Source organism: Streptomyces sp. NPDC048361 (assembly GCF_040651795.1).
Lineage (GTDB): Bacteria > Actinomycetota > Actinomycetes > Streptomycetales > Streptomycetaceae > Streptomyces.
Genome location: NZ_JBEZKW010000020.1, coordinates 1 through 57,671, shown reverse-complemented (window position 1 = coordinate 57,671; position 57,671 = coordinate 1). Strand labels below are relative to the sequence as shown.

General features: G+C 70.3%; 43 protein-coding genes and 4 pseudogenes (1 of these 47 running past the window's edge). 29 read left to right on the top strand and 18 right to left on the bottom strand.

Annotated features, from left to right (window positions below):
• A protein-coding gene (locus AB0D31_RS14380; protein ID WP_362721791.1) for a VOC family protein crosses the window boundary here: on the bottom strand, positions 1-73 show its beginning. The gene continues 368 nt to the left of window position 1, outside the view; 73 of the gene's 441 nt are visible here — the first part of the coding sequence; its start codon is at positions 71-73; its stop codon lies off the left edge, out of view.
• Positions 74-120: 47 nt separating this feature from the next.
• Positions 121-732, bottom strand: a complete 612-nt coding sequence (locus AB0D31_RS14375) for a helix-turn-helix domain-containing protein (protein ID WP_362721788.1) — start codon at positions 730-732, stop codon at positions 121-123.
• 70 nt (positions 733-802) lie between these two features.
• Here AB0D31_RS14375 and AB0D31_RS14370 point away from each other — a divergent pair, with 70 nt between their 5' ends.
• On the top strand, positions 803-1,696 hold the full coding sequence (locus AB0D31_RS14370; RefSeq protein WP_362721785.1) for an NADP-dependent oxidoreductase: 894 nt from the start codon (positions 803-805) through the stop codon (positions 1,694-1,696).
• Between the two features lie 159 nt (positions 1,697-1,855).
• Here AB0D31_RS14370 and AB0D31_RS14365 read toward each other — a convergent pair whose 3' ends face one another.
• Positions 1,856-2,143 carry a hypothetical protein gene (locus AB0D31_RS14365; protein WP_362721782.1) on the bottom strand — a complete coding sequence of 96 codons (288 nt, stop codon included), beginning with the start codon at positions 2,141-2,143 and terminating at the stop codon, positions 1,856-1,858.
• A gap of 350 nt (positions 2,144-2,493) precedes the next feature.
• On the opposite strand from AB0D31_RS14365, the gene AB0D31_RS14360 reads away from it, so the two are divergent.
• Complete coding sequence (locus AB0D31_RS14360) at positions 2,494-3,309, top strand: MerR family transcriptional regulator (RefSeq protein ID WP_362721779.1); 816 nt, start codon at positions 2,494-2,496, stop codon at positions 3,307-3,309.
• A gap of 496 nt (positions 3,310-3,805) precedes the next feature.
• Here the strand turns inward: AB0D31_RS14360 and AB0D31_RS14355 are convergent, their stop codons facing one another.
• The 4 genes from AB0D31_RS14355 to AB0D31_RS14340 are packed head-to-tail and all read right to left on the bottom strand — an operon-like array spanning position 3,806 to position 10,075.
• Entirely contained in the window at positions 3,806-5,671 is a 1,866-nt protein-coding gene (locus AB0D31_RS14355; protein WP_362721776.1) for a TniQ family protein, read from the bottom strand.
• A gap of 14 nt (positions 5,672-5,685) precedes the next feature.
• Entirely contained in the window at positions 5,686-6,969 is a 1,284-nt protein-coding gene (locus AB0D31_RS14350) for a TniB family NTP-binding protein (RefSeq protein WP_362721773.1), read from the bottom strand.
• Complete coding sequence (locus AB0D31_RS14345; protein WP_362721770.1) at positions 6,966-9,236, bottom strand: transposase; 2,271 nt, start codon at positions 9,234-9,236, stop codon at positions 6,966-6,968. The genes AB0D31_RS14350 and AB0D31_RS14345 overlap by 4 nt, the downstream gene beginning before the upstream one ends.
• A gap of 17 nt (positions 9,237-9,253) precedes the next feature.
• Complete coding sequence (locus AB0D31_RS14340; RefSeq protein WP_362721767.1) at positions 9,254-10,075, bottom strand: TnsA-like heteromeric transposase endonuclease subunit; 822 nt, start codon at positions 10,073-10,075, stop codon at positions 9,254-9,256.
• A 610-nt stretch (positions 10,076-10,685) separates the two neighbouring features.
• On the opposite strand from AB0D31_RS14340, the gene AB0D31_RS14335 reads away from it, so the two are divergent.
• The 8 genes and pseudogenes from AB0D31_RS14335 to AB0D31_RS14300 all read left to right on the top strand — a co-directional run.
• Complete coding sequence (locus AB0D31_RS14335) at positions 10,686-13,733, top strand: DEAD/DEAH box helicase family protein (RefSeq protein WP_362721764.1); 3,048 nt, start codon at positions 10,686-10,688, stop codon at positions 13,731-13,733.
• On the top strand, positions 13,733-15,079 hold the full coding sequence (locus AB0D31_RS14330; RefSeq protein WP_362721761.1) for a hypothetical protein: 1,347 nt from the start codon (positions 13,733-13,735) through the stop codon (positions 15,077-15,079). The genes AB0D31_RS14335 and AB0D31_RS14330 overlap by 1 nt, the downstream gene beginning before the upstream one ends.
• Positions 15,076-16,569 carry a class I SAM-dependent DNA methyltransferase gene (locus AB0D31_RS14325; RefSeq protein WP_362721758.1) on the top strand — a complete coding sequence of 498 codons (1,494 nt, stop codon included), beginning with the start codon at positions 15,076-15,078 and terminating at the stop codon, positions 16,567-16,569. The genes AB0D31_RS14330 and AB0D31_RS14325 overlap by 4 nt, the downstream gene beginning before the upstream one ends.
• A gap of 34 nt (positions 16,570-16,603) precedes the next feature.
• Positions 16,604-18,244: an AAA family ATPase gene (locus tag AB0D31_RS14320; RefSeq protein WP_362721756.1), complete on the top strand. Its 1,641-nt coding sequence runs from the start codon at positions 16,604-16,606 to the stop codon at positions 18,242-18,244.
• 20 nt (positions 18,245-18,264) lie between these two features.
• Entirely contained in the window at positions 18,265-19,374 is a 1,110-nt protein-coding gene (locus AB0D31_RS14315; protein ID WP_362721753.1) for an HNH endonuclease, read from the top strand.
• Positions 19,375-19,591: 217 nt separating this feature from the next.
• Complete coding sequence (locus AB0D31_RS14310) at positions 19,592-20,002, top strand: hypothetical protein (RefSeq protein ID WP_362721750.1); 411 nt, start codon at positions 19,592-19,594, stop codon at positions 20,000-20,002.
• Positions 19,999-20,562 carry a hypothetical protein gene (locus AB0D31_RS14305; protein WP_362721748.1) on the top strand — a complete coding sequence of 188 codons (564 nt, stop codon included), beginning with the start codon at positions 19,999-20,001 and terminating at the stop codon, positions 20,560-20,562. Before AB0D31_RS14310 ends, AB0D31_RS14305 begins: the two co-directional genes overlap by 4 nt.
• A 381-nt stretch (positions 20,563-20,943) precedes the next feature.
• Positions 20,944-21,407 (top strand): annotated as a pseudogene (locus AB0D31_RS14300) (NAD(P)H-dependent oxidoreductase); the annotation flags it as partial.
• A 75-nt stretch (positions 21,408-21,482) separates the two neighbouring features.
• On the opposite strand, the gene AB0D31_RS14295 reads toward AB0D31_RS14300, so the two are convergent.
• Together AB0D31_RS14295 and AB0D31_RS14290 are read right to left on the bottom strand one after the other, a co-directional pair.
• Entirely contained in the window at positions 21,483-25,073 is a 3,591-nt protein-coding gene (locus tag AB0D31_RS14295) for a hypothetical protein (protein WP_362721745.1), read from the bottom strand.
• A 321-nt stretch (positions 25,074-25,394) separates the two neighbouring features.
• Positions 25,395-25,841 carry a hypothetical protein gene (locus tag AB0D31_RS14290; RefSeq protein ID WP_362721743.1) on the bottom strand — a complete coding sequence of 149 codons (447 nt, stop codon included), beginning with the start codon at positions 25,839-25,841 and terminating at the stop codon, positions 25,395-25,397.
• A 163-nt stretch (positions 25,842-26,004) separates the two neighbouring features.
• On the opposite strand from AB0D31_RS14290, the gene AB0D31_RS14285 reads away from it, so the two are divergent.
• Positions 26,005-26,268, top strand: coding sequence for a helix-turn-helix transcriptional regulator (locus tag AB0D31_RS14285; protein WP_362721741.1), 264 nt, complete (start codon positions 26,005-26,007; stop codon positions 26,266-26,268).
• 242 nt (positions 26,269-26,510) lie between these two features.
• Here AB0D31_RS14285 and AB0D31_RS14280 read toward each other — a convergent pair whose 3' ends face one another.
• From AB0D31_RS14280 to AB0D31_RS14260, 5 genes and pseudogenes are all read right to left on the bottom strand, one after another.
• Positions 26,511-29,180, bottom strand: a complete 2,670-nt coding sequence (locus AB0D31_RS14280) for a hypothetical protein (protein ID WP_362721738.1) — start codon at positions 29,178-29,180, stop codon at positions 26,511-26,513.
• Between the two features lie 5 nt (positions 29,181-29,185).
• Complete coding sequence (locus AB0D31_RS14275; RefSeq protein WP_362721735.1) at positions 29,186-29,521, bottom strand: trypco2 family protein; 336 nt, start codon at positions 29,519-29,521, stop codon at positions 29,186-29,188.
• 199 nt (positions 29,522-29,720) lie between these two features.
• Positions 29,721-31,151, bottom strand: coding sequence for a hypothetical protein (locus tag AB0D31_RS14270; protein ID WP_362721733.1), 1,431 nt, complete (start codon positions 31,149-31,151; stop codon positions 29,721-29,723).
• Between the two features lie 399 nt (positions 31,152-31,550).
• The gene (locus tag AB0D31_RS14265) at positions 31,551-32,543 is read right to left on the bottom strand and encodes a hypothetical protein (protein WP_362721928.1); all 993 of its coding nucleotides are present in this window, start codon (positions 32,541-32,543) and stop codon (positions 31,551-31,553) included.
• Between the two features lie 363 nt (positions 32,544-32,906).
• A pseudogene (locus tag AB0D31_RS14260) lies at positions 32,907-33,356 on the bottom strand (TniQ family protein); the annotation flags it as partial.
• Between the two features lie 556 nt (positions 33,357-33,912).
• Here AB0D31_RS14260 and argC point away from each other — a divergent pair.
• The 5 genes from argC (at position 33,913) to AB0D31_RS14235 (ending at position 38,913) form a co-directional block, all read left to right on the top strand.
• Complete coding sequence (gene argC / locus AB0D31_RS14255; protein WP_362721730.1) at positions 33,913-34,944, top strand: N-acetyl-gamma-glutamyl-phosphate reductase; 1,032 nt, start codon at positions 33,913-33,915, stop codon at positions 34,942-34,944.
• Positions 34,945-35,080: 136 nt separating this feature from the next.
• Complete coding sequence (argJ, locus tag AB0D31_RS14250; protein WP_362721728.1) at positions 35,081-36,262, top strand: bifunctional glutamate N-acetyltransferase/amino-acid acetyltransferase ArgJ; 1,182 nt, start codon at positions 35,081-35,083, stop codon at positions 36,260-36,262.
• On the top strand, positions 36,259-37,170 hold the full coding sequence (gene argB / locus AB0D31_RS14245; RefSeq protein WP_362721725.1) for an acetylglutamate kinase: 912 nt from the start codon (positions 36,259-36,261) through the stop codon (positions 37,168-37,170). Before argJ ends, argB begins: the two co-directional genes overlap by 4 nt.
• Positions 37,167-38,363 (top strand): acetylornithine transaminase, encoded by a 1,197-nt coding sequence (locus AB0D31_RS14240; protein WP_362721723.1) that lies wholly within the window; start codon positions 37,167-37,169, stop codon positions 38,361-38,363. The genes argB and AB0D31_RS14240 overlap by 4 nt, the downstream gene beginning before the upstream one ends.
• A 7-nt stretch (positions 38,364-38,370) precedes the next feature.
• On the top strand, positions 38,371-38,913 hold the full coding sequence (locus tag AB0D31_RS14235; RefSeq protein WP_328313889.1) for an arginine repressor: 543 nt from the start codon (positions 38,371-38,373) through the stop codon (positions 38,911-38,913).
• 47 nt (positions 38,914-38,960) lie between these two features.
• Here the strand turns inward: AB0D31_RS14235 and AB0D31_RS14230 are convergent, their stop codons facing one another.
• Complete coding sequence (locus AB0D31_RS14230; protein ID WP_362721720.1) at positions 38,961-39,695, bottom strand: L,D-transpeptidase family protein; 735 nt, start codon at positions 39,693-39,695, stop codon at positions 38,961-38,963.
• Positions 39,696-40,062: 367 nt separating this feature from the next.
• Between AB0D31_RS14230 and argH the strand changes: the two genes are divergently transcribed.
• The 3 genes from argH to AB0D31_RS14215 all read left to right on the top strand — a co-directional run bounded on the left by argH (position 40,063) and on the right by AB0D31_RS14215 (position 43,642).
• Positions 40,063-41,490, top strand: a complete 1,428-nt coding sequence (gene argH / locus AB0D31_RS14225) for an argininosuccinate lyase (RefSeq protein WP_362721717.1) — start codon at positions 40,063-40,065, stop codon at positions 41,488-41,490.
• Between the two features lie 68 nt (positions 41,491-41,558).
• Positions 41,559-42,110 carry a helix-turn-helix domain-containing protein gene (locus AB0D31_RS14220; protein ID WP_362721714.1) on the top strand — a complete coding sequence of 184 codons (552 nt, stop codon included), beginning with the start codon at positions 41,559-41,561 and terminating at the stop codon, positions 42,108-42,110.
• Positions 42,111-42,148: 38 nt separating this feature from the next.
• Complete coding sequence (locus AB0D31_RS14215) at positions 42,149-43,642, top strand: MFS transporter (RefSeq protein WP_362721914.1); 1,494 nt, start codon at positions 42,149-42,151, stop codon at positions 43,640-43,642.
• 449 nt (positions 43,643-44,091) lie between these two features.
• On the opposite strand, the pseudogene AB0D31_RS14210 reads toward AB0D31_RS14215, so the two are convergent.
• A pseudogene (locus tag AB0D31_RS14210) lies at positions 44,092-44,846 on the bottom strand (lysophospholipid acyltransferase family protein).
• Positions 44,847-45,051: 205 nt separating this feature from the next.
• Between AB0D31_RS14210 and AB0D31_RS14205 the strand changes: the two are divergent.
• The 3 genes from AB0D31_RS14205 to AB0D31_RS14195 all read left to right on the top strand — a co-directional run bounded on the left by AB0D31_RS14205 (position 45,052) and on the right by AB0D31_RS14195 (position 47,397).
• Positions 45,052-46,212, top strand: coding sequence for a glycerophosphodiester phosphodiesterase (locus AB0D31_RS14205; protein WP_362721712.1), 1,161 nt, complete (start codon positions 45,052-45,054; stop codon positions 46,210-46,212).
• 141 nt (positions 46,213-46,353) lie between these two features.
• Positions 46,354-46,857 carry a sigma-70 family RNA polymerase sigma factor gene (locus AB0D31_RS14200; protein WP_362721709.1) on the top strand — a complete coding sequence of 168 codons (504 nt, stop codon included), beginning with the start codon at positions 46,354-46,356 and terminating at the stop codon, positions 46,855-46,857.
• A gap of 36 nt (positions 46,858-46,893) precedes the next feature.
• Complete coding sequence (locus tag AB0D31_RS14195; RefSeq protein ID WP_362721707.1) at positions 46,894-47,397, top strand: GNAT family N-acetyltransferase; 504 nt, start codon at positions 46,894-46,896, stop codon at positions 47,395-47,397.
• A gap of 7 nt (positions 47,398-47,404) precedes the next feature.
• Here the strand turns inward: AB0D31_RS14195 and AB0D31_RS14190 are convergent, their stop codons facing one another.
• Together AB0D31_RS14190 and AB0D31_RS14185 are read right to left on the bottom strand one after the other, a co-directional pair.
• On the bottom strand, positions 47,405-47,830 hold the full coding sequence (locus AB0D31_RS14190; protein ID WP_362721704.1) for a hypothetical protein: 426 nt from the start codon (positions 47,828-47,830) through the stop codon (positions 47,405-47,407).
• A gap of 2 nt (positions 47,831-47,832) precedes the next feature.
• Positions 47,833-48,192, bottom strand: a complete 360-nt coding sequence (locus tag AB0D31_RS14185) for a hypothetical protein (RefSeq protein ID WP_362721702.1) — start codon at positions 48,190-48,192, stop codon at positions 47,833-47,835.
• Between the two features lie 115 nt (positions 48,193-48,307).
• Here AB0D31_RS14185 and AB0D31_RS14180 point away from each other — a divergent pair.
• The 7 genes and pseudogenes from AB0D31_RS14180 to cobT all read left to right on the top strand — a co-directional run.
• A pseudogene (locus AB0D31_RS14180) lies at positions 48,308-48,418 on the top strand (HAD family hydrolase); the annotation flags it as partial.
• Between the two features lie 378 nt (positions 48,419-48,796).
• The gene (locus AB0D31_RS14175) at positions 48,797-49,867 is read left to right on the top strand and encodes an ATP-binding cassette domain-containing protein (RefSeq protein ID WP_362721699.1); all 1,071 of its coding nucleotides are present in this window, start codon (positions 48,797-48,799) and stop codon (positions 49,865-49,867) included.
• Positions 49,864-50,532 carry a methionine ABC transporter permease gene (locus AB0D31_RS14170; RefSeq protein WP_362721696.1) on the top strand — a complete coding sequence of 223 codons (669 nt, stop codon included), beginning with the start codon at positions 49,864-49,866 and terminating at the stop codon, positions 50,530-50,532. Before AB0D31_RS14175 ends, AB0D31_RS14170 begins: the two co-directional genes overlap by 4 nt.
• 70 nt (positions 50,533-50,602) lie before the next feature.
• Positions 50,603-51,454 (top strand): MetQ/NlpA family ABC transporter substrate-binding protein, encoded by an 852-nt coding sequence (locus tag AB0D31_RS14165; protein ID WP_362721693.1) that lies wholly within the window; start codon positions 50,603-50,605, stop codon positions 51,452-51,454.
• Between the two features lie 183 nt (positions 51,455-51,637).
• A complete protein-coding gene (locus tag AB0D31_RS14160) occupies positions 51,638-52,294 on the top strand; it encodes a GNAT family N-acetyltransferase (RefSeq protein ID WP_362721690.1) in 657 nt (218 codons plus the stop codon).
• A 111-nt stretch (positions 52,295-52,405) separates the two neighbouring features.
• On the top strand, positions 52,406-53,620 hold the full coding sequence (gene cbiE / locus AB0D31_RS14155) for a precorrin-6y C5,15-methyltransferase (decarboxylating) subunit CbiE (protein ID WP_362721687.1): 1,215 nt from the start codon (positions 52,406-52,408) through the stop codon (positions 53,618-53,620).
• A 342-nt stretch (positions 53,621-53,962) separates the two neighbouring features.
• Positions 53,963-57,619: a nicotinate-nucleotide--dimethylbenzimidazole phosphoribosyltransferase gene (gene cobT, locus AB0D31_RS14150; RefSeq protein WP_362721684.1), complete on the top strand. Its 3,657-nt coding sequence runs from the start codon at positions 53,963-53,965 to the stop codon at positions 57,617-57,619.
• Positions 57,620-57,671: the final 52 nt, after the last annotated feature.

Below are 57,671 nucleotides of genomic sequence, written 5' to 3'. Positions count from 1 at the left end.
CGTCGTACTTCGCGGTCGGCCGGGCGAACCGGACCGCTCCCGCGTCGAGATGGCTGGGCCAGGAGTGAGGCATGCGGCCATGCTGTCAGGCGCGTCCCCGGGCCGAATCGGGCTTTGTGCCTACGACTTGGGGCGGGCCGGCGCACGCGCCGAAGGGTGGGCGACGGCCCAGGCCGCCTCGATCATCGCGAAGATCTCGTCGAGGGCCGCCTCCGGATCGGCCGCCTCCCGCGCCACCGCATAGGAGTCGATCACGAACCGCGCGACCGTGCGGGCCGCCGTCGGGGTCACCGTGAGGCCGGGATCGGCGCCGACGGCCGCCGCCAGCGACTCCGCGTGGCGCAGTCTCATCGACTCCTCGTACTCCCGCAGAGCGGGCGACGTCTCGATCATGTGCCAGATCGGGGCGGCGCCGTCCGCCGTGCAATGGCGTACCAATGCCTCGACCTCGCGGCGCAGCGCGGGGATGAGCGGCTCGTCCGGCGCGCGGTCCGCGACCGCCCGCGTGAGGCGCTCCTCGAAGTCGTCGTCCCGCTCGAAGATCAGGGCCTCCTTCGAGGCGAAGTGCGAGAAGAGCGTGGTGACGGCGACGTCGGCCTCCGCGGCCACGTCACGGATGCCCACCGCGTCGTACCCGCGCTCCAGGAAGAGCCGGAGCGCGGTGTCGGCGATCTTCTGGCGCGTGGCGGCCTTCTTGCGCTCGCGGCGGCCGGGGGCGGTCGGAACGGTCATGACTGAACGCTATCAAAGCCAAAAAAGCAACTGTTGCTAAACGCTAACCGTTAGCGTTACGGTCGGCGGCATGAAGAAAGTGAGCTTCGCCGAGTTCGGCGGTCCCGACGTCCTGCGCCTCATCGATGCCGAGGAGCCCCATGCGGGTCCCGGCCGGATACGGATCGCCGTGCGGGCGGCGGGTGTGAACCCGGTCGACTGGAGGATTCGCGAGGGCCAGGTCCTCTCGGCCCATCCGCTGGCCCTGCCGTCGGGCGTCGGGCTCGACGCGTCAGGGGTGGTGGACGAGGTCGGTGCGGGCGTCGAGGGGGTCGAGGTCGGCGACCGGGTGTTCGGGGAGGGGTCGAGCACGTACGCCGAGTTCGCCGTACTGGCCGCCTGGGCCCGGATGCCGCGGGGCCTGACGTTCGAGGAGGCGGCCGGATACCCGTCGGTGGTCGAGACCGCGTTGCGCGTCATCCGCGAAGTCGGGGTGCGCGGGGGAGAGACGCTGCTCGTCAGCGGGGCGTCCGGGGGAGTGGGCTCGGCGGTGCTCCAGATCGCCCGCGAGCGCGGTATCACCGTCATCGGTACGGCCGGGGCGGCCAACCAGGACTACCTGCGCGGCCTGGGCGCGCTCGCCACGACGTACGGCGAGGGGTGGGCCGAGCGGGTGCGGTCCATCGGCCGCGTCGACGCGGCGCTCGACCTGGCCGGCTCGGGCGTGATCCGCGAACTCGTCCAACTCGCCGGGAATCCGGGCAGGGTCGTCTCGATCGCCGATCTCGATGCGCCGAAGCTCGGCGTGCGGTTCTCCGGCACGGCCGGAAGCGTTCCGGACGCGCTGGCCGAGGCGGCGAGCCTCATCTCGCGGGGGAAGCTTCACATTCCCGTCGAGAAGGCGTACCCCCTCGCCGATGCCGCGTCGGCACACATCGACAGCCAGGCGGGCCATACGCGTGGACGCCGGGTCCTGGTGGTCTGAGCCCGGCCGGGGTCGGTACCGGCTCGGCTGTTGCGGCGGGATCGGCCGGTTGCCGGCCGCAGGGCTCAGTGCTCAGGGATAAGCCTCCGAGGCGGTGACACCGGCCCTGTGCCCCAGGGGCTCTGCCCGGCTCAGCCGAGTCGGGGGAACTTGCCTGGCTCAGCCGAGTCCGCGATGGCCGGCCCACAGTGTCCCGGCCCGGCCGGCCGCGTCGGCGACCAGCGTCGCGAGCTCGGGGCGGTCGGGGACCGGGAACGACACGTAGGCGCCCCGGCCGCCGGCGACCGGGCGGCCGTACGCCTTGACGGCGAGATGGCCGTCCGGAAGAAGCCTGACGTTGAGCGTGGTCAGCCGGAACACCTCGCCGCGGCGTGTGTCCGTCCATTGGAGTTCCTGCGGAATGGTGACGTTGATCGCCAGGGCGCTCACTTCGAGATCACTTCCCATGAACGGGATGCTCCCACGCGCGTCACGACCGCGAAGGTTCGTCGGCCAATAGGCCACCGGGCGGGGTGGAGGCGCATCGCATCGGCACGGCGCCGGCCCGGGCACACCGCTCGGCCCCGTGCCCGCGCCCCGACGATGTGAGGGAGCCAGCCACCATGCTCACCACGGTTTCCGGCCGGAACGAGAGCCAGAACGAGGAGCAGCAGGGTCGATACGGCCGTACAGCCGCGGCTATTACCGGTATGAGGACGCCCGACCTGGGTGGACGGCGCAGGCCTCGCGATAGCGCCGGCGTTCCTGGCCGCCCAACAGCGTTTCGTCGCCGAGGTGTTCTCGGGCAGGCTGAGCGGATGAGCAACGGGGTCACGATCGGGCAGGCGGCGTCGTCCGTCGGCGTCACGGTCAGGATGGTGCGGCATTACCACAAGCTCGGCCTGGTCGCGGAGCCCGAGCGCGACAGCTCCGGCTACCGGCGGTACGGATCGGCGGAGTTGCTGCAGCTGGTGCAGGTCAGGACGCCGGCAGCGGCGGGGGTGCCGCCGGCCGGGATCGGGCCGCTGCTCGACGCCGACGCCCCGCGGTTCGCCACCGCCGATATCGAGGGCCAACTCGTCGTACATATAGCGGAGTTGACCGCCCGCCGCGACATGCTGCACCGGTTGGCTCACGGCGACCGAGCCCTGCTGCCCGACCGCGCCTGCACGGTCCTGGAGCGGATGCGGGGTCTCGGCTTCGTCCCCTCGTACGTGGCCGCACAACGCGAAGCTCTCGTGTGGACCCGGGCGCTCGTGCCGGAGGGGTTCGCCGGCCTCCTGGCACAGCTGGAGCACGGCCTGGACGATCCGGAATACGTCGAGCTGACCAAGCGGGGCCGTGAGGCGGAGGCCTGGGAGCCCGAAGACCCGCGGATCGAGGAACTCGCCGCCGCCATGGCCGAGCGCCTCCTCGCCAACCCCGCGTTGCGCGGGGGACCCGGCGGCCCTGCGGGCGTGGGCCAAGGCTTCGGCCGAGTACCGGCTGATCAACAACCACCGCGAGGACCGGGCTCCCGTAGTGGCCCGCCTGACCGCCCTCACCGAAGCCAAGCTCCGTGCGTCGGGCGTACCCACGTCCCAACGGTGACCCGCCCCGCTCCCCTGCCCTGGCCGAGGGCGGGATGCGCGTGACCTGCGAGGGGGCGGCGGTGAGGTACTGACCGCGGGCTGTCGGCGACTCGGGGCATAATCCGGCTGTGAACCTGAGACCGCCGTTGTTGCCCCCAACCGTGAGCGGCCGGCGGCTGGCGGACGCGTCCGCGGAGCAGATCGTCGACGCGGCACTGACGTACCGGCCGATCGCGCTGTGAGCGGCGTTTCGGGAGTGGCTCCTCACCCGACGACGCCCACGGACGCCCGGCGGCGGCTCAGGAATCATCCGTTGAGGCTGACGCCGCGGTCAGGAAGGACGGTCAAGATCCGGGTCAGTGTGGACCGCGCAGGGTAGGTAGGCCCGGCCCGGCTGCAACGCCCAGAGGCCAAACTATGACGCTCAGGGCCAGGTAGAGCGCCAAGTCGCAGCCTCTGTGACCGAGGAAGCTAGTTGGCGGATCATGGTCCGCGCCGTGCAGGTCAGAAGAGCTTGGAGAATCCTTGTTGGCGGATCTTGAGAGGCGCAGTTGGCGGATCATGAGCCCGGATGCTCACTGTGCGTGAGTGTCGGAGTGTTGATGTTGATGCCCCGCTCCGCACCTGAATCGATGTCCCAGGCGAGTCGCTGCGCGTATTTGGTGAGAACGCGGCGCAGATCCGCATAGTGAGGCAGCGGATCGGGGCGGGAGAACTGGAACCACGTGGTGTTTCGCCGCCCGGCCCATCGTCGCTGGATTTCGGTGGGTTGCGCGGCTTCGAGCGGGCGCGGAGCGAAGAGATGCTCGCCTCGCGTGACTAACGTCCAGATGAACGCGGAGGCGTCCTGGCGCTTGCGGTCATCGGTCAGGGTCGGGAATCGGTAGAGGGTGGGCAGGAGTTCACTGCCCAGCGCATTCCAGACATCAATGCTCAGTGCCCACTCGTGAAGTGCTTGTCGCCTGCGCCAGTAGTCAACGGGTGGCTGACGTGGTGACTGCAGTTCCGAGGCGAGAGCGCGGAGAGCTCTGTCGAGCTCAAGTGGGTTGCAGCTCGTCCGTGTCGAGCGCCTGGTCTCGCGTCCGGTGAGTAGGCGTGTCTGGACTGGGGCGATCCCGAGGAACTTCGCGGCGTCGTCGTAGGCTCCGCCCATGGCCCACTGGACGAGTCGGACCGCGGCGGCCCTCCGCACGGTCTTGGATTCCGAGCCCGCGCAGCTGGCCAGATAGCGCTGGTACCAGTCCGGCTCCAGGAATGCTGGGATGTGCTCGGCCTGGTAGCCGCTGAGGAGTGGTGCTCGTGTGCCCCCGCGGCCGTCGATTCGAGGAAACGCCCGGGTCGCGGGTTCAGCGACCCGGCGGAGCCGCTCTGAACAATCGTTCTTGTGCTTGTCATAGAGGACAGCCCACGGTGTTCGGCTTGAAGGGTTACCGAAGGTGGCGCGCGTAAATTCTGACAGGAGATCAGCCAGGTCGTCTCGCCCAAGCAGGTGATCTGCGGCCATCAGCAGAGCTCCGCAGGCAACGGGGTCACGCGGTGGCGCGTCTCGGGCTTGCGGGTTGCTTCTCCCGCCCGGATCGCCGTGCAGTTCCTGTAAGTAGGGGTCGATTCGCTCAGCTGCGTCGGCGTCAAGGAGGTGCCGGGCATGTGGCCATGTCGTGCTGATCAGCGCGGTGGTCAACCGGAGATCCGAGAAGTACTCGGACGCGTCCGTGATCCGCGTGGGTGACTGCAGGTGGCCACGGAGGGACAGCTGGAAGCGGAGGATGTCCGGAGTGGGTTGTGGCCGGTCATCACGCGAAGGGGCGATGTGGTGATCGAGTCTGCCGCCGCAGGCACGGGACTTCCGTTTCTGCATCTGAGCGTCGACCGTCCACCGGCATTGCGCTGGATGCAGCGTATGGTCGTTTGCCCGCTGAATCAGAGGCCCTTGTGCGTCGTGCGGCTGACCGCAGTGCGGGCAGTTGGCTTCCAGATAGATCCGATGCTTGGTGCAGGCGAAGACGATCGGCAGGTGCCAGAGTTTGAGCCATGGCCCGCTGTGCAGTTGCTGGGCCGGAGTGCCGTCGCCCGCCAGGCAGGAGGGGCAGAAGCGCGGCCAGCCGGTGTAGAGCCATGCGTCGGGCCTCATCCGTCCCGGGCCGGGCAAGGACCGGGCGATCGGCGGATATCGGTCCCGCCACTGCATCAACGTCAGTGCCGAGACATCCCTGGCCGTCTGTCCCGTGAGCCGGGCGAACCCTTCGGCCTGAGACTTGGGGAGATGCAGCAGCAAACTGCCTGGGACGTGATGAGCGTGCTCGGTCCAGCCTGCCGTACGGATCAGGTGCAGAGGCGAAAGGCCGAGACGGTGCCCAAGCCGAAGCAGGTAGCTGACCAGGGATTCTCCCTCCAGGGGCTCAAGACTCCGGGGCAGCGGATGCATCACTGCTCCGTCCCTCAGGTGCCCGCGCGCTCAGCCGGGCCATGGTCATCGAAAACGGTGTTCCGTGGTCGTTTCGCCCGTGTGGTCTTCTTGCCGGCGGTCGGTGCGTCGGCCGGGATCACAGGCTCATCTGGCGCCTGCTCGGGCCCGTCCCGCCGGAGCACGATCTCGTCCAGCAAGCTCTGGTCGATCAGTTCTTTCCCAGACTCCATGGCCTCCTGTGCACCATCCTCGAGCAGGCGCCCCAAAAGGCCGACAACGCCGCCGGTACGACGCATCAAGTATTCCGGCATAGTGCCGCCGGTGAGCATGCCCTCCTGCGCGTTCAGCAGCCGCAGGTGCTGCTCGATCCCCTCCAAGTGGTTGACGAAGGCCTGGATTTGCTTCGGGGTGATGTAGCGGAAGCGGTCGAGTTCGATGAGCTCGAAGCGGTGCTCTGTCTGGGTGATCTCCAGGCCGTGGATGCGGGTCGACTCCAGTGGTGGCATCTCCCACTGCTGGGTCTCCTTGTTCCACTTGGCCTCGCGCAGCAGTCCGATGCCGGGGATGTTCACGCCGGTCAGGATCAGGGTGACGTCCAGGCTCATGAAGGCCCGCATCAGGTCGAGGACGTCTTGGTCGTCGGCCCGGTGCATCCGTAGTCTGCTGATGTCGTCCAGGATCAGCGCTTTGACGCCGTGGTCGTGGAGTGAGTCGGCGACCTGCCGTACCAGTTCCGGCAGTGTGGCCGACCTGCGGGTCGGGGCTCGGAAGAACCCCAGGATCGACGCGCACAGGCTCTTGGGAGTCGCTGTCACCGGGGTCGAGACATAGACGACCGGCGCGTGGAGGTCACGTGTACCCGGCAGCGCCCCGGGGTTGAGGCAGTTGTGCAGGCGCAGCCACTGGTCTTCGAAGACAACCCCGGCTGAGCGGACGGAGGCGGTTTTGCCGTAGTTGCCCCAGCCGCTGATCATGACGCCGGCGCGTGTCGGGTCGTCCTTCTTCCTCGTGTTGCCGCTCAACCGGCGCCGGATCAGCTTGCCGACCTTGTCGTGCATCGGGGTGTCCTGCAGCGGGAGGTTCGCGTTCGTCAGCTCTCGGTAGAGGTCATAGTCGTACTGGCGACTCTCGGGGAGCATCGACCACTGTTGCGGCGAGATCGTTGCAGCGGGGACAAGCAGACTGCAGTGGGTGCGGTAGTGCTGCCAGCCGACGTAGGTGTCGAGGGGCGGGCGGCTGCCCAGGATCAACTCGGCGATCCTGGCCCGTGCAGGCAGGCCCTTCGGCGGATCATCGTGAGAGAGAGCTCGGGTCACGTGGCGTCCTCCCGGACAGTCGTATCGGCTTCCGAGCTTTCGGGGGGCGGAAGCCGGAACATGGGGCGCCGGTTCAGAGCCTCGTGCAGCGTTGCCGGGGCAACGGGCCGGGTGCCCGCGAGGGCTTCTTCACGACGCCGGCGGCGGTCGGCGTCGACCGCACGGTCGATTGTTCGGGCGTGTTCGGCCCAGACCGCGGGCATCTCAGCTGGAGCTGGCTCGTCCGCAGGGCGCGGTGTGGTGGGGCGGTCGGCTGCCGCAGCCTGTGCGCGGGCGATCTCGCGGGCGTGGGCGATGCGCTGCTTCTTCCCGGCCTTCTTCTTGGCCTGGCTGGGCCATTGGTCGACGGGGGTGACCGAGCCGAGGATCTCCAGCAGATGTTCCAGGAGCTCGCTCTCGGAGTGGATTTTGATGTTGTTCGCCTTCACGTGTGTCAGGAGAGCGTCGGCGGTCTTGTCTGAGAAGGCGGGAACTTCGCCCTCGGGCGGCAGTCCCCGCCAGCGCAGGGTGTGCCACGTCTCGTGGTCGGCCGGGTCCTGGAAGAACACCTGCCGGCGGTCCCTTCGGTCACTGCGGACCACCCAAGTGCCCGCGTGTTTGCCGCCTCGGGCGGAGGGCTGCAGGAAGCGTGGCTCGTCGAGGACCGGGTGGTGATACCAAAGCCCGAGGATCTTCACCCCGCGTCGCGGATGGATCTTCACGTGGTGCTTGCGCAGAACCTTGTAGTAGAAGCTCGGTTCCGGGAAGTCCAGGTCGAAGCCGCCCTGTTCCATCGCCGCGGCGAACAGGGTGTTGGGGCTGTCGTCCTCACCCGGCGCCCAACTCGGGGCGTATTCACCTAGCTTGCGGTTCTGCCAGACCCGGACGATCCAGGTCGCGATGATGTGCTCGGCCTGCGTGAGCGTGAGGCTCGCATCGCGTTCCGGGTCGGCCCCGCGATCCGCGACGTCCCCGCCGGTGAAGCCCAGCAGGTGCTCGAAGAGCATGGTCTGGAGGGTGAGGAACTGCCGCTCGACCGCGAATTTATCGGTCTGCCGCAGGACGCGGGCGGGCAGGATCCGGCAGCCGATCTCCTGCTCGGCCTCCACCAGGTCGTGGTTCTTGTAGGGACCGCCGTGGTCAGTGGTGACCGTCTCCGGGGCGAAGAACGGCAAAGCAGCGACCTTGTGCCCGGTGAATTCCGCGATCACGTCGGCCGGGACCCCGGCATAGGGCCATTCCATGTCCTCGCCCCAGCCGTCCCGCATCGGAAGCGGCACCATCACGTCCCGCAGCAGCATCGCGACGTCGACCGAGGTGTCGGACTGCAGCGTGAGCCGGAAGGCCGGCAGCCCATGCGTGTACAGGTCGAGTGCGAGCGTCAGTGTCGCGGTGACCGCGTCGCCGAACACGGTCTCGCGCAGCTTCACCGGCATCGGAGTCGAGTCCAGCACCAGAACCTGGCCCGGCCGGTGGACCACCATCCGGCCGGAGACCCCGGCCTCCGCGGCGGCCTCGGCCGTCCGCGCATAACGCGCGCGGGCTCCGCCGGGCCCGAACCACTCTTGCCAGACGTGCGCGAGCGTCCAGCGGGAAGGGACCTTCTCGGTCGGGAACGCCGGGAACCGCTCATGGATGTACTGGTGCATCAACCGGTGCTTTGCGGCCCAGCTCAGGTTGGCGCGTTCGCGGCACTCGGCCTTGACGGCGAAGATCGCCTCACGGACCTCCTCGGTGATGCTGCGGTGCCCACTGAGCCGCCGTGTCCAGCGCCCGTCTGCGCAGGCCAGCATGAGGCTTTCGCCTGACAGACCCGATAGCCGCTCCAGGGTCCGGTAGCTGAGGTGCTGCAGACCGCACCGGACAGCCTCCGGACGGGGTATCGCCTTCGTCTCCGCCGCCTTCGCATGGCGACGCTGGGTCAGCGTCGTGCGGTCCGGATCGTACGCAGGCCGGGGCTCACCCGGCAGAGCCCGAGCCGGGTGGCCCTCCCGGAACCCCGTCTCAGCTTCCAGCACATGCGCAACCCGCAGCCGGGTCCGCTCCAACTGGTCCCCGGTCAGATCAGCCAATGTTCTTGGCTGCCGGGAGGCCGGCGCAGGCCGCCTCGATGCGTCGGCCTGCGGCAGGAGCCGCAGATCGGCATGGTTGATGAGCCAGCGAAACGAGCGGGTCTCCGCGCGGCCGTCGCCATCCATGAGGCTGAGCCGCCCAAGGTGGCCCTGTACGTCCTCGATCGTCCACTCGACGCCGTTGAGCTTGACCCGCCTGCCCGGCGCGATCTGCAAGAGTCCCCTCGCTGCCATCACACCCCCCAGACCAGTGAGCTGTCGCGCAACGGACTGCCCAGGTCAACGCCGAGTTCGCGTTGCCAGAGCAGCCGGACGATGTTCGCCCGGCCAACGGCAGGCACGCTGGTCGCATCCGCCAGCTCGGAGAACGTCATCACCCGTCCCGCCCGGTCGCCGATAGCGGTGAGCAACTGGTCCCGCATGCCCAGCAGGTCCCTCGTCGGCCGTCGACGCGAGGACAGGTGATCAAGGACACTCCACACATGCGGGCGCCAGCCCGCAACCACCGAGTAGCGCCAGCCGCAAGCCGCCGCCACCTCCCTGGCAGCCGCGAACTTCAGCGCGTCTTCATCAGCGATCAGGTCCATCGGGCGGACGTCCAGCAGCCACATGCCACCGCTGATCACGGCCAGGTAGTCTGGAATATGCCAGGACTTCCCGTCCCTATGCTCGAAGTCCACTCGGAACGGCTGCGACAACACCTCCGATGCCCGCAGGAAGTCCAGCGCGACCAGCAGCCGCAGCTCCTCCAGAGACTCGAAGCCGTGCGTCCAGCCCGTCGCCGCCATCACCTCAAGCCCGGGACGATGCCGCTGCTTCGCCCGCCACGTGAACCCCCGCATCGGCCGGGACGACAGCACGGGCACGTGAGCCATATCCAGGATCGGCCAGCAGACTTCGCCAGCACTCACCCGCCATGTCGCACTCCATCGACGAGGCCAGTCGCCCTCGAGCCGTAGCCGATTCCGCAGTTCGGTATCCCCGTCGTACGCCATGACCAACTGGTCAAGGTGGCTTGATTCCGACGGAATCTTTGCCTTCGCTGCGTCGCCCACTTACCCACGGCAGCACCTTCTGCCCGGCAACGGGGGCCATTGTTCGAAATTGATCGCAACACGGCGTGGCCAGACCAGGGTCCGCCATCTGACGTGGGCGTGTCAGTGACTCCGTGTAAGCCCTGGTGCTGACGTTGCTTGGGCTTAGTGCGGTGTTACTGGTTGTCGATGACGCGGTCGCCGTAGAAGCCGGCGAGGACGTTGATGGCTTCCTCGGCGCGAGCCGGCCGTCCGCGAGTTCATCCACCGCACCCGCACAGAACTCGGCGTCGCCGCCTGAAGCACCACCACCGCGATCGTGCGGCGCACTGTGTTCGCCGAGCCGGTCGCCGCGGGCGGCCAGAGCAGAGCCCGGCGGCCCGGGACGGCCGGGGGCCCGCTTTGCACGCATCAGGGCCCCTGCGCCCTCCTCTCCCGTCGCCCGGCATGAGGTCGCCGGCCGGCGCGTGGCTCCTCAGGCCACATCGAGCGGGCGCCACCATCGAAGCCGATACACAGCCCGCCCGTATCAGGGCAAAACGGCAGTGTTGTGTGCAGGGGCCGGACGGTAGGGTGAAAGCCGTTCTGCAGCGGATTCCGCGGTGCCGCAGTGCAGGTAGGGAGGGTCGGCGTGGTTCAGGAGTCGAGCGTGCTCGAAAGCCGGTTCACGGACCTGGCCGGCGCGTCAGCCAATTTCGGATTCCTCCTTCCCTACGAGCCGCTTCTTGTTCTTCACGGCGCGTCGTGTGAGGCGCGCGCATCTACCGCGCCTGCCGATGCGGCGGCGGCGGCAGGCCAGTTCGGCGAGGTTCTCGCCGCCGAGCTCGCCTATCGGGCCGGGGTGCGGCTGCCCGTGGGCGATCAGCCGGTCCGTCTGGCGGTCCTGGCCCGTGCCGGGATGCTCCCCGCGCCGGTCCTGGACGCGTTCAACGACCTTCACGGCTTTGACGGTGGTACACGTGAGGGTCAGGAGGCGGCGCACCTGGTCGAGCGCTGCTTCACCCTGGCCGCCTGGTTCTTCCGTGCCCTGACCGGCGACGCGGAGCCGATGGCTTTCGTCCCCGCCCAAGCGACCGATCTGAGCGTTCTGGAGCAGCGGGTCGCTGTGCTGGAAGGGGACCTGCCCCGTCTGCGCCGCGCATTCGACCTGCGCGTTGCGCCGGCGTCCCTGCCGGCCGCCGACCGTGAGCAGCTGATCGTCAGCGCGCGCGATGCCGCCTACGAGCCGCTGAGGGAAGCCGACATCGCCTCGGAAGTGCAGCGCAGGCTCGCCAAGGCGGGATGGGACGTCCTGGGCGCCGGTGAGGACGACGAGCTCAACCGCTCCCTCGGCTGCGTCCTGGTGGAACCCCGCCTGGCCGGCGGACAGCGCGCCGACATGCTCCTGACGGTCGGCGGACAGCTGGTCGGAATCATCGAGTGCAAGCGGGACGGCACGGATCTCACCGACGCCATGGAACAGGCCGGCGTACTGGCGAAGGCCGCCACGGGCTCCTCGCTGTGGCCCGTGTGGCGCTCGCCGCTGCCGTACCGGTATGTGAGCGATGGCCGGCGTCTGCTGTTCTGCGACGCCAATGACCCCGAACCTCGGCCTCGCTTCGTGAGCGGCTTCCACCAGCCCAGCACTCTGGCCCGCTGGCAGCGCGAGGCGCAGGCGGACAGGGCGGCGCCGACCTACCGGGCGCGACAGGCCGCCTACCTGCCCAGGGAGGGCGAGGGATTCGGTCAGCTCCGTGCGCCCCAGCGTCGGGCGGTCCGGGCGGTTGAACAGACCCTTGAGGCCGGTCAGCGACGTGCACTGGTGCAGATGGCCACCGGCACGGGGCAGAACTTCACCGAGGTGTTCACCGCCTACCGCCAGCTCAGGCACGCGCGCGCGGCCCGCATCCTCTTCGTAACCGACCGAAGAGTGATAGCGGATCAACTAACCTCTCAGCTGCGCCAGTTCAGTATGCCGGACGGAGGCCGCAGTCTCGCCGACGTGTACCGGGTCCAAGAGCTGACCGCAGCCGGTCTAGCGCCGTCGACTTCCGTGGTCGTGGCCACGGTGCAGAGACTGTCGGCGATGCTCGCGGGCACGCCGGCCCCCGAGGACGGATCCGACCGCGTGTCGGCGTATGAGACCGCTGAGCGGCAGGCAGATGCGGACGCGGCGGCCCTGGAGGTGACCTACTGCGAGGCGCTGCCGCCCGATTCATTCGATCTTGTCATCGTCGACGACTGCCACCGCGCGCTCTACGGACAGCGGCGTGCCCTCCTTGAGTACTTCGACGCACCCCTAGTCGGCTTCAGCGCGACGCCGACCGCTACCGTTCTCGGCTTCTTCAACAGCAACCTGGTCGACTCCTACACCTACGAACAGGCCGTCGCCGATGGCGTCGCCGTGGACTGCTCCGTCTACGAGATTCAGGTCTCCGACTCCCGGCAGCCGGCGTTCGCCGCGCCCGTCGACGCTGTCGGTGTGGCGGCCAAGGGCTCGCGCCGCGCCCGCTACGAGGAGCTGGACGAGGAGCTGGCCCCCACCGGACCGAGCGGCCCCGCACGCGTTGTCGCCGCCGACCACCTGGCCACGGTGCTGACGGCGTTCCGTGACGCGCTGCCGACCATGTTCCCCGACAGGACGCAGCAGGGCGGCCTGCTCGGCGTGGTCCCCAAGACCGTGGTGTTCGCGCAGGACGGACCGCATGCGGATGAGGTCGTTGAGCGCATCCGCGACGTGTTCGGCGCCGGGGACGTCTTCTGCCGGCGGATCACGCACCGCGATGCTCATGCGGTGCACCTGCTGCGGGAGTTCCGCACGACACCGCAGTTCCGGATCGCGGTCGTGACGGATCTGATCTCCGGGTTCAGTGACATGCGGGCGATCGAGTGCCTGCTGATCCTGCGCGAGGTGCGCTCCGCCGCCTACTACGAGCAGCTGCTGGCCATGGGAACGCAGACCATCGCGTCCGCGGAGCTACGTGCCGTCACCCCGGGGGCGGTTGCCAAGACGCAGCTTGTGGTCGTCGACGCAGTGGGCGCTTCACGTCACCTCCAGCCGCTGGTGAATTTGACCGATACATCCGGGCAGTCGGGGCGGGCCGCTCTGGAGCGTCTGCTGAACCGCACCGTGGACGGCCTGGTGACGCCGCAAGAGACGGCCGAACTCGCCATCAGGCTCGCCCGGCTCACCCCCACGCTCAGTGACGCCGACGGCGCTGAGATCCGGAAACTGGCGGGCCAACCTCTGCAGGAACTGGTGACCCGCCTCCTCGACTCAGTCGACGCGGATCACCTGGCACCGCTGCGCCGGGCGGGAGGCAAGAGAGCCGTCGAGGACGAGCGGCGCGCGGCCCTCTACCCGCTCGCCGAGAACCCCGAACTCCAAGAGGCGCTGCTCGACCTGTACGACCGGCCGGCCCCTTTGCGGGTGACGGCGTCCGGCAGGCGCGGCCGCACAGCGGAGACGGTGCGCCGGCGGCTCGCCGCGTTCACACAGCGGACCGGGCCCTTCACCGAGGCCCAGCTGTGGTGGATCGAAAACATCGCGGACGCGACAGCTGCCGAGGGCCGCTTCGACCCGGTGTATCTGGACGGCGTTCCCTTCTCGGCGCGCGGTGGCACGGACGGTTTCCTCGACGCCTTCGGGCCCGACGCCGCGATCGACCTCCTGGACGAACTGCGCAGGGAACTGGCGTGATGAATGACCTGCCTGCCGACTGGAAGACCGTCCGGCTGGCCGACGTGCTGAGCGAACCCTTGGTCAATGGCCGGTCCCCGCGCCTGGGCGAGGACGGCGTGCCCGTACTGCGCCTGACGGCGCTTCGGACAGCGACCGTGGACTTCACTCAGACCAAGAGCAGCGACCGCAGCGACCACCTCGCGCTACTGGCGGCCGAACACGGGGACCTGTTGGTCGGCCGGGTCAACGGCTCACTCTCCCTGGTCGGCGAGGGCGCCCTGGTCAACGAGCCCCCGACCTCCACGGCCATACCCGACACCATGATCCGAGTACGGGTACGACGCGATGCGGTCGAGCCGCACTACCTCGCACACCTGTGGAAATCGCCGGTCATGCGGCGCCAGATCGAGGCACGCGCCCGCCAGGGCGGCGCAGCGATCTGGCGGATCAACCAGCGGGATCTGGAAGAGGTCATGCTCCCGCTGCCATCAGTGGTGGAACAGCGCCGGATCGTCGGCCTGTTGGAGGACCACCTCGCCCGCATCGACGCCACCACGATCCGTACCGGCAACGTCCTCGACCAGGCCGACGTCCTGAGCCGCACCATGACCGCGCGGGCCGCACTCGGCGCTCTGTCCGCCACCGCGGGCGCCCCCGCCGGCCTGCCCCGGGTCGCCGGCGTCAGTGACGGGACACTGCCCCACCTGCCCGCGCACTGGCGATGGACCCGCCTGGACGACGTTACCGAGGTCACCCGCGGCATCACCGCGCCCGGCAAGCAGCAGTGGAATCCCGCCGATGTGGACGTCTCCTGCCTGCGGGTCGCCAACGTGCAGCGCGGCCGCCTCGACCTGGACGACGTACGCACCATCCGGCTGCCCCCATCACGGGCACAGGCAGCTCGGCTGCGGGCGGGTGATGTGCTGCTGACCGGCGGCGGATCGAGCGACAGCCTGGGCCGCGGCTGGATTTGGGAGGAGCAGGTGCCCCACTGCGCGCACAACAGCCACGTCTTCCGTGTCCGGATCAACGCCCGTCAGCTGCACCCCGTCCTGCTGGCCTGGCACGCCAACGGCTTCGGCCGCCAGTGGTGCAAACGCAACGCCACCCAGAGTGTGGGGCTGGCGTCCATCAGCCTGGGAAAGATCCGGCTCATGCCGGTCCCCGTCGCGCCCGCAGACGAGCAGCACCACCTGGTCACACTGATCCAGGCGCACACCACAGCCCTGACCGCGGCATCCGCGGCCGCCGAACGCGCGCTCGTTGTCGCCGGACGGCTGCGGCGCAACCTGCTGGAACGCGCCTTCACCGGTCACCTGTCCCATCCGCTCTCCCCGTCCGGGCAACAGGAGTTTGCACTGTGAACCCCACCGTCTCCTATCGCCCCAGACATGACCAGGCCCTGGTGGAACGGCTGTGGAACTTCGCCAACGTGCTGCGCGACGGCGGCACCTCGGGCTTGGAGTACATCGAGCAGCTCTCCAGCCTGATCGTCCTCAAGCGCGCCTACGAACAACACCAACGCCCCCTCAACTGGCAGCACGTACTCGGCTTCGACGCCTGGCCACGGCTCACCTCGGCCAAGCGCGACCACCTGATCACGGTGTACGAGCAGATCCTGGACGAGCTCGCCTCCCGGCCCGGAACGCTCGGGCTCCTCTTCCGCAGGGCACAAAACCGCATTCCCGATCCGGCGCTCCTCCACCGCTTGATCGTCGATGTGGTAGACCGCTACCAGTGGTCCGCAGGTGACACCGGTGTGGTCATCGAGGAGCTGCTGGCCCGCATGAGCACGGACACGAAGACTGGCGCCGGCCAGTACTTCACCCCCCGGCCGCTGATCGAGGCGATCGTCGAGTGCGTCCAGCCCGGCATCGACGACACCGTCACCGACCCGGCCTGCGGCACCGGCGGCTTCCTGATCAAAGCCTTCGACTACCTGGTCGACCACTTTCCCTCAGGTGTCACCGCGGCCCAGCGCCAACGGCTCAACGAGGGTGCCTTCTTCGGCACCGAGCTCGTCGACGCCACTGCCCGGCTGGCCACGACGAACCTCGTCCTGCACGGCGTCACCCGCGTCGACGAGGCCCACCCGTGCATCACCGTCGGGGACGCGCTGGCCCGCCCGCCGGTCAGGCGCGCGACGCTGGTGCTCACCAACCCCCCGTTCGGCCGCCGCTCCACCAGCGAGGAGCCCTACCGGGAGGACTTCTGGACCGCCACCACCAGCCGGCAGCTCAACTTCCTGCAGCATGTCCACAGCCTGCTGGAGACCGACGGCCGGGCGGCCGTTGTGGTGCCCGACAGCGTGCTGTTCGAAGGCGGGGCCGGTGAGCTGATCCGACGGCGGCTGCTGGCCGCGTGCGACGTGCACACCCTGCTCCGGCTTCCCACCGGCATCTTCTACGCCGGCGGCGTCAAGGCCAGCGTCCTGTTCCTCGACAAGCCCGACCCGCACCCGGACGGCAGCCCGTCGACGAAACGGCTGTGGGTGTACGACCTGCGCTCCCCACACAAGGCCAAGTCCACGGCGCTTCCCGGCGTCGACTACGCCGGCTTCGTGTCCGCCTACCGGCCCGGACGGCCCCGCAGCGAACGAGCCGAGACACCCCTCTTCCGGTCCTTCACCGTCCAGGACCTGCTCGCCCGAAGCGGCGTCAACCTGGACCTTCAGGTCACCGAACCATCGGCCGAACCCTTCACGCTGGAAGAACCCGAGGCAGACCTGCACCGCATGGCGCAGGAGATCACATCTGAACTGAGCGCCGCCCTGGCCGAGTTCGCGGCCCTGACCGAGGCGCTGCGCCCCTACGGCGTGCACGCGGACGGCCCGGATCGTGAGGCGAAGCGGTGAATGCGACCAGGGGCACAACGACCGGGGGGATGACGTGCGGCTACTGCGACTGAGCCTTCCCTCCTACCGGGGCCTGCACAACTTCGAGCTGGATCTGACAGGCGCCCTGGACGGCGGCCACGCCATCGCCACCCTGATCGGCCCCAACGGCGGCGGCAAGTCCCGGGCCCTGCACGCGCTCGCCGAGATCTTCGGCGCCCTGCACCGGCCAGGGCACCGCGCGACGTTCGCCTTCGACCTCCTCTACGAGATGCACGGCACGACCGTCCAGGCCATACAGACCTCACCCGAAGCCTCCACCGAACTGACCGTGACCACCCCCCGGGGCTGGCCGAGACGCCTGGCCCGCGCGGAGTGGGCGCAGCATCTGCCCGATCATGTTTTCGGCTACCAGGCACACGCCCAGGCCCCCTGGACCAGCGAATTCGACCAGCACCGCCGCGCCGCCGCACGCCGCATCAGCCAATGGCGCCGGCAGTGGATGAACGACTTCGACCAGTGGCGCGAACGCCACTCACCGGACGAGGGAGAGCTGTGGAGTGAGCAGCTGACCCTGCCCATCAGCTGCTCCCTGTATACGCCGGTGTTCCTGTGTACGCCCGCGCATCTGCCGCTGTTGCTGCTCGCGCAGACCACCCACTGGTCGGACTCGTTCGGCACCTACCTGCGTCGCCACTCCTACCTCCAGCGGGTGACCTCCGCGGTCCTGCGGATCCGCGCGCCGCGCGCCGCACGCGCCCCGCACCTGGCCGCCCTGCCGTACTGGGGGTTGGGTGGGCCCGCCCGCACCCTGTTCGCGGCCGCCGCCGAGTCGGGGCGGTTCGGTCTCATCCCTGACGCCGACCCCATCGACGGCGCCGGAAGCCCCGCCGACGGGTTCCAGATTGTCCTGGGCACCGCCGAGGATGTCCGCGCCTTCCGAAACCTCTTCGACAGTGACCTGTCGATGTTCGGCCTGCTGGCCACCCTGCTGGATGCCGGCTACCTCGCCGTCGACGTCCGCCTGGACAAGCCCGGCGCGCTCACCCTCGGCCTGAACGACCTGAGCTCGGGCGAGCAGCAACTCCTCACCATCTTGGGTCTGCTGCGACTGCAGCGGGCGCACGAGTCGCTGTTCCTCCTGGACGAACCCGACTCCCACTTCCACCCCGAGTGGAGCCGGCGCTGGTACTCCTCCGTGCGCAGCGTGCTGGGACCGCATCAGGACTCGCAGTTCCTCACCGCCACCCACGAACCGCTGCTGGTGGCCAACATGACCCGCGAGCAGATCCGCGTCGTCACCACCGACGAGGAGGGCCAGACCACCGCGGTGATACCCCGGGCCAACCCGCGCGGACAAGGCGCCGGCGGCCTGCTGACCACCGACTTGTTCGGCCTGCCCACACAACTCGACGAACATACCCAGGAACTGATCGACCGCCAGTACGCACTGCTCCCCGAGGCCGGCAGTGACCCGGTCAAACAGGCTGCACTGCGCGAGGTCACCGCCGAGCTGGAGACCATGGACTTTCCCAGCTCCGACCGCAATCCGCTCGTGGCGGCCTTCCTCGCCGAGCTCCACCGCAGACGCCTCGCGCTCCTCGAGTCCACCCGGGGCCCCAACCCGCCCTCGCCCGAACAACTGCAGGCCCTGGTCGCCGAGCTGTTCCACGAGCGCTTCTCGTCGGTTATCTGACGCCGATGAGACACGTGGACATGAAAGGGATCACCGCCCCGCCGGCCTGGACCACCAAGACCCAGCTCACCCTGGACGCGGTCAGGGCCGCGATGGCCGCCAACATCAAGCGTGTCTTCACCACGCACTGGACCGAGGACGCCGTACGCAACCCGCTCCTCGACCTCGTCGGCGAAAAGTGCTGGTTCTGCGAGACCCTCATCGTGCGCGCGGACATCACCGTCGACCACTTCCGGCCGAAGTCCGAGGTACTCGAGGCGCCCGACCATCCGGGCTACTGGTGGCTGGCCTACGACGTGACGAACTACCGCATCGCCTGCAAGCACTGCAACAGCGGCGGAGCCCGGTACAACGGTGTGCGGGAAGGCCGCGCCAAGGGAAGCCAGTTCCCGCTCCTGGCCGGCACACGCGCCCGCACCTCACTCGACGATGTGGAAGACGAACAGCCGCTGCTCCTGGACCCGGCCGACAAGGACGACCCCGGCCTGCTCGGCTTCGACGCCGGCGGCTACGCCCGGCGTAGCAACACCCCCTACTCGCAAGCCGAAGCAGACATCGGGCTGTGCCGCGCCGACGAAACCATACGGATCCTGGCGCTCAACGACTCCCGGCTCGTCCCGCTCCGCAGCCGCCTCATCCGGGACGTCAGCGTGCTCGCCCGCTACGGGGACGCACCCGGCATCCAGCAGTTGATCGACGAAAGGGTGGAGCCCCAAGCGCAATGGAGCTCGGCAGCCGCCATGGCCCTGGCTCTGCGGCACGCCTGTGACCAGCCCACCGCCGTGCCCGCCCCGCCCGCAACAACGCCCGGCCCTGCACCGGGCATCGGCCCGGCACGCTCAAAAGTGGACCTGCGAGACCTACTGCACCATCTGGACCCGGACGACCTCAAGGCCGGCATCACCCTCACCGGCCGGCGCGGCAAGAAGGAACACCACGCGGTCCTGACCGACGAGGGCCAGATCAAAGTCCTGGGCCGCCCCTGGAATACCCCGAACACCGCAGCCAGGGCCGCGACCGGCAGCAACAAGATCGACGGCTGGGATTTCTGGCGGCTGACCATCGCCGGCGTGGAGCAGACCCTCGCCGAATTCCGCGCCCGGCACGTCCCGCCCATCGCGCCCATGTGAGACACGGGTACCGGCGGCGAGCACGAAGACGTGCCCCATGGCCGCTGCACGATCCCGACCACTCCCAGCGGCGGCCGTCGGTCGCCATCGCGCTGTCGGCGCGTGGACAGGCGCGAACCGGCCACCTGTCCATCGCCTCACTGAAGTCCCAGGCCGCTGCACGGAGTTGATGCTTCACTGGCAGCTGAATGCGTAGATATCAGCGGGAGGGGGCACCGTGGATCCAACACTCATCACCTTGGCCAGTGCCGGTGGTGCGGCTCTGGTCTCGGCCATGGCGGCCGATGGATGGAGCGCGTTCCGTACGGGCGTCGTCGCCCTGTGGCGTCGCTTCCAACCGGAGACCACGGATGCTCTCGAGCGGGATCTCGACGCGACCCGCCAGACGCTGCTCGCCGTCCCGGAAGGCGAGAGGCAGCAGGTCCGCGATGCCCTGCAGTCGGTGTGGCAGGGGCGGATGCTGACGCTCTTCCTGGATGACCGCACCGCAGCCGCCGAGTTCGAGGAACTGCTGGCGCGGCTGGCGCCGGCCGATACGTCCCATCCGCACATCAGCTTCCGTGCCGAAGTCCACGACAACGGGCGCGTCTACCAGGCAGGCGGCAATCAGTTCATCCACGAACAATGACCGACCCGCATGACAACGATGCGTCCTGGCAGATGAACGCGAGCGCCGAGGACGAAGGACGCGTCTACCAGGCGGGCGGCGACCAGCACATCACCGAGTACCACTATCACGGCGCAGAGCCCGTACTGGACGACGACGAGGATGACGACGAAGACGAGGACGAAGACGAGGACGACGAAGGGGGCTGGTACTACGAGCCGGCGGACGTCTACTTCCTCAACGGGCTGGGCGATCTCCTCGCCCTCGTCCTGCTTCCCTTGGCCCCGATCATCCCGCTCGCGATCTCCGGGGCCAGTGTGCGGGCCACCTGGACCGCCGACCCCGGCCCGTCCCTGTGGTGGTCCACCCTCTACACGCTCGGGACCGTGGCTCTGGCAGCGTTGGTGTTCAGGATCCTTCGCATGGTGCTGCCTCACCGGGCGGACGTCTACTCCTGGTGGTACCTGCCCCTCGGCGTCGCCGTGTTCGCCTACTACGTCGTACGGGCCCCGGAGAAGGTCGCCTTCGAGGTGATCGCCGACCTGGGCCAACAGATGGCGCAGGTCATCGGCCCGTTGTGACCGCCTCGCGTCGAGAGGTGAACGGCGGCGAGGGCGCCGTACGCGGGGGCAGCGCACCGTCGCCGCGACGGTCATTGAGACGGCCCTGGTGGACGGCGGAGCCGAACGGTGAAGATGCAGGTCGCAGACCAGTGCGCAAGGCGCTTTTGTGGTCAGGTCTGGCGCTAGGAGGTCGCGGCGCCGGTCCAGTTGCTCCAGGCGTCTCCTGCGGGTTTGAGGTGGACGCGGATCTCGACCTTGGCGTTGACGACGAAGCAGACGCGGGTGGTGCTGCCGATTTCGATAGGGCCCGTGGTGGTGGTGCGGCGGGGGACGAGGGTGCGTCCGTTGCCGATCTTGACTCAGTGGCCTCCGGAGACGACGCGGAAGAAGGCTTCGTAGTCGATGGAGTCTGCCGTCGACACCAACCCGGCCTGCGCTGCGAACCAGGCCGTGACCCGGGACGTCCCCGAGGCGCGCGCCGAGGACGTCGAGTGGGCCGATGTGGTGGTCTTCGGGACCCCTACGCGGTTCGGGAACGTCTCGGCCCAGCTGAAGCAGTTCATCGACACGCTCGGCGGGCTGTGGAGCGAGGGCAAGCTCGCGGACAAGGTCTACAGCGGCTTCACCTCGTCCACCACCCCGCACGCGGGCCAGGAACCCCCCTCATCTCGCTGTACACGATCAACCACCACTTCGGCGGACAAGTGTTCAGCTCCGGCTTCACCGACCCGCTGAAGTTCACCGGCGGCAACCCGTACGGCACCTCGCACGTCGACGGCCAGGGCGCGACCCCGGTGGACGCCACCACCCGCTACCAGGCGCAGCGTGCACTGAGGATCGCCGGGCGCCTCAAGGCGGCCTGACCCCGGTGCGGTCGGTGCCTCCTGTCTACTCCCCATCCGGTTTGGTGTGGTCGCGTCCGGTGAACGGCCTGTGTGTCAGCGTTTGCGCCGCTTGCGGCCCTGCTGGCGGGAGGTCTGCTTGCGGGGCCGCACAGCGTCCCACTCGACGAACGCGGCTGTCAGCATCCCGGAGGTGGCCGCCGTGTGGAAGTGCTCCGCGAAGGCCTGCGGGGAAGCGAACGCCAGGCGCCGCTCGGGTGGCTCCTCCAGGGTGAATCCGAATCCGTAGACCACCAGGACCCGTTTGCTGGCGGCGGCCGCATCGTTCCACCGGGGCGGCAGGCTGGTCAGGGCGCGGGCCCAGACGGTGCCCTCTGGGTCACGCAGTTCCATGCGGTTGCCGCGCTGGCACAACCGCCATCCGGGAAGGAAGGGGACGGACGGGGCCTCGGGGATCATCCGACGAAAGCCTGCGCTGCTGATCCGGTGGACTTGGTACTCCATGGCGGGCGCCCCGACCGCGGCCATGGCGGTGAGCATGTGACGCGGCTCCATCAGCACGATGGGGGTCCTTGGAGGGCGCGCCCCGTCGGCGACGGTGCGCGGATCGCGGATGACGCCGATCGCCTGGAGGGGGGCCTGCCCGCTGAGGGCGCAGTGCACATCGGCCACCGCCGCTTCGACGATCTGGCGGAGGTACGCGCGCTGTTCGGGGAGGATGCGCTTTTCGTCGAAGAGTGCCTCGCCGGCTGCGCGGGCATGGTCGTGGATCTGCTTGCTGGTCATGGCCGTGACCCGTTTCAGCAGCGCCATCATGAGACGTTCCCAGGGCGCGGTCGGATTGATGCCGTCGGCGTCGAAGGACTTGTCGCGCAGCTCGACGGTCAGGGCGATGAAGGCGTCGGCGTCGTGGTGGGCGGCGGCGTCGATCGCCTTGAGGAGGGTGAACCGGGCCCGCTCGTGTTCGCGCAGTGCGGCTTCGAGATGCTCGATGCCGCACTCGGTCAGCACGCGGCGCAGCAGCGCCGCGGCGTGGTCGTCGGTGGATTCGATCCATGCCAGGGCGCAGGCGAGCCCGATGTTGTGGACGAAGTCCTGGACAGAGGAGCGGTACAGCGAGCGGGGCCCGGTGTAGGGGAGGAAGGACTCAAACTCCGCTTCGGCCTCTGCCCAGCGGCGCTGGTAGACGAGCGCTTCGATGAGGTGGCGCTGGATCTCGGCGGCGTGGAAGGAACGGGCGTGGGTGTGGTGGGGAGGGGGGAGCTGGTCGCGGGCGGCGTGTTCGACACCCTGCAGATCGCCGTCGCCGAACAGGCGGGCGATCCGCTCGGCTCCGAGCCGCTCGCTGACCGCCGAGGTCTGGGGCAGCTGGTCGGACAGTCGGGTGAAGGCGTCCAGCACGGGCTGTAGGTGAGGGTTGTCGGGGCGGGAGTCGGCAAGGTTGTGCAGGAGGATGCGGGCCTGCGTCGCCAACAGTGCGGCCGCGTTCTCGCCATCCTGCTCCCCGGGCAGCTGCTCGACGTATTCCACGAGCGGCGACAGCAGGCTCACCACCTGCTCCACCGGATCGGAGATGCTGTGGTGCGCGTACATCTGGGCCAGCGAGATGCGGGTCTGCGCGATCAGGAGCTTGTTGGGGTCGGCCAGTTCCTGAAGCCAGTCCAGTTCCAGATGCAGCAGCCGCGTCGCCTGGGCCATCTGCCCCTGGATGTAATCGAATCCGGCGAGGTTGCCGATCAGGAGCGCGGTGTCGTTGTCTTTGACCTGCATGTCCTGGATGTGGCCGGCCAGGGCCGCCGCGTGCGGGGCGATCTCCCAGGCCCGGTCGGCGTCGTCGAAGTCGAGGGCCGCGCCGAGCCAGCGCGCGGTGTGGAAGGCGCTGCGGGAGAGCGCCGTCTCCACCTGGGCGCCGTGGGCAAGGTGCTGGCGCAGCAGATGCTGCAGGACGGTGTTCATCGACACGGTGTCGTCGCTGCCGGCGAACTCGGAATGGCGGGAGGCGAGCGGCTCGTCGTAGCGGACGAAGGACACCTGGATCAGCGACCGGATCATCTCCCTGACCGGGACAGTGGCCTCGTCCACGACGACGGCTTCCTTGCCCGCGGGGACGAGGTCGGGCGGGATGAACGCGCAGGCCATCGCTAGGTGCACGGGAATGCGCTGGGCGGCGAAGTTGCACAGGGACCCGAGGAGTTCCCGCACCGGGAGGGAGAACTCGCTGTCGTCGGCGGTGTTGCGGGCCAGTCGCTCCAGGCTCAGCTCGACGGTGGCTGCCAGGGTCCGCGGATAGCCCGACGGCTTGGATCTCTTGTCGGCCAGGGCCCGATCGAGCAGGAGGGTACGGAAGGTGCCCAGTCGTTCGACGGGGATCTGGCAGGTGCGCATGTATCCGCAGGCCAGCTCGATGGCCAGGGGCCACCCCTCCAGCGTTTCGGCCAGAGCGTCCAGGTCTTCCCGGTGAACGGCCGCGGTGTCGGCGTTCAACCGGAGGCGACGGGTGAGGAGTTCGACTGCCTGGGCATGGTCCATCGGTGACAGGTCGACGCGGGGCAGGGTGTGCCAGCTGGCGCTGTCGATGGACGTGAACAGCACATCGCCACGCCCCAGCCGCGGGATCCACGCATCGACCCCGTCGGGGGTGGCGTCGTCGAAGACGAGCAGCCAGCGTCCGGGCAGCGCCGCGAGCAGCTCGTGGACCTGTTCGCGCAGGTACGGGGTGCTCGCGCCGACGGGGGTGTCGTGCGCCTGCCCGTTCAGGTGCCCCCAGATGCGCCGAAAGGAGCCGGCCAGGGACTCTTCCGTGGCGGCCTCGGCCCACAGGACGAGGTCGTAGGCGTCGGCGTGTGCGGCCACATACGCGGCAGCCGTGCTCGATTTCCCGATCCCCGACAGACCGGACAGGACACAGGAGTTGACCGAACGGTCGCGCGGATCGGACGGGGCCAGGGCTTCGGTGATGTCGGCGAGAAGGTCAGGACGGGGTACGTCGGGTACGGGCGCGAGCGGGCCGAATACGCAGCCCCAGTCCTGGCGCCCCAGCGCGCGCACCAGCACGTCGTCCTCGACGAGCGCGGCGTCGGTGAAGTCGGCGATGCTCCAGTACGCCTGGCGGGCGTCGGCCGCGCGGCGCATAATCTCGGCGAGAAGATGCCCTGTGATCAGGCCCGCGGAGCGGCTGCCGAGGCCGACGCGATGGCGGGCCCGCCGCTCGCGCAGCCGCTCATGCAGGTCTTGGCGGATGCCCTCCACGTCCCGGGCGTCGCACACCACCCGCGCGCGGGCAAGACGCTCCAGGTCCGGCCCGGTCAACGCCTCGAGACGGGCCGCTGCGGAGGGAGCCCGCTGCAACACCTGCGCCAGCTGCGACTTGAGCTGATCGGTGTCAGCGGGCGGCGCATCGAGGATCTTGGCCAGTGTCCGGCAGTTACGGTCGGGCAGCGCAGCCGTGATCAGCTCGTACCGCTCGGCCTCGACCTTGCATACCAGCTCGGCCAGAATCGTGAAGGCATTCGGGGCGCTGACCTGGCGTCCCGGCGAAGCGCTCTTGACCTGCGCGGCGAGCAGGCAGTCACCGTCCTGGTCGACGAGATCGAAATCGACCACGTCGATCGCGGAGACCGCCGTGGTGTCCGCGGGGCCCTCGATGCGGCAGCCGTGGACCCGCACCTGATCGGACGCGGTCAGCATCGCCTCGAGCGTGCGCAGGTACTGGTACTGAAACCCGCGGGCAGCTACCCGGCCGCCATCCATCCGCACCATCGAACCCCCAGTCCGCCCAACACCATCCAGATCTAGCGAGGTTAGCGAGCGCCACTGACAGTCGCCCGTACGGTTTGCGACACACCATCGGCGATGTCCCCCGTCGCGGCGCGGAAGAGCTGCCTGCGGCCTGTCGCACCGATCATCGGCATCACAGCGGCGCGAGCGGTGTCCGAAGGCAACACCGCGGCCGCCAGGAGACTCCGGCCCGGCGCTCGCTGTTCGCCCGCCGCCATGAGGCGGCGGCGGTCACAGTGACTCGACCCACTCGCCGGGCTCTTCCAACCCGTGCGGAGCCACCGGCGCCGACGGGCTCGGAGTGGTCGGTCCGCACGGCGGAAGGGGTTCGGGGACGGTCGCCGCCTGGGGGATCGCGGTCGCGCAGGCGGCGCAGGCGTCGGCAAGGTGCCAGGTCCGGCCATGGTCCGCGCGGATCAGCACCAGCCCCAAGGGGCCGTTGCACTGGCCCTGGCGCCGGTGCCAGACGCAGGACCGCTCGCGGCACTGACACGTCCGCAGATGGGGCTCCAGACCGGATTCCCGCACATGGCGCGCCAGATGCCGTCGCAGCTGCTCCCCTCGCGGGACGCCCGACGTGGGGTCCGGGCCGGGGCAGGCGCTGCACACCAGCACGGGCCGCCCGGCTGGACAGCTGATGGTGACCGTCCAGGCGCGCGCAGGCAGGGCGGTGGTCATCGGATCCCTCCTAGCGGTCATCAGATCGTCCCCGGCGCTCGACCTGGGCGACGCGCCGAGAGGGTAGTGCAGACCTCTGCCCTCGCGGGATGTCGCCGTACCGGCACAAATAGGGCAGAGGTCTGCACTGTCAGGGCAGGGGTCTGCACCGTCCGATGGTCGAGTGACGATCTTCCCGCCGCCGGACCCCGACCCGACGGCACTCCGGCAGGCCCTCGCCCGGCTCCGCGCCGAGCGGGGCTGGAGCTATGACGAGCTCGCCGCCCGCAGCGGCCTGTCGCGCCGCACCCTCATCGAGGTCGAGCAGGGCCGCACCATCGGATCGCTGGGCACCTGGCACGCCCTGGCCCACGCCTTCGGCATTCCACTGGGCGTACTCCTGGACCCCTTGTGTACGGGCCACGAGCGTCCGGGACTGGAGGGCTGACCCAGGCGCCAAGCCTCACCCGAAGGGGACGCGACGTTCGGGCACCTGTGCCGCATTCGAGTGCCTGATCCTTTCCTGTCGCCGCCCACAGGCGAGGAACAGGCGCAGGCCGGGGCAAAGGCGGGCCTTACTTCCGACCTTGCCCGGTGCCGGCATTCTGTGCCCGCCCCGGGTGGCTTGGGAGGTTCCGCGCCCGGCCGCCTCGTACGCCGGGGCCGCGGTCGGGTAGGCCGAGAGGCCGGCTACCAGGGGACGTTGCGGAGCGAGGGCGCCTCGCCGTGCGCGGGCGTGCGGGGTTGGAGCCGGCCGAACCAGATGCGCCAGGTGAAGGGCAGGCACGCGATTCCCGGGACGCAGAACGCGAGCCACACCAGCCACGCCGGAGGGAAGTGACCGGGCAGCGGCCAGGCGTCGTGGAACAGGGCACCCATGCACACGTCCATGATCACGACGAGTGGCGGGCCGATCCAGGTCGCCCCGGCTGTCCAGTCCAGCCGGCCGCTGCCCCAGTACGCGGCGAAGATCATGCTGAAGCCGACATGCGCAGGGATGTAGAGCCAGCCGGCCCATCCGTCGCCCAAGCCGTTGGAGTAGGCGACACCGACCGTGGAGGCGGTGATGGCCAGCAGGTAGAGCATGCTGACCGTGGTGAACAGCAGCCGGACCTGCCACTTCACGACCGGTTTGACCATGATGTAGTCGAGGCGGTCCAGCGACCTGCCGCCGCCCGACGGCTCGGCGTCCCCCATGACCGTGCTGGTGTTGGTGTTGTCGAGGAGTGTGGTGGGGCTGGTCCCGGCGGCCACGCAGTCCTGAGCACGCCGCACCAGGTCGGCCGCCCGCTCATAGACGGCGGTGTCCGCGCCGGGCTGGGCTGCGCGGACGCTGACCGCGTGCCGGGTTCCGTCCAGCCAGTGGGCTGCATCATCGGTGTCCAGTTCGGCGGCGGCCCGGACGGCCAGCGGCAGCAGCTCGTCGGGGGCGGTGGCCACCGCGCGGTGGGCGCCCTCGGCGAGCGCCGGGTCCTCGGTGCTGACACGCGCGACGACGTGGAGGGTCTGGGCGCGCTGCTCGGGCTTGAGGGTTTCGTGCTGAAGGAACTGCTCGACGAATTCGTGCCCGCTGTCGGTCTCGACCTCGGTGAGCAGGGCTGCGGCCAGCGGCTCGCCGACCGCGCCCCAGTGGGCGCCGTCGGTGCTGGGGTAGGCGGCGGTGAGGATGTCATCCAGCGCGGCGAGGACTCGCCGGTCGGGTGCGGCCGAGGGGCCGTAGCCGCTGTGATGGGCGTCGTACCCGGCGCGGATGACGGCCTGCCCGTCGCGGGCGGTGGCCGCCCCGGCGAGGAACTGGGCGGTGATCAGGCTGCGGATCAGTTTGGTGTCCACCGCACCCTGCGGGAGGCGGGCCTCGGAGATCTTGCGGACGTAGTTCTCCTCGTGCGCCAGGAGCACGTCCAGGGGGTGGTCGCGGTCGGCGAAGGTGGGGTTGGCGTGGACCAGGACGTCGGCGAGTGCAGCGATGTGGTGGTAGATGACCGGATGCGGGCCCGAGTTCGCGAGGCGGGCGCCGTACTCGTTGGGCGCATCCGAGAGCGTGCACTCGCGCCAGCTCTCGTCCGCCTGCCCGGCGAGGCGGAGCTGTTCGATCCGGTGCGCGAAGTCCGCCTTCGCACTCTCGTAGATGTCCGCACTGGACCGGCCGTCATAGGCATCGTCGGGGGAGACGGCGAAAGTGTGGGTGACGGGGCCGGCGTGCAGGGCGCGCAGTTCGCGCTGTTTGGACGGCCACCAGCTGTCCCGGCGGCGGGCCAGGAGCAGGATGCGCACCGTGTGGCCGTCGTGCCGCGGGGTCAGGGCCGCGAGCAGGTCGGCGAGTTGACCATCCCGGCTCTCGGCCAGGTCCACGATCACCAGCAGCGGATAGCGGGAGGATCCGAGTAGGCGGTAGCCGGTGGAGGGCGGCCGGTCGGTGAGGAAGCCGCCGCTCCACGGACGCCGGTCAGCGTCCTCGGGCAGTGGGGTGGCCAGGCGCTGTAACACCTCGGCGAGCAGCCGGGTTTTCCCGGTGCCGCCCAGCCCGGTCAGCGCGGCGACGTCCACCCGGTGTGCCGTGCGGCACCAGGCGGCGATCTCGTCGATCAAGTGGGACATGCCGGTGAGGGCGACGGTACGGGTATGCGGGTCGAGCAAGTAGGAGGAGGACAGCACCGGCTCGGGCGGGCCGTGCAGCAGCGGCCGAAGGTCGGCGGCCTGAAGCCGGGGCAGCATGCCGGTGTGCTCGGCCACCGCGTTGGAGAAGCCGTCGGCGGACAGCAGCTGGGAGGCCGGCAGGGCCATCAGGCTGCGATCCCACTGCTTGTCGACCGTACGCACCTGCCCGATCAGCAGCCCCTGGCAGGTGACCCCGGCCCCGGACAGCCCCTGCCAGTTCTCGTAGAAGCGGGGCAGCGCCCCCGACACCTCGAGCCCGTACAGCATCGAGCGTGATCCGGTGTGCGGTGCGATCGTTCCGTCGACCGTTTTCAGGTCGTCGACGAAACGCTCCGGATCCGCGCCTGCTTTGCGGCGCATGGCCTTGGGGAAGCCCGACATGGTGCAGTGCGGGCGGTGGCCCGGATCGCTGCACACCAGCTCGCCGAACCGCATCGTCGTCATCCCCGCGCCGACCAGGTCGCGGTCCGCCTCCAGCAGCGCCGCATCCAGGCGAGGATCGCTCCACACCACGTGGGCCTCTGTGAACTCGGTGTGGACCAGGTCGCGCACCGCCACCTGGCGGGGTGTGGGCTGAGCGACGTGCAGAGCGGTCAGGACCAGGCCGGGGGCGATGAGGTAGCCGGTGCCGTAGGACTCCTCGCCGCTTGCGGTGCCCTGTACTTCGACGGTGCGCCGTTCCGATCCCCCGATCATCGGCATGGCGTCTAGTCCAGGCCCAGTCCGGCCAGGGACCCGCCGCGGCCGCCCGCCGTGTCCCCGATCTCCAGGTCGTTCCCGTCCGCGTCGGGGGCGACGCTGAGGGTGACCGTCATGCGGTGGGTGGCTGTCTGCGACCGTTCCCCTTTCGCGTCCGCGGAGACGACGAACGCCTTCACGCCGCCGCCCGCCGACGCGGTGTGCCGCAGCTCGATTCCCAGGTCGAGGACGACGTCCTTGACGGTGAACCGGATCGGCGAGCCCGCCCCGTTGCGCTGGGCCGCGACCAGCCCGTCACGCACCGCCTTGATCGCATCCGACAGCTCGGTCGGCCCCAACTCCATAGATCCCCCTGATCGTTGACGCGCTGCGCCAGTGTGCCCCCGAAGGAGGTGGTGCGAAAGTGCGCCGCCAGCCGAATACCGCCCGCCGCCGACACGATCCCGCCCAGCCCCCGCCGGGTCCGCGCTCCTTTGGCCGCGGCGGGCGGCAGGAGCGCGGACCGGGCCACGATACGCCGGGCTGGCGCGGCAACGCACCGACTCACCGCCGAGCGGGCACCCCGGCCGGACTCCGCATGGCCGTGCGGTCGAGTTCCTTGAAGATCTGCTCGCGCAGCCGGGTGCGTGAGCCGGGGATCTGCAGGCGCCCGTAGCGCGTCTCGAACCGGGCCAGGTGCGTGCGGATACGCTGGTAGAGGTCGGGGTGGCGGCGTACGAGCTCGTCGTAGGCCTGATCGCCGGCTCTCTTGAGCAGGGCATGGCTGGGATCGGCGCGCTCGGCCAACGACAGGCCGTCGTTGAGCGCGGTGATCAGGCGTACGGCCTCGGCGCGGCGCTGCAACAGCGCCGCGAACAGCCGCCGTCGTGCGTGGAGTTGCTCCAGCTGCGCGGCAGTGCGAGCAGTGGGCGAGCGGGTCAGGTCGGTCAGGTTCTTGGTGTGAGGGTTGCCCGCGCTGGGGGCAACCGCGCGCAGAACGTTGTTGAGCTGAACGCGCCAGCGGTTGAGCACCAGCGGATGGCACAGCAGGTCATCGCGTTCGTCCTGACCGTCGGCATCGGCGAGCAGCCGCTTCGCGAACGCCGGCTCGTCGAGTGCGAGAACGACGCGGACGGCGTCGTTGAGCGGGGCGATGAGCCACCCGTTGTCGATGCAGCGGGTGACCTTGTCCTGGATGGAGCGGATCGGCGCGGCCGCCGCGGCGGGCACCCCTGCCGCGGTCGCGATCTCAAGGACCAGGGCGTCCCTCTCCGTACTGAGGTAGCGGCCCAGCCAGGCACGTGCCACGCGCCGGGAGTCATCGGTGGCGGCAGGGAAAGGCAGCACCCCCGCAGCGGTGAGCTCCTCGACGCGCTGGGCTTTCAGGCGCCGCTCCGCCTCCCGCAGCCGCTGCCAGACCGCATCCTGCTGAGCCTTCAAAGACTCGGCGCTCTCATCGTGCCGGCCGGACAGGACCCGCATCTCGCGTCTGATCTGCCGGTCGTACAGCGCGTAGGTGAGGGCGTCGATGCTCTGCTCGATGCGGTCCGGGCCGTACAGCAGCTCGTCGAGACCGGTGCGGCGCAGCCCGCAAGCCTGCGCGGTCACTACTGCCGCCAGGTCCAGGAAGCTGACGTTGATCAGGTCTGACAGTTCCGGCAAGGGCAGCCGCCACGGCTGCGGATGCGGCACCCGCACGGCGCGCGGGCCCGCCCCGTCAAGGCCCAGGCCGCTGCGCCGCTGCGCGGCCCGGTGGTGGGGTTCGGGCAGGTCGAGGGCGAAGCGGGCGTTGAGGTAGCGCAGGGTGCGGCCGCGGTGCAGCGCCGTGGTCGGACGGTCTCGCAGCGTGCGGCAGGGGGAATGGCGCGGGGCGTCGCAGGTCGGGCACGCGATCGTCGCGATGTCCGACGAGGTCACGTTCCACAGGGCCCGGCGCACCGGCCCCGAGGGCCACCTCTGCCCGTCGAAAGCTGCGTCACTGAGTCGGGAAGGCATGCGCCGCAAACTGCCAGCCGCCCCGCCGCCGCCCACGCGAACGCATCTGGCACGTCCCACACACGGGTCACGCGCCGGGTACGGATGTTCTCTTCCGGGCTGTGTGTTCGGAGGCTGGGTGTGCCACGAAGCGGTGCGGCCTCGATGGCGTCATGGCGCCGGGGCCGCGGGCCCTGGCAGGGGGTGCAAACCGGATGCCGCGCTGGCCGTGCCGCCCGCACTGATGCTGGGCGCGCGCCTGCCGCACGGGCCGATTCCTGGGGTACCCCGGTGACCGTCAACCCCTGGAACAAGATCAGCGGAAGGTGGACCACCGACAACGAGCTGGAGACGTACATGCCGGACCGCCGGTGGGACCGAGATGGTGGCGGGGCGGGGCTGCTGGAGGAGCTGAGCGCCTCAGTTGGCGAGAAGGTTTCCCGCGTCGATGTCCCTGGCGAGCTTTTGCCCGTGATCGACGAGCGCTTTCCGGAGGTCAGCGTAGTGACCCATCGGATCGGGGCGGCAAAGTTGGAACCATGTGGTGTTCCGGCGCCGCGACCAGTCTTGCTGGATGGCCGGCGGTTGTTCGGCTTCGATGGGGCGAGGCGCAAACAGATGCTCACCATGGGTGACTTGGGCCCAGATGAACACGGAGGCTTCCTGGCGCTTACGGTCATCGAGGACGGGCCGACGGCCGTGCGCGCGCTTCAGCTGGCTCGTGAGGTCCTGCCAGGTGCCGGGGGTAAGAGCCCAGCCGAGTAGGGCGTCGCGGCGATATTGGTAGTCGATGAGCCCCTCGGCCTGGCGATGTAGTTCGATGGCGAGGTTCTGCAGCGCTCGCCCGAAGTCCTGTACCTCGTTAGGTGAGTTGAGCCAGATGCGGATGTTGTCCTCGACGTTGTGGGGCATTTCGCTGGTGTCAATGCCCAGGTAGCGGGCCGCTTCGGCGAGGGAGTCTTGGGTGGCCCACTGGACGAGTTGAATGGCTGCGACGCGCCGCAGGGTCTTGGACTCGGTGTGGCCGTCGAGATCGCGGAGATGGCGGTCGTACCAGCTCTGCTCCAGGTGGGCGGGGATGTGTTCAGCCCGGTAGCGGGTCGGGCGGAAAGTGGTCCAGCTGCGAGTTCTGGCGTAGGTGCGGATGAGGGGTGTTGCCGCAGTGCGCAGACGCTGCGAGCAGGAGCTTTCATACTTGGCGAAGATCCGGGCCCAGCCGGCGCGGGCGGGCGTGGTTGTGTGCTCGGATTCGAAGGACTTGGCGAGGACGTCGCCAAGGCGATCGGTCTTCAGCAGGGAGTGGGCGGCGCCGAGTATGGCGCCGCAGGCCATGGAGTTGGTGGGGGCGGCGTCGTGGACCCGCAGCGTCCCGAAATAGCCTCGGGCTCGGGTCTCTGCGTCTACAGCGGACACGAATGCAGAGTCGACTCGGTGTCGGCTGTAGGGCCAAGAGGCTGTGACGAGCACAGCAAGGAGGTGGAGGTCGCTGAAGTACTCGTTCGCTTCGTTGTTGCCTTCCCGGGAGTCGAGAAGGCTGAGGAGGTCATGCTGCAGTCCGAGTAGCTGCGGGGTGGGCCGCATAGCGGGAAGAGGGGCCAGGTCAAGGCGGGCTCGGCAAGGCAACCGCTTGCGCTCCCCGGCCCTGGACGGCGAAAGATAGCGGCACTCTGCCGGGTGCAGATCGTGGAATCCGTCGTAGGGGATCAGTCCGGTGGGTTCCAGGGCGTTTGTTGCCGGATGATGACACTGTGGGCACTGGTGTTGGAGAAAGCACTCGTGCCGTAGGCAAGCGAACACGACGCCGAGGTGCCATTCCTTCTTCCACGGCCCGCCGTACCTATGTTGGACGAAACTCCCATCCCCGGCCAGACATAAGGAGCAATATCGAGGAAAGCCACCCAAGAGCCACTTGTCCATCGAAGGTGATTGAACGAGTCGAGTTGGCGACGACCGACGGATCGGCTGGTAGTAGCGTTCCCAGGCTCCCAGAGTGAGCCCGCGGGCTTCATCGCGTGAGAGCCGGGTGGTCTGGGCGAACTCGTCGAGCGACGAACCGGGCAATTCCACGAGAAGTTTACGCATGAGATGGCCACTGCTAGAGGGCAACAGGCCGGTGAAGCGTCCAAGTTCGGCGGGGCTCAGGCCGAGCCGAAACGACAGGCGCAACAGGTATCCAGGCAGGGACTCGCCAGGCAACGGGTCAAGGCTCCGGGGAAGGGGATGCATTCGCGTGCTTAGCTTCTCCGTGTCCGCGGCTGCTGGGCCGTGGTTGTCGAATGCAGTGCTTCTGGGTACGTACTTTTGGCCGAGCGAGGGCCTGTGGCGGATCCGCTCCTGATCACGGGATGGCGGGACTTCTCCGGCTCCGGAATCATGGGCGCCGTCTCCGTCGACGATGATCTCGCCGACACGCCACCGCCGCCTTGGTGTACGGCGCGACGAGGTCGGCCAGCGCGAAGCTGCGTGACCACGCCGGCCGAGATGCGAATTCCGGCGTACGGGGGTGAAACCGTCATGCCTCCAGCACGGCCTGTGGCGCGGACTGCAGCACGACTTCCCGGCAATCCGGAGCACGTGAACGGCACGGCCGCTATCTTGCCCGCTCGGCTCCGCCGGACCGGCCGCTTGGTTACTTAGCGTTGCGAGCTCAAGATCCGCCACCTAGTGTGCTCGCCCGCCAGCTAAAACTCTCGGTCGCAGCCTCACCTCCCACGGCGACGGCATTCCTTTGCATAAAACTGCATAGCTGCGTATAGTCATGCCATCACCGAGGAGGCATGCGATGGCGGCGGTACGAGCGGCAGTGGCGGGGGCCAGTGGGTATGCGGGCGGGGAACTGCTTCGTCTGCTGCTCGGGCACCCCGGGATCGAGATCGGGGCGCTGACGGCGAACTCCAATGCGGGTCAGCCGCTCGGATCGCTTCAGCCGCACCTCGTTCCGCTCGCCGGGCGCATTCTGGAGCCGACCACCGCCGAGGTGCTCGCCGGGCACGACGTCGTATTTCTCGCGTTGCCGCACGGACAGTCCGCTGCCGTCGCCGAGCAGCTGGGCGACGAGGTCCTGATCGTCGACATGGGGGCCGACTTCCGGCTCCGTGACGCCGGCGACTGGGAGAAGTTCTACGGGTCGGCGCACGCCGGCTCCTGGCCCTACGGCCTGCCCGAACTGCCGGGCGCGCGGGCCGCGTTGGCGTCGACGCGGCGGATCGCGGTGCCGGGCTGCTACCCGACGGCCGTCTCCCTCGCCCTGTTCCCCGCCTACCGGGACGGGCTCGTGGAGAACGAGGCCGTCGTCGTCGCCGCCACCGGCACCTCCGGCGCGGGCAAGGCGCTCAAGCCGCACCTGCTCGGCAGCGAGGTCATGGGCTCGATGTCCCCGTACGGAGTGGGCGGCGGGCACCGGCACACGCCCGAGATGATCCAGAACCTGAGCGCGGTGGCCGGCGAAGGCGTCACTGTGTCCTTCACGCCCACCCTCGCGCCCATGCCCCGCGGCATCCTCGCCACCTGCTCCGCCAGGGCCGAGCCGGGCGTCGATGCCGCGAGCGTACGGGCCGCGTACGAGAAGGCCTTCGCGGACGAGCCCTTCGTGCACCTGCTCCCCGAGGGGCAGTGGCCCGCCACCGCCTCGGTGTACGGGTCCAACTCCGTGCACGTGCAGGTGGCGTACGACGAGAGCGCGGGGCGCGTCATCGCGATCAGCGCCATCGACAACCTCACCAAGGGCACCGCCGGCGGCGCGGTGCAGAGCATGAACATCGCCCTCGGCCTCGACGAGTCGACGGGCCTTTCCACGACGGGAGTCGCGCCGTGAGCGGCGCTCGGGCGGCCGGCGGGCCGCGGACGGCAGCGCAGAGGGCAGCGCACATGACACCCCGTATGGCACCCCATATGACGGACAGAGCCGCGCCGGTGTGCTGCGCGGGCGCAGAAGTGAACGAGGAGACACAGTGAGCGTGACGGCAGCCAAGGGATTCCGGGCGTCGGGCGTCGCCGCCGGGATCAAGCAGAACGGCAACCCGGACCTGGCCCTCGTGGTCAACGACGGGCCCCGCATCGCCGCCGCGGGCGTGTTCACCTCCAACCGTGTCAAGGCCGCCCCGGTCCTGTGGTCCGAGCAGGTGCTCAAGGGCGGCGAGGTGAGCGCCGTCGTCCTCAACTCCGGTGGCGCCAACGCCTGTACGGGACCGAAGGGGTTCCAGGACACCCACGCCACCGCCGAGAAGGTCGCCGCCTCGCTCACCACGGCCGGCTCCGACGCGACCGGCGGCCACGGCGCGGGCACCGTCGCCGTCGCCTCGACCGGGCTCATCGGCCTCCTGCTCCCGATGGACAAGGTGCTGCCCGGCATCGACACGGCGGTGTCCCAGCTCACCGAGCACGGCGGTGAGAAGGCCGCCATCGCCATCAAGACCACCGACACCGTGCACAAGACGAGCGTCGCGCCCCGGGATGGCTGGACCGTCGGCGGCATGGCCAAGGGGGCCGGCATGCTCGCACCGGGCCTCGCCACCATGCTCGTCGTGCTCACCACCGACGCCGACCTGGACGCGGCCACCCTCGACAAGGCGCTGCGCGACGCGACGCGCCAGACCTTCGACCGGATCGACTCCGACGGGTGCATGTCGACCAACGACACCGTGCTCCTGCTGGCCTCCGGCGCCTCCCAAGTGGCCCCGGAATACGCCGAGTTCGCCGAGGCCGTGCGGAGCGTCTGCGACGACCTCGCGCGCCAGCTCATCGGCGACGCCGAGGGTGCGTCCAAGGACATCCGTATCGAGGTGATCAACGCCGCGACCGAGGACGACGCCCTGGAGGTCGGGCGGTCCATCGCCCGCAACAACCTCCTCAAGTGCGCCATTCACGGCGAGGACCCCAACTGGGGCCGGGTGCTCTCCGCCATCGGCACCACGAAGGCCGCCTTCGAGCCGGACCGGCTGAGCGTCGCCATCAACGACGTGTGGGTCTGCAAGGACGGCTCCGTCGGCGAGGACCGCGACCTGGTCGACATGCGCTTCCGCGAGGTCAGGATCACCGCCGACCTCGCCGCCGGCACCAGCGAGCCCGTCGTCATCTGGGCCAACGACCTCACCGCCGACTACGTCCACGAGAACAGCGCGTACAGCTCATGAGCACTCGCAAACACACCGCGCTGCCCAAGGCGCAGATCCTCATCGAGGCGCTGCCCTGGCTGACCCGGCACCACGGCAGGACCGTCGTCATCAAGTTCGGCGGCAACGCCATGGTCGACGAGGACCTGAAGGCCGCCTTCGCCCAGGACGTGGTGTTCCTGCGCCAGTCCGGCCTCAAGCCCGTCGTCGTGCACGGCGGCGGACCGCAGATCAGCGCGCAGCTCGACCGGCACGGCCTGGTCAGCGAATTCAAGGCGGGCCTCAGGGTCACCACGCCCGAGGCCATGGACGTGGTCCGTATGGTGCTCGCCGGGCAGGTCCAGCGCGAACTCGTCGGGCTGCTCAACCAGCACGGCCCGCTCGCCGTCGGCATGACCGGCGAGGACGCCCACACCATCACCGCCACCCAGCACCGCCCCGAGATCGACGGCGAGCTCGTCGACATCGGACGGGTCGGACAGATCACCGCGATCGACCCGGGCGCGATCAAGGCGCTCCTGGACGACGGCCGGATCCCGGTCATCTCCTCGATCGCCCGCTCCCAGGACGACGGACATGTCTACAACGTCAATGCTGATACGGCGGCTGCGGCACTTGCGGCTGCGCTGGGCGCCGAGACCCTGATGGTCCTGACCGATGTCGAAGGCCTCTACGAGGACTGGCCCAACAGCGACGACGTCATCAGCAAACTGACCGCTGCCCAGCTGGAGAAGCTGCTGCCCGAGCTTTCCAGCGGCATGGTGCCCAAGATGGAGGGCTGCCTGTTCGCCGTGCGCAACGGGGTCAACACCGCGCGCGTGATCGACGGACGGGTCCCGCACTCCATCCTGCTGGAGATCTTCACGGATGAAGGAATCGGCACGATGGTCGTGCCGGACGGACGAGACGCCCAAGGGGGAGCGCGGTGACCAACCAGGAACTCACACAGCGCTGGCAGCACGCCATGACGGACAACTACGGCACGCCGAAACTCGCGCTCGTGCGCGGTGCGGGGGCGTCGGTGTGGGACGCGGACGGCGTCGAGTACACCGACTTCGTGGGCGGCATCGCGGTCAACGCGCTCGGCCACGCCCACCCGGCGGTCGTACGGGCCGTGAGCGAGCAGATCGCCTCGCTCGGCCACGTATCGAACCTGTTCGTCGCGGAGCCGCCGGTGGCGCTCGCCGAACGGCTGCTCCAGCTCTTCGGACGGCCCGGCCGCGTCTACTTCGGCAACTCCGGTGCCGAGGCCAATGAGGCCGTGTTCAAGATCGGCCGGCTGACCGGGCGCACCCACATGGTCGCCACCACGGGCGGCTTCCACGGCCGGACCATGGGCGCGCTCGCCCTCACCGGACAGGAAGGCAAGCGCACGCCGTTCCTGCCGCTGCCCGGCGACGTCACCCACGTGCCGTTCGGGGATGCCGAGGCGCTGCGGGCGGCCGTCACCGAGGAGACCGCCTTCGTCATCATCGAGCCGATCCAGGGCGAGATCGGCGTGGTCGTTCCCCCGGCCGGCTACCTCCAGGCCGCCCGGGAGATCACCCGGGCCACCGGCACGCTCCTCGTCCTCGACGAGATCCAGACCGGCATCGGCCGGACCGGCGCCTGGTTCGAGTACCAGCGGCACGAGGGCGTCGACCCGGACATCGTCGTCCTCGCCAAGGCGCTCGGCGGCGGACTGCCGATCGGTGCGACCGTCGCGTTCGGCGCCACGGCCGAACTCCTCAAGCCCGGCATGCACGGCACCACCTTCGGCGGCAACCCGATCGCCTGCGCCGCGGGACTCGCCGTGCTCGACACGCTCGCCGCCGACGGCGTGCTCGACCAGGTCAAGCGGACCGGCGAGAAACTGCGCGACGGAATCGAGGCGCTGCGGCACCCGCTGGTCTCCCATGTCCGTGGTGCGGGGCTGCTGCTGGGTATCGTGCTCAACGAGCCCCTCGCACCTCGGGTGCAGCAGGCGGCTCAGGGTGCCGGCTTCCTGGTCAACGCGCCCGCGCCCGATGTCATTCGGCTCATGCCGCCGCTGATCATCGGTGACGCGGAGGTGGATGCGTTCGTCCGGGCGCTGCCCGGCATCCTCGAAGCAGCAGGCGGGGACGGACGATCCGGAGAATGAGACGACGATGACCGACGAGGCGCAGGACTTCGAGCCGGGCGGCCCCGCCGTACCGCAGACCCGCACCGCCCGCCACCGCCGGATCGTGGACATCCTCAACCGGCAGCCGGTGCGGTCCCAGAGCCAGCTTGCCAAGCTGCTCGCGGACGACGGGCTGAGCGTCACCCAGGCGACGCTCTCGCGCGACCTCGACGAGCTGGGCGCGGTGAAGATCCGCAACACCGGCGGCGAGCTGATCTATGCGGTGCCCAGCGAGGGCGGGTTCCGCACGCCGAAGGCGCCGCTCGGCGAGTCGGCGAAGGAGGAGCGGATGCGCCGGCTCTCCGCCGAGCTGCTGATCTCCGCGGAGGCCTCCGCCAACCTGGTGGTGCTGCGCACCCCGCCCGGCGCCGCCCAGTTCCTCGCCTCCGCCATCGATCAGGCCGAACTGCACGACATCCTCGGCACGATCGCGGGCGACGACACGCTGATGCTGATCAGCCGCGACCCGACGGGCGGTCAGGCTCTCGCCGACCATCTGCTGCGGCTGGCCCAGAGCGACCACCGCTGACGGGAGTTGGGGGTTGTTCCCCCAACTCCCGCCCGTGGTAAGCGAGTTCAGTAGCGGGTGATCGCGGTCGGACCGGTGTCCGTGCCGATCGCGATGTGCGGGAGGCGCCCGGGGTCCGCCCAGGCCAGTACCCGGTCCATGGCCTCGGCGGGCACCGACACACAGCCGGCGGTCGCGCCGCGCCCGTTGACGTGCAGGAAGATCCCGGCGCCCCGGCCGCGTACCGGCCGCTCGTAGTTGAAGGCGATGACCATGGCCCGGGCGTACTGGCTCGCGTACGCCGTCAGATGCTCCGACTCGGCCGCCCTGCAGTCCTTGGGCAGGCCCTCCACCCAGCGGTTGTAGGCGCGGGACTCGTTGTCCTCGCACCACCAGGACCGGTCGGTGGCACGCCGGTAGGGGTAGCGGGTGCCGGGCGGTGCGGCCGCCACCCCGAAGGCGTACGGCAGCGCGAACAGGCCGGTCGGCGTGGTGTCGGTGCCCTGGACCCGGGCGTCGCCCTCGGCCAGGCCCTTCGCGCCGAACCTGGCGGGGGCCGAACCCGCCTCGACCCAGTGCCCGGCGCGCAGGTCCCACCAGGTCAGCCGGCCGGTGGTCGCGCCGAGGCCGCTCGCCTCGGCGGTCAGGAGCTGACTTCCGCCGCCGGTACGGGCCATGCGCTCGGGGAGCGGCGTGGCGGGGGCGGGGGTGGCGTGGGCCGGCCCTGCGTGGGTGGGCGTGGCGTGGGCCGGCGCGGCGAGCGGAATCAGCAGGGACGCGAGGAGCAGGGCGGCGATGCGCATGTTCCGGACCGTATGCGCCCGCACCGGGCCCGGCCGCCCGAACCGGCCGCGATTGCTCCGTACGCAGGACCCGGCCTGCCTCAGACGGGATGTGCTGCTCCTCGATGAAGCTCTGCAGGCGTCCGTGTATGCGTTCGTGAGTCTTTCCCACGGGTCGGATTGGGTTCCGGCCCCCGGAGCGCGGCGAGTGGCGGGGTACCCGACGGGAAGCGCATTGACAGAACATACGGAGCATTGCATAGTTATGCCTATCGTCGACATCGCCGCCAGGCGCGACCTTGGGCGGGCGCGATTCGTTGTACGGCCGTCTTCCCGCTCCTCCGCGGCGGGGAGGCGGCGGCACATCCACTTCTGAGGAGCTTGAGCTGTGAGCAGCAACAACGGTGACGTCCGGCTCTGGGGCGCCCGGTTCGCCGACGGTCCCGCCGAGGCGCTGGCGAAGCTGTCCGCCTCGGTCCACTTCGACTGGCGGCTCGCCCCGTACGACATCGCGGGCTCCCGCGCCCACGCCCGCGTGCTCCACACGGCCGGCCTGCTCACCGCCGACGAGCTCCAGCGGATGCTCGCGGGCCTGGACCAGCTGGCGAGCGATGTCGCCGACGGTACGTTCGTCGGCACCATCGCCGACGAGGACTGCCACACCGCCCTGGAGCGCGGCCTCCTGGAGCGCCTCGGCCCCGACCTCGGCGGCAAGCTGCGCGCCGGCCGGTCCCGCAACGACCAGGTCGCCACGCTCTTCCGGATGTACCTGCGCGATCACGCCCGGATCATCGCCGGCCTGATCGCCGAGCTTCAGGACGCCCTGGTCGGCCTCGCCGAGGCGCACCCGGATGTCGCCATGCCGGGCCGCACCCACCTCCAGCACGCGCAGCCGGTCCTCTTCGCTCACCATGTGCTCGCCCACGTCCAGTCGCTCTCGCGGGACGCCGAGCGGCTGCGGCAGTGGGACGAGCGGACCGCGGTGTCGCCGTACGGTTCCGGCGCGCTCGCCGGCTCCTCGCTCGGGCTCGACCCGGAGGCGGTCGCCGCCGACCTCGGCTTCGAGCACGGCTCGGTCGGCAACTCCATCGACGGCACGGCCTCCCGCGACTTCGTCGCCGAGTTCGCCTTCATCACGGCGATGATCGGGGTGAACCTGTCACGGATCGCCGAGGAGATCATCATCTGGAACACGAAGGAGTTCTCCTTCGTCACCCTGCACGACGCGTTCTCGACCGGCTCGTCGATCATGCCGCAGAAGAAGAACCCGGACATCGCCGAGCTCGCGCGCGGCAAGTCGGGCCGCCTCATCGGCAACCTCACCGGCCTGATGGCGACCCTGAAGGCGCTGCCGCTCGCGTACAACCGTGACCTCCAGGAGGACAAGGAGCCGGTCTTTGACTCCTGTGACCAGCTGGAGGTGCTGCTGCCCGCCTTCACCGGGATGATGGCCACCCTCACCGTCAACCGGGAGCGCATGGAGGAGCTTGCCCCGGCCGGCTTCTCGCTCGCCACCGACATCGCCGAATGGCTGGTCAAGCAGGGCGTGCCGTTCCGCGTGGCGCACGAGGTCGCGGGGGAGTGCGTCAAGGAGTGCGAGGCGCACGGCATCGAGCTCGACCAGCTCACCGACGAGCAGTTCGCGAAGATCTCCGCGCATCTGACCCCCGAGGTCCGTACGGTCCTCAACGTCAAGGGCGCGCTCGCCTCCCGCAGCGGCCGTGGTGGCACCGCCCCCTCGGCCGTCGCCGTCCAACTCGCCGAGATCAAGGCCGACTTGGCGGTGCAGCACGCCTGGGCGGCTGCGACGAAGTAGAACCCGCCGCAGCGTGACCCCCTGGCCCTGATGAGACGTTAGTGTCTCACCGGGGCTAGGCTTGTCTCATGACCGTGGACCGAGACCAGGTACTCCGCACCGCCGCCGCCCTCCTCACCCGCAAAGCCACCGCCACCATGGACGAGGTCGCCCGCGCCGCGGGAATCGGCCGGGCCACGCTGCACCGGCACTTCGCCGGGCGTGAGGCCCTCGTCAGAGCGCTGGAAGAACTCGGCATCCGCGAGCTGGAGGCCGCGCTCGACGCCGCCCGTCTGGAGCACGGCGCCGCATCGGACGCGCTGCGCCGCATGGTCGCCGAGGTCGAACCCGTCGCGGGCCTCCTCGCCTTCCTCGTCACCGAGAACCAGCTCTTCGAGGGCGAGCAGCAGCACGAGGGCTGGGCCCGCATCGACGCCCGCGTCTCCACGCTCTTCCGGCGCGGACAGGAGCAGGGCGAGTTCCGCATCGACCTCACCCCCGCCTGGCTCACCGAGGCCCTGTACGGGTTGATCGGCGCCGCGGCCTGGGCCGTACAGGACGGCCGCGTCGCCACCAAGGACTTCCAGTACATGATCGTCGAGTTGCTGCTCGGCGGTGTACGGCGGAGCGTGGAGAAGTGACCGCCACCCAGCACCGCGCGCCCCAGGCCGTCGGCCCGATGGGCCGCTGGCTCGCGCTCGCGGTACTCGTCCTCGCCGTCCTGCTCGTCGCCGTCGACGCGACGGTCCTCGGCCTCGCCACGCCCTTCCTCAGTGAAGACCTGAAGCCGTCCGGCACCCAACTGCTGTGGATCGGTGACGTCTACTCGTTCGTCATCGCCGGACTGCTCGTCTCCATGGGCAGTCTCGGCGACCGCATCGGCCGCAAGAAGCTCCTGCTCTCGGGAGCCGTGGCCTTCGGTGCGGTGTCCGTGCTCAACGCCTACGCGTCGAGCCCCGAGATGATGATCGTGGCCCGGGCGCTGCTCGGCATCGCGGGCGCGACCCTGATGCCGTCCACGCTCGCCCTGATCCGCAACATCTTCCACGACCCCAGGGAGCGCAGCCTCGCCATCGGCATCTGGGGCGCCGCGGCCTCCGCCGGCACGGCGGTCGGGCCGGTCGTCGGCGGATTCCTGCTGGAAAACTTCTGGTGGGGCTCGGTCTTCCTCATCAACCTGCCGGTCATGGCCGTCCTCGTCCTCGTCGGCATCAAGCTGCTGCCCGAATCGCGCGACCCGGACCCGGGGCCCTGGGACCTGCTCAGCGTGGGCCTCTCCCTGGTCGGCGTGGTCGCGGTGGTGTACGCCGTGAAGGAGGCCGCGGTCAACGGGTTCCGCTGGGACATCGCGGTCGCCGCGGTGCTCGGGGTCGCCGCGCTGATCTGGTTCGTACGGCGCCAGCGCACGCTCGCCTCACCGCTCCTGGACATCCGGCTCTTCCACCACCGGGGGTTCTCCGGGGCCGTACTCGCCGACCTGCTGACCATCCTCGGCCTGTCCGGCCTGGTCTTCTTCCTCTCCCAATTCCTCCAACTGGTGCAGCAGCGCTCGCCGTTGGAGGCGGGGCTCATCGAACTGCCGGCGGCGGTGGGAGCGGTGGGTACGGGGCTCGCGGCGGGCACGATCGCCCGGCGGACCTCGGTGCGGGGCGCGGTCGCGGGCGGACTCGCCGCCGTCGGGCTCGCCCTGGCCGCGTGCGTGGTGCTCGGCGCGGACACCGGCTTCCTCTCGCTCGGCATCGCCCTGTTCGTGGGCGGTCTCGGCGCGGGGCTCGCCTTCACGGTGACGGCCGACGTCATCCTGGGCGGCGTGCCCAAGGAGCAGGCCGGTGCGGCGTCGGCGGTCTCCGAGACGGCGTACGAACTCGGCGCGGCCCTCGGTATCGCGCTGCTCGGCTCCGTGGTTACCGGGATCTACCGGGGCTTCCAGGTCCCGGCCGGCGTCCCCGGGGAGATCGCGGCCGAGGCGCACGACTCGCTCGGCGGGGCGGTGGAGGCGGCGGGGCGGCTGCCGTCGGAGCAGGCCCACGCGATGCTTTCCGCTGCGCGGGATGCGTTTACGTCCGGGTTTCAGGTGGCGGCGGGGGTGGGGGCGGTGGTTCTCTTCGCCACGGCTACGGCGGCGTGGTTCCTGCTGCGTGGCCAGCGCCTGGGCGAATCCCCCGAACACTGACCGTCTCGACCCCGGCCCCGCCAGGGGGCGCGGGGAACTGCGCGTTCAGCCTGCCACGGCCTGCGGGCGGCGTGATGGGCTGCGGCCCCGGTGCTGGATGTTCGGGTGCCGGTCGGCGGTGGCTGGTCGCGCAGTTCCCCGCGCCCCTGGGTGGGTTGCTCCTGGCCGCCTGCTGGAACGGCGGGGTCGGGGTGCGGCCCTGGGTGGGTTGCTCCTGGCCGCCTGCTGGAACGGCGGGGTTGGGGTGCGGCCCTGGCTGCGCTGCCGCGAGCCGCTTGCTGGTTCGGCGGGGTGCAGGTGGGGCCTTGGGTGGGTCGCTCCTGGCCGCTTACTGGAACGGCGGGGTTGGGGTGCGGCCCTGGCTGCGCTGCCGCGAGCCGCTTGCTGGATCGGCCGGGTTGGGGCACCCCTGGCGGTGTTGGCGTGAGCCACTCGCTGGGGCGGCGGGGTCAGGCCGCCTTGGCCTTGGTGGCGTACATGTCGACGTACTCCTGGCCGGACAGCCGCATGACCTCGGTCATCACGGAATCCGTGACGGCCCGCAGAACATACCGGTCCCGCCCCATCCCCTCGTACCGCGAGAACTCCATCGGCTCACCGAAGCGAACCGTCACCTTGCCGGGCCGCGGCATCCCCGCACCACCCGGCTGGAGCTTGTCCGTGCCGACCATCGCGAAGGGGACGACCGGCGCGCCCGTCATCAGGGTGAGCCGCGCGACGCCCGTGCGGCCTCGGTACAGGCGGCCATCGGGGGAGCGGGTGCCCTCCGGGTAGATGCCGAACATCCGGCCGTCCTCCAGGATGCGACGACCGGTCATCAGCGCCGCCACACCCCCGTTCGCGCCGTCCCGGTCGACCGGGATCATTCCCACGCCAGTGAAGAACCAGGCCATCAGCCGGCCCTTGAGCCCCTTGCCCGTGACGTACTCGTCCTTCCCGATGAAGGACACCTGCCGGTCGCACACGATGGGCAGCACGATGGAGTCGATGAACGTCACGTGGTTGCCGGCGAGGATGACTGGACCGGTGCCCGGGATGTTCTCGGCGCCTTCCACCTGTGGGCGGAACATCAGGCGCATGATCGGTCCGAGCACTGCCTTGATGAGCGCGAAGCGGGACAACGGGCCCTCCGGGGTCGTCTGGGTGGATGTCGGAAGTCTGTGCAGGTGAGGACGATACTCGCGGCACACGTCTGATCGCACATCGGGTTCACGAAGTGGAAACGCGATATTGACGCTTGTTTCCGCCAGGTTCGGCCCTCCTTGGTCCTCGTGTACCCCTGAAGCATCCCGCTCTTCAGCTCGTTCCGCCTACGCTCGATTTCCCCGCTTTGGCAGGTGCGGGACATGGGCGCGGGAGCTCGGAACGAGCCCGCGCGATTCGACGACCGAGGCGACTGAGGAGTGTTCATGACTGCAGGTGAGCGGATGAGCCCCGGGCGGCGCACCGTGCTGGGAGCGGCGGGCGCGGCCGTGCTCGGCACGGCGGCCACGGGCCTCGCGGGGGCGCCGGCCGTGGCCGCGCAGAACCGGGGCGGCGACCCGTCCGGCTACCGTGACCTGCCCGTCCCGTACGTCATAGGGCACCGCGGCACTGCCGGATACCGGCCCGAGCACACCCTCGGTTCCTACCAGCACGCCCTCGACCTCGGCGCCCACGTCATCGAGCAGGACGTGGTGCCCACCAGGGACGGGCACCTGGTGTGCCGGCACGAGAACGACATCTCGGCCACGACCGACGTCTCCGCGCACCCCCAGTTCGCGTCCCGCAAGACCACCAAGACCATCGACGGGACCGCCGTCACCGGATGGTTCACCGAGGACTTCACCCTCGCCGAGCTGAAGACACTGCGCGCCAAGGAGCGCATCCCGGGCAATCGGCAGCACAACACGCTCTACGACGGCCGCTGGGACGTGCCCACCTTCGAGGAGGTATTGCGCTGGGCCCAGGAGCAGGGCCGCCGCCTCGGCCGCCGGATCTGGCTGCACACCGAGACCAAGCACCCCACCTACTTCCGCGGGATCGGGCTGCCCCTGGAAGACCGGCTCGTCTCCCTGCTTAGCCGCTACGGGCGCCACCGCGCCGACGCCCCGCAGTTCCTGCAGTCCTTCGAGCCCAGCAGCATCCAGCGCCTGACGAAGCTGGTCGACACCCCGTCGGTGGTGCTGCTCTCCAATGCCGGCACCAAGCCCTGGGACTTCGTCGTCAGCGGTGATCCGCGCACCGTGGACGACCTGGTCAAGCCGGCCGGCCTGCGCTGGATCGCCTCGTACGCCCAGGGCATCGGACCCACCCTCGACCTGATCATCCCCAAGGACGCCGACGGGAAGCTGACCCGGCCGACCACCCTCGTACGGGACGCGCACGCGCGCGGGCTGATCCTGCACCCGTACACGATGCGCAACGAGAACACCTTCCTGCCGGCCGAGTACCGGCGCGGCACCGACCCCAACGCCTACGGCGACGCGTTCGGCGCCTTCAGGACGTACTTCGCCACCGGCATCGACGCGGTGTTCTCCGACAACGCCGACACCGCGCTGCTCGCCGCCGACGACTTCCGCACGCGGTGACAGCCACGCAGTGACAGCCACCCAGTGACAGCCACCCCGTGACACCCACCCCGTGACACCCACCCCGTGACACCCACCCCGTACGAGTGACAAGTGCCCGCCGCGGAAACCGGCTTCCGCGGCGGGTGCGTCCCGCCCGGCATGGATCTCGTCACAGAACTCAGCCCGCTCCTCGCCGCCGAGGCCGCCGCGGAGGCCGTCGGTACCGGAGTCGACGCCGCCGACCTCGAACAGGCCGTCTGGCTCAGGCTGTTGGAGCAGCAGCCCGCGGACATGCCGGCCCCGGCGCGCTGGGTGCGCACCGCCGTGCGGGCCGAGGCGCGCCGGGCCCGGTGGCTGCGCCGCCAGGAGAGCCCGTACGCCGGCGAACGCGCGGCCGACCCGGACCCCGGGCCCGAACTCGCCGCCCTCAGCGCCGAACGGCGCCGCGTGCTGCACGCGGCGATCGGCCGCACCCCCGGCAACTGCCCCCGCCTCCTGACCGCCCTGCTCTCACCGCACGATCCCACCTACCGGGAAATCGCAGGGGAGTTGGATATCTCACAGGGCAGCCTGGGGCCGATGCGTTCCCGTTGCCTGGGGTGCTTGCGCAGAATGCTGGCGGCGGAGGTTGCCGCTCCTGAACGCGGGGGAAAGGAGCGGTAGACCATCGGGGACCAGTTGAGCGAGAGGCATGCACACATGGGCATGAGCGTGACCATCTCTGCGGCCGGCGCACAGGATGCCGAGCAGATAATGAAGCTGCAGTACCTGTGCTATCAGAGCGAGGCCGAGCTCTACGGCGACTACTCGATCGAGCCCCTGACCCAGACCCTGGACGACCTGCGGGGCGAACTCTCCACGGGATACGCCCTGGTGGCCAGGCTCGGCGACGAGATCATCGCATCCGTACGCGGCCGGGTGGACGGCTCCGGGACCGGACGCATCGACAAGCTCATCGTGCACCCGCGGATGCAGGGGCACGGGCTGGGCGGACGCCTCCTGGACGCCATCGAGGCCCACTGCGCGGCGCGGCTCGCCGCCAAGCGCTTCCAGCTCTTCACGGGCCACCGCAGCGAGTCGAACCTGCGGCTGTACCGCAGGCACGGTTACGCGACGGTCGCCACCGAGCCGGTGAGCGCGCGCCTGTCCCTGATCACCCTCGAAAAGGACGTGGCGGCCCAGGAGTTCGTCGCGAGCGCGTAGGGGGTGTCTAGCGCTTGTTGCGCCTGAGCCACAGCATGCCGAGGACCGGCAGGATCACCGGGATGAAGAGGTAGTCCATACCGTAGTCCGACCACACCGTGGAGTCGGGGAAGGCGGAGGCGTCCGCCAGGGTCCAGGTCCCGACGACCAGGACGAAGAGGAGCTCCGCCGCGCAGCACATCAGGGCCGCGCGGCGGGCCTTCTCGCCGCCGCGCACCAGCGAGTACGTGATGAAGCCGTACACGCAGGCCGCGATCGCGGACAGGACGTAAGCCAGCGGGGCCCTGCCGAAGTCCGTGATCGTCTGGACGATCGAGCGGGACCCCGCGGCCACGGTGAACACGCCGTAGAACCAGACGAGCACCCGGCCGGGCCCGGAGCCGATCTTCTCGGCCTTCTCGGCGGGCGTGGTGTCAGTGGCGGACTCGGTCACGGTCAGCCTCCCCAGATGTCGTAGAGACGCACTTCGAGCACGGCGAGCACCACGGCGCCCGCGGACACCGTCACCGAGCCCCACTTGGTCCGCTCGGAGAGCGAGAGGAAGCCCGCCGCCGGGACGGCTGCGAACGCTCCGGCCAGATACGCGATGAAGATGGCGACGCCCTGTTCGGGCCGCTCGCCGCGGCCGAGCTGGACGAGCCCGACGACCAGCTGGGTCAGCGCGAGGACGGCGACCACGGCCATGCCGATGAAGTGCCAGTCCTTGGTGGCCTGGTCCCGGTATGCGGCATATCCGCACCAGGCGGCGAGGGCGAGCGCGGCGACGGCGACCGCGACCGTCAGGGCATCGAGCATGGGGTCGAGGGTATTACGGGCCGAAAGGCCCGTTGCGCTCACCCCCACCCCCGCCCGTAGGGTCGGGAGGCCTGGCTCCGGCGGGGCTCGCCGCCGGCCGCGCCCGGCCAGGGCGACCGTGGCCTTGACCACAACGCACCGGGCCGGCGAGCTCGTCGCGGACGGGGTGGTGAAGGGCCTCTCGGCCGTGTCGGCGCAGGCCACGACGGGTGGTGTGGAGAGCACCGCCGCGGAGCGAGACCGTCCGTATGGCAGTCCAGGAGCGTCCGGTATGCGGACAACTCTGATTCGTTCCTGACCGGTTCTGCTTTACTTGCGCCATGACCACGACGAGCAGCCGCACCCTTGCGACCGAGGCGATGATGACGCCCGGTGCTCGTTGTATGTGTCGAATGTGCGCCTTCTGAGGGTCCCCGCCTGAGTCTCGCGCCCCGAAGCGAGACCACGTCGGCCGCGCCCGGTCCCGTACCAGAACCTACGGATCCGGCCTGCCCCGCGCACACCGCGCCCCGGTATTCACCGCAGGGGCCGAGCCGCGCCCCGAACACGTTTGCCCCGTGCCCGGCATACCCCGCGCCGCGCACTCGACAGTGACGGAAATCCTGTGATCACCACAACGGGCCTGACCAAGGTCTACCAGTCGCGCGGACGAGATATCACCGCGCTCGACGGCGTCGACCTGCACGTCCGCGAGGGCGAGGTGTACGGCGTCATCGGCCAGAGCGGCGCCGGCAAGTCCTCTCTCATCCGCTGCGTCAACCTCCTGGAGCGCCCCACCTCCGGCACGGTGAGCGTCGACGGCGTCGACCTCACCGCGCTCGCCGGCCGCGGCCGCCGCGCCGGCAAGGACCTGCGCCGGGCCCGCACCCGCATCGGCATGGTCTTCCAGCACTTCAACCTGCTGTCCTCGCGCACCGTGCAGGACAACATCGAGCTGCCCCTCGAGATCCTCGGCGTCTCCGGCAAGGAGCGCTCCCGCAAGGCCCTCGACCTGCTCGACCTCGTCGGCCTCGCCGACAAGGCGGGCGCCTACCCCGCCCAGCTCTCCGGCGGCCAGAAGCAGCGCGTCGGCATCGCCCGCGCCCTGGCCGGCGACCCCAAGGTGCTGCTCTCCGACGAGGCCACCAGCGCCCTCGACCCCGAGACCACCCGCTCGATCCTCCAGCTCCTGCGCGACCTCAACCAGCAGCTCGGCCTCACCGTGCTGCTCATCACGCACGAGATGGACGTCGTCAAGACGGTCTGCGACTCCGCGGCGCTGATGCGCCGGGGCCGCGTCATCGAGTCCGGCACGGTGAGCGACCTGCTCGCCACCCCCGGCTCCGAGCTCGCCGCCGAGCTGTTCCCGGTGACCGGCGGGGCCACCAGCCCCGAGCACACCGTCATCGACGTCACGTTCCACGGCGACGCGGCCACCCAGCCGGTCATCTCCCAGCTGTCGCGGACGTACAACATCGACATCTCGATCCTCGGCGCCGCGATGGACACCGTCGCCGGCAAGCAGATCGGCCGGATGCGGATCGAACTGCCAGGACGCTACGAGGAGAACGTCGTCCCCGTCGGCTTCCTGCGCGAGCAGGGCCTCCAGGTGGACGTCGTCGACGACAGCCCCACCGACGACAGCGCCGCGGGCGACGGCCAGGCGCTCGACCTGGCGAAGGAAGGTGCCAAGTGAGCTGGTCCGAGATGCAGCCGCTGCTGTCGCAGGGCACGTACGACAGTCTCTACATGGTGCTCTGGGCGACCGTCGTCACCATCGGGATCGGGCTGCCGCTCGGCGTGCTGCTCGTCCTCACCGACAAGGGCGGCCTGCTCCAGAACCGTCCGGTGAACAAGGTCGTCGGCGTGATCGTGAACATCGGCCGGTCGCTGCCGTTCATCATCCTGCTGATCGCCCTCATCCCCTTCACCACGTGGGCCGTCGGCACCTTCATCGGCCCCAGCGCCATGATCGTGCCGCTCTCCATCGGTGCCATCCCGTTCTTCGCGCGCCTCGTGGAGACGGCCGTGCGCGAGGTCGACCACGGGCTCGTCGAGGCCGTCCAGTCCATGGGCGGCAACATCCCCACCCTCGTGTGGAAGGTGCTGCTCCCGCAGGCGCTGCCCTCGCTGATCTCCGCGATGACCACCACCGTGATCACCCTGGTCGGCTACTCCGCGCTTGCCGGCGCGGTCGGCGGCGGCGGCCTCGGCTCGGTCGCCATCACCTACGGCTACCAGCGCTTCGAGACCACCTTCATGCTCATCACGGTCGCCGTCCTGATCGTGATCGTCACCGTGATCCAGCTGCTCGGCGACGGCGTCGTACGCCTGCTCGCCCGCCGCGGCCGGACCTCCTGAACCTTCCTCCCCCCCAGCCCGTACTCCTTGTCCGGGCGTCCCACCGCACCACCGGAAAGAGGCACTTTTCGTGCGTAAGAACACCAAGATCACCGCTGCTGCCGTCGTCACCGCCGCGCTCGCCGTCGGCCTCACCGCCTGTGGCTCGTCCTCCGACCCCAAGCCCGCGGGCGCCAAGGCCGACGAGTCCAAGGCGCTCGTCGTCGCCGCGTCCCCGACGCCGCACGCCGACATCCTCAAGTTCGTCAAGGACAACCTGGCGGCCAAGGCCGGACTCAAGCTGGAGGTGAAGGAGTTCACCGACTACGTCCTGCCCAACACCGCCACCGAGCAGGGCCAGGTCGACGCCAACTTCTTCCAGCACAAGCCCTACCTCGACGACTTCAACAAGAAGAACGGCACCCACATCGTGCCCGTCGTCAACGTGGAGCTGGAGCCGCTCGGCGTCTACTCGCACAAGGTGAAGTCGCTCAAGGACCTCACGCCCGGCCAGACCGTCGCCGTTCCCAACGACACCACCAACGAGGGCCGCGCGCTCCAACTGCTCGCCGCCAACGGCGTGATCACCCTGAAGGACGGCGCCGGCTCCGGCGCCAAGCTCTCCGACATCAAGGACAGCAAGGGCCTGAAGTTCAAGGAGCTGGAGGCCGCCACGCTGCCCCGCGCCCTGAACGACGTCGACGCCGCCGTCATCAACGGCAACTACGCCATCGAGGCGAACCTCAAGCCCTCCAAGGACGCCCTCGCCCTGGAGAAGGCCGACAACAACCCCTACGCCAACTTCCTCGCCGTCAAGCAGGGCAACGAGAACGACCCGCGCGTCCAGAAGCTCGCCAAGCTCCTGAACTCCGACGAGGTCAAGAAGTTCATCACCGACAAGTACGCGGGCTCCGTCGTCCCGGCCTTCGGCCCTGCCAAGTAGCCCTGCCCGTACGGCAGGACGAAGGTCCCGGACACCCCGCCAGGGGTCCGGGACCTTCGTCGCTACGGCCACCCGGCCATGCGCGCCGACGGCCCGATGCTGCATGCTGTGTCTTTACGGTCCTCACAGGTTGACGGGCCACGCGGCCCCCGGGCCGGCGCGGTCCCCAAGGCGGTCCACGGCATGGAGCGGCACATGACTACCCACCTTCCGGTGTTCCCGGACATCTCCATCAGCACGGACCGCCTCGTGCTGCGCCCCTTCGAGGACGCCGACACCCCCGCGCTCATCGAGATGATGAACGACGAACAGGTCGTCGCCTGGACCGGGGTGCCCCACCCCTACACCGCGCGCGACGCCGACGACTGGGTCCGCCACATCGCCCCGCGCGAGCGCACCGAGGGCCGAGGAATCGTTCTGGCGGTCACCGAGTTCCTCACTCAGCGCCTCGTCGGCATCGTCCACCTGCAGAAGACCAACTGGCGCACCCTGGCCACCGAGGTCGGCTACGTCGTGGCGCCCTGGGCGCGCGGCGAGGGATACGCCACCGAAGCCGTGCTCGCCGCCGCCCAATGGCTCTTCCGCGACCAGCGGTTCGAGCGGCTCGAACTGCGCACCGCAGCCGACAACACCGCATCCCAGCAAGTCGCGCAGAAGATCGGCTGCATCAGCGAGGGTGTGCTGCGCAACGCGTGGATAGCGCGTACGCAGACGGAGGACGGCGGCTGGACGGACATCCGCACCGACCTCATCGTGTGGAGCCTGCTCCCGGAGGACCTCGACGGCGTCGCCGACCAGCTCGCGGACGCCGGATACGCCTCCTACACCGACTGGAACTGACCGCAGGGCGACGGCCCGAACGGAAATCCGGAGCTACCCTCAAGTCCGTACCCGGCACCGCACACCCGCCGCCCGACCTGTCCTGCCTCACCACCCTGGAGTCTGACGAAGATGGCCGACCGCGTCACGGTGATCGGCTGGGACGGCTCGCCCCTCACCCCCGCGGCCACCTCCGCGCTCTCCGCGGCCACCCTGGTGGCGGGCGCCGCCCACCACCTCGCGCTCCCCGAGGTGCCGGCCGGCGCCGAGCGCATCCGGCTCGGCAGCGTCAGCCTGGCCGCCCGGCGCATCGCAGGACACCGCGGCAGCGCGGTCGTCCTCGCCGACGGTGACCCCGGGTTCTTCGGCGTCGTCCGCACCCTCAGGGACCCCGAGCACGGCCTCGAAGTCGAAGTGGTGCCCGCCGTCTCCGCCGTCGCCGGGGCCTTCGCCCGGGCCGGGATGCCCTGGGACGACGCCCAGCTCGTCGTCGCCCACCCCCGCACCCTGCGCCGCGCCGTCAACGTCTGCCGCGCCCACCCCAAGGTCGGCGTCCTCACCTCGCCGGGTGCCGGACCCGCCGAACTCGCGCTGCTCCTCGAAGGGGTGCACCGCACCTTCGTCATCTGCGAGGAGCTGGGCAGCGACCGCGAACAGGTCACCGTCCTCACCTCCGAGAACGCCGCCGACCACGCCTGGCGCGACCCCAACGTCGTCATCGTCCTCGGCGGCGGCCCGTCGGGCGAAGGCGAGGGCTGGCTCGCCGGGCCCGCCCCCGGCTACCCCTCGGCGCCGCGCGGCTGGGCGCTGCCCGCCCGCGAGTACGGCGCCGGACTCGGATCCGGGGAGTCGGTGGAGCTGCGCGCCGCCCAACTCGCCCGGCTCGGGCCGCGCGTCGGCGACCTCGTCTGGGACATCGGCTGCGGCAGCGGCGCGCTCTCCGTGGAGGCGGCCCGCTTTGGCGCCGCCGTGATCGCCGTCGACGACGGCGCCGAGGCATGCGCGCGCACCGAGTCCACCGCGCGCCGCTTCGGCGTACAGCTCCAGGTCGTCCGCGGCAAGGCCCCGCACATCCTGGAGTCGCTGCCCGAACCCGACGTCGTCCGCGTCGGAGGCGGCGGCGCGGCGGTCGTCGAGGCGTGCGCCGATCGCAGGCCGGAGCGCATCGTGACGCACGCGTCCACCCGGGACGAGGCGGAGGCCGTGGGAGCCGTTCTGAGCGCCGGCGGATACGACGTCGAGTGCGCGCTCCTCCAATCGGTCGACCTCGACACGAGCGCCTGGTCGGAGCGCGAACGCTCGGTCGCCTTCCTGCTTTCCGGAAGGCGGAAAGAAAGATCCCTGTGACTCCTCCGGCGCGTCGCGGAGGGTAGGCTGGCCGATCGTTGTACCGCCCCCGGCCGTTCGGAGCTCCGCTCGCCAAGGGCCGGACGAGGGAACCGCTTTGGGACCCTTCGGCGGTACGGCACAACCGGGGGACGCGCAACGTGGCGCAGCCCACACGGTCCGTGGCCGAGACTGACCGCCACGGCGGCGAAGGCCCGCGACAATGCATGGTGTCGTTGACGCCCGCGGGCCGTTCGCGACCGCGCGGCGCATACGTACTGAGCGCTGGGTGCCGCACATGCCGAGCGTGTGCGGCCCCGGGCCGCAGGCCGAAGGAGCACTACAGATGGGCGAGGGGTACGCATGACTGACACCGGCCAGGTCCCGGGCGAGGGACTGCCGGAGAACGCAGGCATGGTGGAACAGCCGGGCGTCCCCGCTCCCGGCGCCTACACCTTCCTCGATCCCGCAGACAGCTCGGCGAACCCCGTGGACGACGACGACCTGCTCCTGATGCCGGGCGCCCAGGGCGCCTGGATCGACCCGCAGTCCGCGGCGGTCCCCGTCGCCGCACCGCCCGCACCCGGCCCGGCCGCGGAACCCGGCGCGCACGAGACCGGTGGCCGGGACACGGGCTCCGTCGACCTCGGCGGTGCCCGCACCACGCAGGCCCCCGCGAGCGCCACCCCGCCGCCGTCCCGCCGCCCGCTCCACCTCGGCCCGCAGGTGCCGGACGCCTCCGCCGGTGTCGTACGGTCCCTCGCCGACCGGGGCCCGGCCGGCGCGCCCGTGAACGCGATGCCCGCCCGCACCCAGGGGCCGCCCACCGCAGGCCCCGAATACCTGGACGTTCCGCGCGAGGGAGCCGCGACGCAGCCCCCGGCACCCCAGCTCGCGGAGATGCAGCCGGGGGGTGGCATGGCATGGACGCCTCAGCAGCGCTCCGCGCCCCACGAGTCCCTCAACATGCCCATGCCCCCGGTGGAAACACCGGCTGCAGAACCCGCTGCAGAATCCGCCGCAGAACCCGCTGCAGAAACGGTCGTCCCCGAGGACTTCGCGGCCCACGCGGCGGTACCGGGCGCACAGCCCCACACCGCCGGACAGCCGGCCCCGCAGATGGCACAGGCCGGTGCACGGCCAGTGCTGCTCGTGGACCAGCTCGTCGCCCAGCAGGCGATGCAGCAGGGCGCTTCAGCGATGCATCAGGGCGCTTCGCAGACGCCGCAGCAGGGCAGCCTGCCCCAGGCGCCGGGCCAGTTCGTGCCTGTGGAGGGCTCGGTTCCGACCGGCCCCCACCTCGCGCCCGCCCCGGCGCAGGCCGCGCCCGTGCCGCACATGCCCGCGCCCGGAGCCGAGGACGTACTGCCGACGCCCGAGCCGGTCGCCGCGGAGCCCGTCGCCGCGGAGCCTGCCGTCGCCGCCGTGCGGCCCGAGCCGGTGGTGCCGACCGAGCCCGAGGGGCCGAGCGCCGTCGAGGCGGTGGCGCCCGAGGAGCTCGTGACCGGCCCTGCGGCCGCCGACCCCGCGTCCGCCGAGGCCGCTGTCGCCGAGCCCCTCGCCACCGAACCGCCCACCACGGAGCCGGCCCCGGCCGCGCAGGCGACCGCCGACGCCGCGCCTGCCGCCGCCGGGCCCGTGGTGCCCGAGCAGGTCGTAGTCGAGCAGGCCGTGCCGGAGCAGGCAGTAGCTGAGCAGACCGTGCCCGAGCAGGTCGTGGCCGAAGCCGGGACGCCCGAGCAGGTCGTAGCCGGGGCAACCGCGCCCGTCCCCGCCGAGCCGCTCCCTGTCGAGCCGGCCGTGGCCGAGCCCGTGGCCGAAGAGGCTCCGGCCGCGCCGCAGCCCGTGACTGCCGAGCCCGTGCAGGTGGCCGCGCCCGGGGCGGAGCCCGTCGTGGTCGCCCCGGACCAGGCGCCCACGCATGGAGCCGTCCCGCTGCAGCAGGCCCCCGTCGAGGAGCAGACGCCCCAGCAGCCCGGCGCGGCGGAGCCCGCCGCCGAGGCGCCGGCCGCCCCCGAGCCGGTCCAGGTGCCCGAGCCCGTCCTCGTACCGCAGCAGGACCAGCCGAGCACGGCCGGGGCCCCGGCCGCCGGCCCGGCGGCGCAGGCTCCCGAGGCCCCCGCCGCACCCGAAGCGGTCCTCGCGCCTCAGGCCGCCCCGGCCGAAGCGGGCGCACCCGTCGCCGAACCGGCCGCGCCCCAGGAGCAGGACGCCATCGACACGGCGCCGGCCGCGCAGGCCACGGAGGCCGAAGAGCTCATGGACGTCGTCGACATCCCCGAGCAGGCGCCCGCCGCCCCCGGGTACGACGACGCCGAGCGCGAGGCCGTGCTGCGCGTCATGCGCGAGCGCCGCGACATCCGCAACGGCTTCCGCTCCGACCCCATCCCGCACGAGGTGCTGCTGCGCGTCCTGGAGGCGGCCCACACCGCGCCCTCCGTCGGGCACTCGCAGCCCTGGGACTTCGTGGTGATCCGGTCCGCCGAGACCCGCCGCACCATGCACGAACTCGCCCAGCGCCAGCGCGAGGCGTACGCCAAGTCGCTGCCCAAGGGCCGGGCCAAGCAGTTCAAGGAACTGAAGATCGAGGCCATCCTCGAAACGCCGGTCAACATCGTGGTCACCGCCGACCCCACGCGCGGCGGCCGGCACACCCTCGGCCGCTACACGCAGCCGCAGATGGCCCCGTACTCCTCCGCGCTCGCCGTGGAGAACCTGTGGCTCGCCGCCCGCGCCGAAGGCCTCGGTGTCGGCTGGGTCTCCTTCTTCGACGAGCGCGAGATGGTCCGCGCCCTCGGCCTGCCCGAGCACCTCGAAGTCGTCGCCTACCTGTGCGTCGGTTACGTCGACGAGTTCCCCGACGAGCCCGAGCTGATGCAGGCGGGCTGGTCCAAGCGCCGTCCGCTGTCCTGGGTCGTCCACGAGGAGACGTACGGCCGCCGCGCGCTGCCGGGCGAGGACCCGCACGACCTGCTCCAGGAGACCGTCTCGGGCATCCGCCCCCTCGACGCGAAGGCGCTCGGCGAGGCGTGGGAGCGGCAGAAGCGGATGACCAAGCCCGCGGGCGCGCTCGGCATGCTGGAGATCATCTCCGCGCAGCTGTCCGGTCTCTCGCGCAAGTGCCCGCCGCCGATCCCGGAGCCGGCCGCCGTCGCGATCTTCGCCGGCGATCACGGCGTCCACGCCCAGGGCGTCACCCCCTGGCCGCAGGAAGTCACCGGCCAGATGGTCGCCAACTTCCTCGGCGGCGGCGCGGTCTGCAACGCCTTCGCCAACCAGGTCGGCGCCGAGGTCTGCGTCATCGACGTGGGCGTCGCCTCCGAACTCCCCGCCACCCCCGGCCTGTTGCCCCGCAAGGTGCGGGCCGGCACCGCCGACATGACGACCGGTCCTGCGATGACCCGTGAGGAAGCCGTCGCCGCCATCGAGGTCGGCATCGAGACCGCCCGCGACCTGGTGGCCGCCGGTAACAAGGCGCTCCTGACGGGCGAGATGGGCATCGCCAACACCACCGTGTCGGCCGCCCTCATCTCCCTCTACACGGGCGTCGACCCGGTCGAGGTCACCGGCCGCGGCACCGGCATCAACGACGAGACGCACGCCCGCAAGGTCGACGTCGTACGCCGCGCCCTCGAACTGCACCAGCCGGATCCGGCCGACCCCATCGGCGTGCTCGCCGCGATCGGCGGCCTGGAACACGCCGCTCTGGTCGGCTTCCTGCTCGGCGGCGCGTCGCTGCGTACGCCGGTGATCCTCGACGGCGTCAGCACCGGAGCGGCCGCCCTGGTCGCCCGCGCGATCGCCCCCGAGGTGCTCTCCGCGTGCATCGCCGGTCACCGCAGCGCCGAACCCGGCCACGCGGCAGCCCTCAACAAGCTGGGCCTGCGCCCCCTGGTCGACCTCGACCTCCGCCTCGGCGAGGGGACCGGCGCGCTGCTCGCCCTGCCGGTGGTGCAGAGCGTGGCCCGTGCCATGCACGAGGTCGCCACGTTCGACTCGGCGGGCGTCACCGAGAAGTAGTCCGTACGCACGAGCGGGGGCCGGCAGCGCCTGGTTCGCGCGGGAGAGGATC

What these genes read in the sequence shown, in the direction of transcription:
- AB0D31_RS14375 (WP_362721788.1), bottom strand. Translation starts at nt 732, where the DNA reads ATGACCGTTCCGACCGCCCCCGGCCGCCGCGAGCGCAAGAAGGCCGCC.
- AB0D31_RS14370 (WP_362721785.1), top strand. Translation starts at nt 803, where the DNA reads ATGAAGAAAGTGAGCTTCGCCGAGTTCGGCGGTCCCGACGTCCTGCGC.
- AB0D31_RS14365 (WP_362721782.1), bottom strand. Translation starts at nt 2,143, where the DNA reads ATGGGAAGTGATCTCGAAGTGAGCGCCCTGGCGATCAACGTCACCATT.
- AB0D31_RS14360 (WP_362721779.1), top strand. Translation starts at nt 2,494, where the DNA reads ATGAGCAACGGGGTCACGATCGGGCAGGCGGCGTCGTCCGTCGGCGTC.
- AB0D31_RS14355 (WP_362721776.1), bottom strand. Translation starts at nt 5,671, where the DNA reads ATGCATCCGCTGCCCCGGAGTCTTGAGCCCCTGGAGGGAGAATCCCTG.
- AB0D31_RS14330 (WP_362721761.1), top strand. Translation starts at nt 13,733, where the DNA reads ATGAATGACCTGCCTGCCGACTGGAAGACCGTCCGGCTGGCCGACGTG.
- AB0D31_RS14315 (WP_362721753.1), top strand. Translation starts at nt 18,265, where the DNA reads ATGAAAGGGATCACCGCCCCGCCGGCCTGGACCACCAAGACCCAGCTC.
- AB0D31_RS14305 (WP_362721748.1), top strand. Translation starts at nt 19,999, where the DNA reads ATGACCGACCCGCATGACAACGATGCGTCCTGGCAGATGAACGCGAGC.
- AB0D31_RS14295 (WP_362721745.1), bottom strand. Translation starts at nt 25,073, where the DNA reads ATGCTGACCGCGTCCGATCAGGTGCGGGTCCACGGCTGCCGCATCGAG.
- AB0D31_RS14290 (WP_362721743.1), bottom strand. Translation starts at nt 25,841, where the DNA reads ATGACCACCGCCCTGCCTGCGCGCGCCTGGACGGTCACCATCAGCTGT.
- AB0D31_RS14280 (WP_362721738.1), bottom strand. Translation starts at nt 29,180, where the DNA reads ATGCCGATGATCGGGGGATCGGAACGGCGCACCGTCGAAGTACAGGGC.
- AB0D31_RS14275 (WP_362721735.1), bottom strand. Translation starts at nt 29,521, where the DNA reads ATGGAGTTGGGGCCGACCGAGCTGTCGGATGCGATCAAGGCGGTGCGT.
- AB0D31_RS14270 (WP_362721733.1), bottom strand. Translation starts at nt 31,151, where the DNA reads ATGCCTTCCCGACTCAGTGACGCAGCTTTCGACGGGCAGAGGTGGCCC.
- argC (WP_362721730.1), top strand. Translation starts at nt 33,913, where the DNA reads ATGGCGGCGGTACGAGCGGCAGTGGCGGGGGCCAGTGGGTATGCGGGC.
- argB (WP_362721725.1), top strand. Translation starts at nt 36,259, where the DNA reads ATGAGCACTCGCAAACACACCGCGCTGCCCAAGGCGCAGATCCTCATC.
- AB0D31_RS14235 (WP_328313889.1), top strand. Translation starts at nt 38,371, where the DNA reads ATGACCGACGAGGCGCAGGACTTCGAGCCGGGCGGCCCCGCCGTACCG.
- AB0D31_RS14230 (WP_362721720.1), bottom strand. Translation starts at nt 39,695, where the DNA reads ATGCGCATCGCCGCCCTGCTCCTCGCGTCCCTGCTGATTCCGCTCGCC.
- AB0D31_RS14220 (WP_362721714.1), top strand. Translation starts at nt 41,559, where the DNA reads ATGACCGTGGACCGAGACCAGGTACTCCGCACCGCCGCCGCCCTCCTC.
- AB0D31_RS14215 (WP_362721914.1), top strand. Translation starts at nt 42,149, where the DNA reads ATGGGCCGCTGGCTCGCGCTCGCGGTACTCGTCCTCGCCGTCCTGCTC.
- AB0D31_RS14205 (WP_362721712.1), top strand. Translation starts at nt 45,052, where the DNA reads ATGACTGCAGGTGAGCGGATGAGCCCCGGGCGGCGCACCGTGCTGGGA.
- AB0D31_RS14200 (WP_362721709.1), top strand. Translation starts at nt 46,354, where the DNA reads ATGGATCTCGTCACAGAACTCAGCCCGCTCCTCGCCGCCGAGGCCGCC.
- AB0D31_RS14195 (WP_362721707.1), top strand. Translation starts at nt 46,894, where the DNA reads ATGGGCATGAGCGTGACCATCTCTGCGGCCGGCGCACAGGATGCCGAG.
- AB0D31_RS14185 (WP_362721702.1), bottom strand. Translation starts at nt 48,192, where the DNA reads ATGCTCGATGCCCTGACGGTCGCGGTCGCCGTCGCCGCGCTCGCCCTC.
- AB0D31_RS14160 (WP_362721690.1), top strand. Translation starts at nt 51,638, where the DNA reads ATGGAGCGGCACATGACTACCCACCTTCCGGTGTTCCCGGACATCTCC.
- cbiE (WP_362721687.1), top strand. Translation starts at nt 52,406, where the DNA reads ATGGCCGACCGCGTCACGGTGATCGGCTGGGACGGCTCGCCCCTCACC.
- cobT (WP_362721684.1), top strand. Translation starts at nt 53,963, where the DNA reads ATGACTGACACCGGCCAGGTCCCGGGCGAGGGACTGCCGGAGAACGCA.